Source organism: Pseudomonas sp. P8_229 (genome assembly GCF_034008635.1).
Lineage (GTDB): Bacteria > Pseudomonadota > Gammaproteobacteria > Pseudomonadales > Pseudomonadaceae > Aquipseudomonas.
The window spans coordinates 2,288,635-2,346,305 of record NZ_CP125378.1 but is presented as its reverse complement, the minus strand read 5'-3'; the positions used below and the strand labels follow the sequence as shown (position 1 = coordinate 2,346,305).

Annotated in this window: 47 protein-coding genes and 1 tRNA gene (1 of these 48 running past the window's edge); 18 read left to right on the top strand and 30 right to left on the bottom strand. The window is 60.6% G+C overall.

The genetic code is table 11. The features are described 5' to 3' along the window. Positions 1-210: 210 nt before the first annotated feature. A complete protein-coding gene (locus QMK55_RS10680; RefSeq protein ID WP_320329141.1) occupies positions 211-1,125 on the bottom strand; it encodes a LysR family transcriptional regulator in 915 nt (304 codons plus the stop codon). A 169-nt stretch (positions 1,126-1,294) separates the two neighbouring features. Between QMK55_RS10680 and QMK55_RS10675 the strand changes: the two genes are divergently transcribed. Both QMK55_RS10675 and QMK55_RS10670 read left to right on the top strand, forming a co-directional pair. Further along, complete coding sequence (locus QMK55_RS10675; RefSeq protein WP_320329140.1) at positions 1,295-2,578, top strand: aspartate aminotransferase family protein; 1,284 nt, start codon at positions 1,295-1,297, stop codon at positions 2,576-2,578. 197 nt (positions 2,579-2,775) lie between these two features. Then, on the top strand, positions 2,776-2,934 hold the full coding sequence (locus QMK55_RS10670; RefSeq protein ID WP_003228885.1) for a YqaE/Pmp3 family membrane protein: 159 nt from the start codon (positions 2,776-2,778) through the stop codon (positions 2,932-2,934). 133 nt (positions 2,935-3,067) lie between these two features. Here QMK55_RS10670 and QMK55_RS10665 read toward each other — a convergent pair whose 3' ends face one another. From QMK55_RS10665 to rpsU, 15 genes are all read right to left on the bottom strand, one after another. Beyond that, positions 3,068-4,879 (bottom strand): S9 family peptidase, encoded by a 1,812-nt coding sequence (locus QMK55_RS10665; protein ID WP_320329139.1) that lies wholly within the window; start codon positions 4,877-4,879, stop codon positions 3,068-3,070. Continuing rightward, positions 4,845-5,984 (bottom strand): pyrroloquinoline quinone biosynthesis protein PqqE, encoded by a 1,140-nt coding sequence (gene pqqE / locus QMK55_RS10660; protein ID WP_371859063.1) that lies wholly within the window; start codon positions 5,982-5,984, stop codon positions 4,845-4,847. The genes QMK55_RS10665 and pqqE overlap by 35 nt, the downstream gene beginning before the upstream one ends. Further along, positions 5,977-6,252 carry a pyrroloquinoline quinone biosynthesis peptide chaperone PqqD gene (gene pqqD / locus QMK55_RS10655; protein ID WP_102356247.1) on the bottom strand — a complete coding sequence of 92 codons (276 nt, stop codon included), beginning with the start codon at positions 6,250-6,252 and terminating at the stop codon, positions 5,977-5,979. The genes pqqE and pqqD overlap by 8 nt, the downstream gene beginning before the upstream one ends. Further along, positions 6,249-7,001 carry a pyrroloquinoline-quinone synthase PqqC gene (gene pqqC / locus QMK55_RS10650; RefSeq protein ID WP_320329138.1) on the bottom strand — a complete coding sequence of 251 codons (753 nt, stop codon included), beginning with the start codon at positions 6,999-7,001 and terminating at the stop codon, positions 6,249-6,251. The genes pqqD and pqqC overlap by 4 nt, the downstream gene beginning before the upstream one ends. A gap of 139 nt (positions 7,002-7,140) precedes the next feature. Beyond that, entirely contained in the window at positions 7,141-8,052 is a 912-nt protein-coding gene (gene pqqB / locus QMK55_RS10645; RefSeq protein WP_102356246.1) for a pyrroloquinoline quinone biosynthesis protein PqqB, read from the bottom strand. A gap of 81 nt (positions 8,053-8,133) precedes the next feature. After that, entirely contained in the window at positions 8,134-8,208 is a 75-nt protein-coding gene (pqqA, locus tag QMK55_RS10640; RefSeq protein ID WP_003444522.1) for a pyrroloquinoline quinone precursor peptide PqqA, read from the bottom strand. A gap of 168 nt (positions 8,209-8,376) precedes the next feature. Then, on the bottom strand, positions 8,377-10,794 hold the full coding sequence (pqqF, locus tag QMK55_RS10635; RefSeq protein WP_320329137.1) for a pyrroloquinoline quinone biosynthesis protein PqqF: 2,418 nt from the start codon (positions 10,792-10,794) through the stop codon (positions 8,377-8,379). Between the two features lie 48 nt (positions 10,795-10,842). Then, on the bottom strand, positions 10,843-11,637 hold the full coding sequence (locus QMK55_RS10630; protein ID WP_102356244.1) for a carbon-nitrogen hydrolase family protein: 795 nt from the start codon (positions 11,635-11,637) through the stop codon (positions 10,843-10,845). Positions 11,638-11,649: 12 nt separating this feature from the next. Continuing rightward, complete coding sequence (locus QMK55_RS10625) at positions 11,650-13,332, bottom strand: flavin monoamine oxidase family protein (protein WP_102356243.1); 1,683 nt, start codon at positions 13,330-13,332, stop codon at positions 11,650-11,652. Between the two features lie 425 nt (positions 13,333-13,757). Next, on the bottom strand, positions 13,758-14,219 hold the full coding sequence (locus tag QMK55_RS10620; RefSeq protein WP_025108603.1) for an Lrp/AsnC family transcriptional regulator: 462 nt from the start codon (positions 14,217-14,219) through the stop codon (positions 13,758-13,760). A 136-nt stretch (positions 14,220-14,355) separates the two neighbouring features. Beyond that, positions 14,356-14,432, bottom strand: a tRNA-Ile gene (locus QMK55_RS10615). Between the two features lie 15 nt (positions 14,433-14,447). Then, positions 14,448-18,194: a bifunctional diguanylate cyclase/phosphodiesterase gene (locus QMK55_RS10610; protein ID WP_320329136.1), complete on the bottom strand. Its 3,747-nt coding sequence runs from the start codon at positions 18,192-18,194 to the stop codon at positions 14,448-14,450. 126 nt (positions 18,195-18,320) lie between these two features. Beyond that, a complete protein-coding gene (gene rpoD, locus QMK55_RS10605) occupies positions 18,321-20,168 on the bottom strand; it encodes an RNA polymerase sigma factor RpoD (protein WP_102356241.1) in 1,848 nt (615 codons plus the stop codon). Positions 20,169-20,235: 67 nt separating this feature from the next. After that, a complete protein-coding gene (gene dnaG, locus QMK55_RS10600; protein WP_102356240.1) occupies positions 20,236-22,200 on the bottom strand; it encodes a DNA primase in 1,965 nt (654 codons plus the stop codon). 482 nt (positions 22,201-22,682) lie between these two features. After that, on the bottom strand, positions 22,683-22,898 hold the full coding sequence (gene rpsU, locus QMK55_RS10595; protein ID WP_002551877.1) for a 30S ribosomal protein S21: 216 nt from the start codon (positions 22,896-22,898) through the stop codon (positions 22,683-22,685). 199 nt (positions 22,899-23,097) lie between these two features. On the opposite strand from rpsU, the gene tsaD reads away from it, so the two are divergent. Then, positions 23,098-24,123: a tRNA (adenosine(37)-N6)-threonylcarbamoyltransferase complex transferase subunit TsaD gene (gene tsaD / locus QMK55_RS10590; protein ID WP_102356239.1), complete on the top strand. Its 1,026-nt coding sequence runs from the start codon at positions 23,098-23,100 to the stop codon at positions 24,121-24,123. 23 nt (positions 24,124-24,146) lie between these two features. On the opposite strand, the gene plsY is transcribed toward tsaD, so the two are convergent. Then, complete coding sequence (plsY, locus tag QMK55_RS10585) at positions 24,147-24,716, bottom strand: glycerol-3-phosphate 1-O-acyltransferase PlsY (RefSeq protein ID WP_320329135.1); 570 nt, start codon at positions 24,714-24,716, stop codon at positions 24,147-24,149. A gap of 74 nt (positions 24,717-24,790) precedes the next feature. Here plsY and folB point away from each other — a divergent pair, with 74 nt between their 5' ends. Both folB and folK read left to right on the top strand, forming a co-directional pair. Then, a complete protein-coding gene (folB, locus tag QMK55_RS10580; protein ID WP_016772885.1) occupies positions 24,791-25,147 on the top strand; it encodes a dihydroneopterin aldolase in 357 nt (118 codons plus the stop codon). Further along, entirely contained in the window at positions 25,138-25,656 is a 519-nt protein-coding gene (gene folK / locus QMK55_RS10575; RefSeq protein WP_102356237.1) for a 2-amino-4-hydroxy-6-hydroxymethyldihydropteridine diphosphokinase, read from the top strand. The genes folB and folK overlap by 10 nt, the downstream gene beginning before the upstream one ends. 84 nt (positions 25,657-25,740) lie before the next feature. Here folK and QMK55_RS10570 read toward each other — a convergent pair whose 3' ends face one another. The 11 genes from QMK55_RS10570 to QMK55_RS10520 all read right to left on the bottom strand — a co-directional run bounded on the left by QMK55_RS10570 (position 25,741) and on the right by QMK55_RS10520 (position 39,913). After that, entirely contained in the window at positions 25,741-26,970 is a 1,230-nt protein-coding gene (locus tag QMK55_RS10570; protein ID WP_320329134.1) for a multifunctional CCA addition/repair protein, read from the bottom strand. 63 nt (positions 26,971-27,033) lie between these two features. Next, complete coding sequence (locus tag QMK55_RS10565; protein ID WP_102356235.1) at positions 27,034-28,596, bottom strand: SpoVR family protein; 1,563 nt, start codon at positions 28,594-28,596, stop codon at positions 27,034-27,036. Beyond that, positions 28,593-29,864: a YeaH/YhbH family protein gene (locus QMK55_RS10560; RefSeq protein ID WP_102356234.1), complete on the bottom strand. Its 1,272-nt coding sequence runs from the start codon at positions 29,862-29,864 to the stop codon at positions 28,593-28,595. The genes QMK55_RS10565 and QMK55_RS10560 overlap by 4 nt, the downstream gene beginning before the upstream one ends. 205 nt (positions 29,865-30,069) lie before the next feature. Then, complete coding sequence (locus QMK55_RS10555) at positions 30,070-31,992, bottom strand: PrkA family serine protein kinase (RefSeq protein WP_003228848.1); 1,923 nt, start codon at positions 31,990-31,992, stop codon at positions 30,070-30,072. A 294-nt stretch (positions 31,993-32,286) separates the two neighbouring features. After that, complete coding sequence (glpE, locus tag QMK55_RS10550; protein WP_102356233.1) at positions 32,287-32,616, bottom strand: thiosulfate sulfurtransferase GlpE; 330 nt, start codon at positions 32,614-32,616, stop codon at positions 32,287-32,289. Between the two features lie 33 nt (positions 32,617-32,649). Further along, the gene (locus tag QMK55_RS10545) at positions 32,650-33,531 is read right to left on the bottom strand and encodes a symmetrical bis(5'-nucleosyl)-tetraphosphatase (protein WP_102356232.1); all 882 of its coding nucleotides are present in this window, start codon (positions 33,529-33,531) and stop codon (positions 32,650-32,652) included. Further along, a complete protein-coding gene (gene apaG, locus QMK55_RS10540; protein WP_102356231.1) occupies positions 33,531-33,911 on the bottom strand; it encodes a Co2+/Mg2+ efflux protein ApaG in 381 nt (126 codons plus the stop codon). Before apaG ends, QMK55_RS10545 begins: the two co-directional genes overlap by 1 nt. A 114-nt stretch (positions 33,912-34,025) precedes the next feature. Then, entirely contained in the window at positions 34,026-34,835 is an 810-nt protein-coding gene (gene rsmA / locus QMK55_RS10535; RefSeq protein WP_102356230.1) for a 16S rRNA (adenine(1518)-N(6)/adenine(1519)-N(6))-dimethyltransferase RsmA, read from the bottom strand. Next, positions 34,832-35,821 carry a 4-hydroxythreonine-4-phosphate dehydrogenase PdxA gene (gene pdxA / locus QMK55_RS10530; protein ID WP_320329133.1) on the bottom strand — a complete coding sequence of 330 codons (990 nt, stop codon included), beginning with the start codon at positions 35,819-35,821 and terminating at the stop codon, positions 34,832-34,834. Before pdxA ends, rsmA begins: the two co-directional genes overlap by 4 nt. After that, complete coding sequence (gene surA, locus QMK55_RS10525; RefSeq protein WP_102356228.1) at positions 35,818-37,134, bottom strand: peptidylprolyl isomerase SurA; 1,317 nt, start codon at positions 37,132-37,134, stop codon at positions 35,818-35,820. The genes pdxA and surA overlap by 4 nt, the downstream gene beginning before the upstream one ends. Beyond that, positions 37,115-39,913, bottom strand: coding sequence for an LPS-assembly protein LptD (locus tag QMK55_RS10520; RefSeq protein WP_102356227.1), 2,799 nt, complete (start codon positions 39,911-39,913; stop codon positions 37,115-37,117). The genes surA and QMK55_RS10520 overlap by 20 nt, the downstream gene beginning before the upstream one ends. Before the next feature lie 130 nt (positions 39,914-40,043). On the opposite strand from QMK55_RS10520, the gene QMK55_RS10515 reads away from it, so the two are divergent. The 3 genes from QMK55_RS10515 to QMK55_RS10505 are packed head-to-tail and all read left to right on the top strand — an operon-like array spanning position 40,044 to position 42,500. Then, a complete protein-coding gene (locus QMK55_RS10515) occupies positions 40,044-41,063 on the top strand; it encodes an aminoglycoside phosphotransferase family protein (RefSeq protein ID WP_102356226.1) in 1,020 nt (339 codons plus the stop codon). Further along, complete coding sequence (gene murU / locus QMK55_RS10510) at positions 41,060-41,731, top strand: N-acetylmuramate alpha-1-phosphate uridylyltransferase MurU (protein WP_102356225.1); 672 nt, start codon at positions 41,060-41,062, stop codon at positions 41,729-41,731. Before QMK55_RS10515 ends, murU begins: the two co-directional genes overlap by 4 nt. 1 nt (position 41,732) lies before the next feature. After that, positions 41,733-42,500 carry a TerB family tellurite resistance protein gene (locus QMK55_RS10505; RefSeq protein WP_102356224.1) on the top strand — a complete coding sequence of 256 codons (768 nt, stop codon included), beginning with the start codon at positions 41,733-41,735 and terminating at the stop codon, positions 42,498-42,500. 129 nt (positions 42,501-42,629) lie between these two features. Here the strand turns inward: QMK55_RS10505 and QMK55_RS10500 are convergent, their stop codons facing one another. Next, on the bottom strand, positions 42,630-43,619 hold the full coding sequence (locus QMK55_RS10500) for an alpha/beta hydrolase family protein (protein WP_102356223.1): 990 nt from the start codon (positions 43,617-43,619) through the stop codon (positions 42,630-42,632). Positions 43,620-43,693: 74 nt separating this feature from the next. On the opposite strand from QMK55_RS10500, the gene QMK55_RS10495 reads away from it, so the two are divergent. From QMK55_RS10495 to trpE, 10 genes are all read left to right on the top strand, one after another. Continuing rightward, entirely contained in the window at positions 43,694-46,090 is a 2,397-nt protein-coding gene (locus QMK55_RS10495) for a PAS domain S-box protein (RefSeq protein WP_320329132.1), read from the top strand. A gap of 84 nt (positions 46,091-46,174) precedes the next feature. After that, entirely contained in the window at positions 46,175-46,804 is a 630-nt protein-coding gene (locus QMK55_RS10490; protein WP_003228820.1) for a response regulator transcription factor, read from the top strand. Positions 46,805-47,157: 353 nt separating this feature from the next. Beyond that, positions 47,158-48,282 (top strand): ABC transporter ATP-binding protein, encoded by a 1,125-nt coding sequence (locus tag QMK55_RS10485; RefSeq protein ID WP_102356221.1) that lies wholly within the window; start codon positions 47,158-47,160, stop codon positions 48,280-48,282. Between the two features lie 48 nt (positions 48,283-48,330). Beyond that, positions 48,331-49,374 (top strand): ABC transporter substrate-binding protein, encoded by a 1,044-nt coding sequence (locus tag QMK55_RS10480; protein WP_025113554.1) that lies wholly within the window; start codon positions 48,331-48,333, stop codon positions 49,372-49,374. A gap of 204 nt (positions 49,375-49,578) precedes the next feature. Beyond that, positions 49,579-50,826: an ABC transporter permease gene (locus QMK55_RS10475; protein ID WP_025113555.1), complete on the top strand. Its 1,248-nt coding sequence runs from the start codon at positions 49,579-49,581 to the stop codon at positions 50,824-50,826. Between the two features lie 12 nt (positions 50,827-50,838). Then, complete coding sequence (locus tag QMK55_RS10470; RefSeq protein ID WP_102356220.1) at positions 50,839-51,663, top strand: ABC transporter permease; 825 nt, start codon at positions 50,839-50,841, stop codon at positions 51,661-51,663. A gap of 212 nt (positions 51,664-51,875) precedes the next feature. Next, a complete protein-coding gene (locus QMK55_RS10465) occupies positions 51,876-53,024 on the top strand; it encodes an iron-containing alcohol dehydrogenase (protein WP_102356219.1) in 1,149 nt (382 codons plus the stop codon). 113 nt (positions 53,025-53,137) lie between these two features. Beyond that, positions 53,138-53,812 (top strand): ribulose-phosphate 3-epimerase, encoded by a 675-nt coding sequence (gene rpe / locus QMK55_RS10460; RefSeq protein ID WP_102356218.1) that lies wholly within the window; start codon positions 53,138-53,140, stop codon positions 53,810-53,812. Then, entirely contained in the window at positions 53,809-54,627 is an 819-nt protein-coding gene (locus tag QMK55_RS10455; RefSeq protein WP_102356217.1) for a phosphoglycolate phosphatase, read from the top strand. Before rpe ends, QMK55_RS10455 begins: the two co-directional genes overlap by 4 nt. Positions 54,628-54,697: 70 nt before the next feature. Further along, on the top strand, positions 54,698-56,179 hold the full coding sequence (gene trpE, locus QMK55_RS10450) for an anthranilate synthase component I (RefSeq protein ID WP_320329131.1): 1,482 nt from the start codon (positions 54,698-54,700) through the stop codon (positions 56,177-56,179). Between the two features lie 177 nt (positions 56,180-56,356). Here trpE and estP read toward each other — a convergent pair whose 3' ends face one another. Continuing rightward, positions 56,357-57,671 carry the 3' portion of an esterase EstP gene (estP, locus tag QMK55_RS10445; RefSeq protein ID WP_320329130.1) on the bottom strand. Its footprint extends 596 nt past the window's final position, so 1,315 of the gene's 1,911 nt are visible here — the last part of the coding sequence; the start codon falls outside the window, past its right edge; its stop codon occupies positions 56,357-56,359.

Here is a 57,671-nt window from a genome sequence, read left to right as displayed (position 1 = left end):
AGCATTCTCTTACGTGACGTGCTGCTGTTCTCCCATAGGCGTAGATTGGATCCACAGCTAATCTACAACTCATGGACGTCGCGCAGGAAGCGCAAAGCAACAACATGGACACGTAGGATTCTGCCAGGGTGGCGGAGTGAAATGGATGTCAGGGAAACAGTCTGCAAAGCCCCGCTTCGGCGGGGTTTTCTTTTGCCTGAAGAAAAGTGTTCAGGCTAGGGGATCCAGCGCCGGTTTCACTTCACGTTCCATCACTTCCTCCAACAATGTCCGTAGCAGCGCCAAAGGCGCCTGCTGGCGTTGTACGTCGCGACACACCAGACCGACCTTCAGCGGCACCCGTGGTTCGCTCAGTGGCTTCCACAGCAGATCCTCATCGTCGTACTCCTTCTGCGAACGTCCGGGAAGTACCGTCGCCAGTTTGGTGTGCGGCAGGCTGTCGAGAATCCCCAGCATATTGTTCAGCTCGGCCTGAACTTGCGGGCGCCGTCCCAGGCTGGTCAGCTGAGCCTGCCAGATCTGCCGAATCTGGAACTCTTCGCCCAGCAGCAACATCGGCAGCTCGGCCGCCTGACGGATCGAAACCTTCTTGAACTCACGCAACGGATGATCTGCCGGGATCACCAGCGTCAGCTCATCTTCGTAGAGCATCACGCCATGCAGCCCGGGCTGTCGCGGTGGCAGGTAGCTGATGCCAATGTCCAGCGAGCCGTTGAGCAAGCGACGTTCGATTTCCAGCCCACTCAGCTCATAAATCTGCACCACCAGATGCGGCTGCGCCTTGCGCACCCGCTCGAGCATTTGCGGTACGAGGCTGGTGTGCACGGTTTGCAGCACGCCAATCGCCAGGGTGCGTAATGCCTGGCCCTTGAAGTTGCCCAGCGCCTCTCGTGCCCGTTGCAAACCATCGAGCAGTGGCAGGGCGTGGTTGTACAAGGTGTGCGCGGCGAGGGTCGGCAGCAGGCGTTTGCTGCTGCGTTCGAACAGGGTGACGTCGAGGTTTTGTTCGAGTTGGCGAATCTGCTGCGACAGCGCCGGTTGCGAGATCGACAGGCGCTCGGCGGCTCGGCCGACATGGCCTTCTTCGTAGACCGCGACGAAATAACGCAGTTGTTTAAAATCCATAAGTAATTCTTATCGAAAATGCTGGTAAATCGAAATGGCCCGAAGCCCTCGCTGAGCCTAGTCTAACCGCAATCACAAGGCTTACAGGGCCATAAAGCGCGATGAATAGCGTTTGCTTCGACAGTGTTTGCATAGGCAGTTCAAAAAACCTCACGCGAGGTTTTTTTCAATGAATCTGTTCAGTTTGCGGCGCCAGACGCCGAGTCTTGATGACCTCGCGTTCGAGGCCAACCCACGCGATGCCGGCGAAAGTCTGAATGCCGAACGGCTGATGCCCAGCGTTGAACGACCACAGCAGGTGTTTGTTCGCGGCCAGGGTTCCTGGCTGTGGGACAGCAATGATCGCGCCTACCTCGACTTCTCTCAGGCCGGCGGCGCCAACAGTCTGGGGCACAGCCCATCGGCGCTGGTCAAAGCGATTGCCGGTCAGGCTCAGGCGCTGATCAATCCCGGTTTCAATCTGCACAATCGCGGCATGCTCAGCCTCGCCGAGCGCCTGTGTGCCAGCACCTCAAGCGATCAGGCCTACTTGCTCAACAGCGGCAGTGAGGCCTGTGAAGCGGCGATCAAACTGGCGCGTAAATGGGGCCAGCTGCATCGTGGCGGCGCGTCACGGATCATCGTGGCGAAGCAAGGCTGCCACGGTCGCAGTCTGGCGACGATTTCGGCGTCGGACAGTTGCAACCTGCACAACCGTTTCGCTCCGTTGCTGCCGGGTTTCGATCTGGTGCCGTTCAACGACTTGCCGGCGCTGCATGCGGCTGTCGATGCGCAAACCGTGGCGATCATGCTCGAACCGATCCAGAGCGATGCCGGGGTGATTGCGGGCACCGAGCATTACCTCAAAGGCGTTGAGCGGCTGTGCCGCGAACTGGGCATTCTGCTGATTCTCGATGAAGTCCAGACCGGCATCGGTCGCTGCGGTACCTTGCTCGCCGAACAGTCCTACGGCGTACGCGCCGATATCGTCGTGCTCGGCAAAGGGCTTGGTGGTGGCGTGCCGCTGGCGGCGCTGCTGGCCCGGGGCCAGGCTTGCTGCTTCGAGGTGGGCGAGTTGGGCGGTACTCATCACGGCAACGCACTGATGACAGCGGCCGGTCTGGTGGTGCTCGACAGCGTGCAGGACCGGGCGTTTCTGCAGCAAGTCAACGACCACGGCCAGTACCTGCGCGAAGGCCTCGCTCGACTGGCACACCGTTACGGCCAAGGCGAGTTGCGTGGGCAAGGGCTGTTCTGGGGACTGAGCCTGTCAGAGGATTGCGCTGATGCTGTGGTCAATGCCGCCCTGCATGAAGGCCTGTTGCTCAACGCCCCGCAAGCCAACTGCCTGCGTTTCACTCCGGCACTCACCGTCAGCAAGGCCAACATCGACGAAATGCTCCTGCGCCTGACCCGTGCCTTCTCGCGGGTGCGTACCGCGCAATTGCAATGTCGCAAAGGGATTGCCGTCTGAGCTGAAGTTTCCTACCCGATTTCAAGAACCGTCTCGCGGTATAACGCACGCCTCACGCCTGATTCTTTTGGCGTGGGGCGTTTTTTTGTGCTCGATGATGGCGATCAAATGGCGTTTGCACTGAACCCTGACGAACGGCACGGGTCGATTAGCTTGTATGGCTCAAGTGAGCCAACCCCCCAATCAGGAGCTGCCCCATGGACTTCATTCGCATCATCATCGCCATTCTGTTGCCGCCACTGGGTGTGTTTCTGCAGGTCGGGTTCGGCGGGGCGTTCTGGCTGAACATTCTGCTGACGCTGTGTGGCTACATTCCGGGGATCGTGCATGCGGTGTACATCATCGCCAAGCGCTGAGTTCAGCGGCGCCCAGTAGATAGCTTTCGCGAGCAGGCTCGCTCCCACTGGGGATTTGTGAACACCACAGATCCATTGTGGGAGCGAGCCTGCTCGCGAATGGGTCGACGCTAATTTGAAAGAAGCGCGGTACTCAGTCCGCCAACCCCATCACCCGCCGATAAAACGTCCACTCCTGCTCCAGCGCATGCGCCTGATTCACCGCCCGGCGAAAGCCATGGCGCTCTTCAGCGTAGTAATGCGCCTCGACCGCGATGCCATTGCGCTCCAGTGCCATGACCATGTCGCGGGTCTGTTGCGGCACGACGACGGCGTCCAGTTCGCCCTGAAAGAAAATCACCGGCACACGAATGTTGCTCGCGTGCAGCAATGGCGTGCGGGCGGCGTAGCGGTCGGCGTCCTGTACGGGATCGCCGATCAGCCAGTCCAGATAATCACCTTCGAACTTGTGCGTCGCCCGGGCCAGTGCCACGGGGTCGCTGACGCCGTACAAACTGGCGCCCGCACGGAACACCTGCTGGAACGCCAACGCGCACAACGTTGTGTAACCCCCGGCACTGCCACCGCGGATGAAGGCGCGCTCGCCGTCGATCAAGCCTTGTTCCGCCAGATACGCCACCACCGCGCAGGCGTCCTCGACATCCACTTCCCCCCAGCTCAGATGCAAAGCCTGGCGATACTCGCGGCCATAACCGCTGCTGCCGCGATAGTTGAGGTCGGCGACGGCGAAACCGCGTTGCGTCCAGTACTGGATGCGCGGGTCGAGCATCGGGTAGCAGGCTGAGGTCGGGCCGCCGTGGATGAACACCACCAGCGGTGGCCTGGATTCGTCGTTCATTGCCGGATAGAAGAAACCGTGGGCCTCACCCGAGCCACTTGGATAACGCAGGGTTTGCGGACGGCTGATGCGATCGGCAGGCAAGGGCGCCACGCCACCGGCCAGCACGTTGACTTCGCGAGTAGCGCGATCAATGGCGATCACCGCTGAAGGGCTGATCGGCGAGGCGGCGATGCAGTAGATGAACTGCTGATCCAGCGCCAGATGCCGGAAGCGGCTGTAGTCGCCAGTGAAGTCTTCGTCGCCGAGCATCAGGCGACCAAAACCACCTTCGCTCCAGCTCGCCAAAAACGAACTCTCGACAGGCAGCCAGGTGCAGCCACCCAGTTGCCACGGCGCCGGGGCATGATCGGCCTGCGCCGCTGGCAATGGCCTCAAGCCGTCGGAGGTTTCAGCCCATGGCTGCCAGAATCCACCGCGATCGGTCAGGCAATACAGGCGATTTTCGGCGTCGAATCGCGGTTGCTGGATCGACTCTTCAAGGTCGTCACCGGCGACGCAGCGGGGTGCGGAAAAACCACCCTCAGCCATATGCTCGGCCACCATCAGTCGCGTAGACGTCCACGGCTGATGTGGTCGGCTCCACTCGATCCACGCCAGTCGCGAACCGTCCGGGCTGATGATCGGCGCAGCGTAAAAGTCCGCGCCTTCTGCCAGCAAATGCCGCATGCCGTCAGCCAGATCAATGGCTACCAGCCGATGTTGATCTTGCTGTTCCTCAACCGCCAGAACCTGGCCGAAAGCGAAATGCAGATCGCCATAACGACACTCGCCTGACGTCAGCGCCTCAGGCACGCCCTCCAGTGTCTGCCGATACAGCTGCTGGTCTGCCTCATTGACGAAAACCACCCCCTCAGGCGTCAGACAAAACGCGCCACCGCCATATTCGTACACCCGGCTACGCACGCTGAAACCCGCAGGCGTCAGACATTTCGCCACGCCGTCGCGCCAATGCCAGATCCGGCACGCGGCATCCTCCGGGCGATATTCATTCCAGAACAAACCGTGGGTGCCGAGTTGCAGTTCGGCGAAATCCATTCCGGCGGCGACGGCTTGCGAGGCGCTGAAAGGTTCAGCCCTTGGCGATGAGGCGTGAGTTTCGTTCATTGCGAAAGGCCAGTTGTTCGATGGTCTGGGTGGCGTGCTCGGCTTCTTCGCGGGCCTTGAGGATTACGCCGTGATGTTCGGATTTGCTGCACACCGGGTCGGCATTGCTCGCGTCACCCGTGAGCATGAACGCCTGGCAGCGGCAGCCGCCGAAGTCCTTTTCTTTCTCGTCGCAGGAGCGGCACGGCTCGGGCATCCAGTCGTAACCGCGAAAGCGATTGAAGCCGAACGAGTCGTACCAGATGTGCTGCATGCTGTGATCGCGCACATTGGGAAACTGAACCGGCATCTGCCGGGCACCGTGGCAGGGCAGGGCGGTGCCGTCCGGGGTGACGGTTAGAAAGATGCTGCCCCAGCCGTTCATGCAGGCTTTCGGGCGTTCTTCGTAGTAGTCCGGGGTGACGAAAATCAGCTTGCACGGATGCCCTTCGGCCTCCAGTTTGGCGCGGTATTGGTTGGTGATGCGTTCGGCGCGCACCAGTTGTTCCTGGGTCGGCAACAGGCCGACCCGGTTGAGCTGCGCCCAGCCGTAGAACTGGCAGGTGGCGAGTTCGACGAAGTCGGCCTCAAGCGCGATGCACAGCTCGATGATGCGGTCGATCTTGTCGATGTTGTGCCGATGGGTGACGAAGTTCAGCACCATCGGATAGCCGTGGGCCTTCACCGCCCGGGCCATTTCCAGCTTCTGTGCGAAAGCCTTTTTCGAGCCGGCGAGCAGGTTGTTCACTTGCTCGTCACTGGCCTGGAAGCTGATCTGGATGTGATCGAGCCCAGCCTTCTTGAAGTCGCTGATTTTCTGCTCGGTCAAGCCGATGCCGGAGGTGATCAGGTTGGTGTAGAAACCCAACTGCCGCGCCTCATGAATCAGTTCGGCGAGATCCTGCCGCACCAAAGGCTCGCCGCCGGAAAAGCCCAGTTGCGCCGCGCCCATCTCCCGCGCTTCGCGGAAGACCTTGATCCACTGCTCGGTACTCAGCTCTTTGCCCTGCTCGGCGAAATCCAGCGGATTGGAGCAGTACGGGCATTGCAGCGGGCAGCGGTAGGTCAGCTCGGCGAGCAGCCACAGCGGCAGGCCGACTTCAGGCTTGGGCGGCAGATCAGTCAAGGGTGATCCAGTGCTGCGCACGGGCAACCTCCATGAATTGCTCGATATCGTCACCGAGCTCGGGCACGCCGGGGAACTGCTCATCGAGTCTGGCGATGATCGCCGTGACATCGCGCTCACCGTCGATCAAACCCCCGATCAGCGCGGCGCTGTCGTTGAGCTTGATCATGCCCTCGGGGTAGAGCAGCACGTGGCCTTTCTGCGCCGGTTCGTACTGGAAGCGGTAGCCGGGACGCCAGGTCGGGATCTTGCTGCGATCGAAACTCATAGGGTGATTCCTTTGTGCCAGACCCGTTGCTCGGTGACACTGTGATACGGCGGGCGGTTCAGTTCGTAAGCCATGCTCATGGCATCGAGCATGCTCCAAAGAATGTCCAGTTTGAACTGGAGAATTTCCAGCATGCGCTCCTGGCCTTCGCGGGTCTTGTAGTGTTCGAGCGTGATCGCCAGCCCGTGCTCGACATCGCGCCGGGCCTGCCCGAGGCGGGTACGGAAGTACTCGTAACCGGCCGGATCGATCCACGGGTAATGCTGCGGCCAACTGTCGAGGCGCGACTGGTGGATCTGTGGCGCGAACAGTTCGGTCAACGAACTGCTGGCGGCTTCCTGCCAACTGGCCCGGCGGGCGAAGTTGACGTAGGCATCGACGGCGAAACGCACGCCGGGCAGCACCAGTTCCTGGGAGCGCAGTTGATCCGGGTCGAGGCCGACCGCTTGACCGAGGCGCAGCCAGGCTTCGATACCACCGTCTTCACCGGGGGCGCCGTCGTGATCGAGCAGGCGTTGAATCCACTCGCGACGGATCTCGCGATCCGGGCAATTGGCGAGAATTGCCGCGTCTTTCAGGGGGATGTTCACCTGATAGTAGAAGCGGTTGGCGACCCAGCCCTGAATCTGTTCGCGGGTGGCGCGACCTTCATACATCGCCACGTGGTAGGGGTGGTAGATGTGGTAGTAGGTGCCTTTGGCACGCAGGGCCGCTTCGAATTCGGTGGGGGACATTGGCGTGTCAGTCATGTCTGTTCTCCGGGAACAACCATTGGATTCAGTGTTGTCTGCTCGGGCCTCATCGCGAGCAGGCTCACTCCTACAAGTGATCGCGTTCCAATGTAGGAGTGAGCCTGCTCGCGATAGACCGCGCAGCGGTCTCAAAGGCTTACAACACAATGCTCATGCCGTCATACGCCACTTCAACATTACGCCGCGCCAACTCCGCACGCTCCGCCGAATCCTCATCGAGAATCGGGTTGGTGTTGTTGATGTGGATAAGCACCTTGCGCTGCTCGGGCAACTGCTCCAGTACTTCGAGCATGCCGCCGGGGCCGTTTTGCGCCAAGTGGCCCATCTCGCGCCCGGTGCGGGTGCCGACGCCACGGCGCTGCATTTCATCGTCGTCCCACATCGTGCCGTCGACCAACAGGCAATCGCTGCCAGCCATGATCTCCAGCAACGGCGCATCAACCTTGCCCAGCCCCGGCGCATAGAACAGCTTGCCGCCTGTCTTCAGGTCTTCGACGATCAGGCCGATGTTGTCGCCCGGGTGCGGGTCGAAGCGGTGCGGCGAGTACGGCGGCGCTGCGCTACGCAACGGCAGCGGAGTAAAGCGCAGGTTCGGGCAGGCGGCGACGGTGAAGCTCTGGTCGAGTTCGATGCGGTTCCAGTTCAACCCGCCGTTCCAGTGGGTGAGCATCTTGAACAGCGGGAAACCGGTGCTCAGGTCTTCGTGAACCATGTCCGTGCACCAGACCTGATGCGGGCAGCCTTCGCGCAGGCTGAGCAGGCCGGTGGTGTGGTCGATCTGGCTGTCCATCAGGATGATCGCGCTGATGCCGGTGTCACGCAGAGCGCGGCCCGGTTGCATCGGGGCGAAGCTCTGCAGTTGCGCGCGGATGTCTGGCGAGGCGTTGCACAGCACCCAGTTCACGCCGTCATCGGAAATCGCGATGGACGATTGGGTGCGGGCCTTGGCATTCAGGCTGCCGTCGCGAAAGCCTGCGCAATTGACGCAGTTGCAGTTCCACTGCGGAAATCCGCCACCGGCGGCCGAACCCAGAATCTGGACGAACATGAACGCTCCCATCTTTCAACGCTGAAAATAAAACGCCCCGGCGAGCCGAGGCGTTGCACTGCAAGTCTGCGTAGGCAGAACTCAGCGGCTGGCGAAGTACATGGTGACTTCGAAGCCGATACGCAGGTCGGTGTAAGCCGGTTTGGTCCAAGCCATGAGGTGACTCCTTCAAGTGGGTAATGCGGTGGATGGGATAGCGCTGTCCATAGTTATAGTCCACGGCAGCGCAGGGATGTTCCAAATAGTTAGGCTGCTATGTTACTCAAAATTTCCAGGTGATTGCCCGTGAATCTTTGAGAAAGCTCCTTGCAGCTTGAGTAATGATCATTTTCCTGCTTGCCACGGCGCGCCGGGTGAAGCGCTGCTGGCCAGACAGTGCCAGCCGCCCTCGGCGCTGATCAGGCGTTGCGCCGCCGCCAGCAGTGCCGGGCGCTCCAGTTGCGCGATGGCTGCGATCAGTTGTGTCAGATAATCCGACGAGTGGCCGGCGAGCTTGGCCTGCCACAGCAACTCGGCGGCATCCTTGGCGGACAGGTTGCTCTCGTCCAATTGCTCTGCGAGAGACTGGCGCAGCTGGTTGAAACTGTGGTCATCCAGACGTTCGATCAGTCCGGGAACGCTGGCGAGGAACCGCTGGATATGCCCGAGCAACGCCACTGGCGCGGCGTTGGGCGACTGCACCCCAAACAGCAATCCGGTCTGGCCGTGGATCTGTCGCAAGGCGCTGAACACAGCATAACCCAACTGCAACTCGACCCGTAGGCGCTGATAGAACGGGGCCTGGCACAGCTGCGCGAGCAGACGCCAGGCGGCTTCGTCGGCGATCTCGTGGCCCGCAGTCGGGCAGAACAGCAGCAGTGCGTATTCGCTGGAGGCTGTGTCGATGTGGTACCAGACATGTCGAGTGTTGCTCGCTGGCGTTGCAGGGATCTGGTTGTCCGGGATGCCGGGGATGCGACTCAGGGCCAGGCCCATGGCGGATTGCGTCTGCGCGCTGAGGCCCAGGGCCAGTCCGTCCCAACGGGAAGTTGTCCACAGCTGTTTGGTGTCGTCCGAGCGCGCCGCCGTTGGCAGGCAACGTTCTGGCAATGCCTTGAGCAACTCGCGGATCGCTATCAACGGCGCTTCCGGCTCTGCGCTCGAAGAATTGGCGTCAACGTGCGTCAGGCATTTCAGCGCATGTTCCAGGACACTGGGCATCGGTTCTTGCAGCCCGGTCAGTTTCAGCAGCCATTGAGTCCCGCTGGCACTGAACGACAATTCGACCCCGGCCTGACGTGCGTCTTCCCGGGTTTCTCGCAGACTGTGTTGCAGCTTCCCGTGCAGATCGTTCGTTGCTGCTGCTTCCAACTGCCAGCGCAGGTAAATCGCCCCCTCATCATCGCTATCCGCCAAGGCCTGGCTGAATTGCATCGGCGAGCGTTCGCGGCGGCTGCGTGAGCGATCCTGGGCAAAGGTACGCAGGCCTCGGTGGGCGCTGGTTTGACCGCGAATCAGCCCGGCGTTGGCCAGCGGTTCGCTGGAACCGAGGAAAGGGTTGGCGGCAGGCAGGTGCCAGTGCGCGCTGAAGTTATCCACAACACCGATGTCGCTCAGGATCTGTTTGAGGGCGACGCCGCCGTTTTCCGACAAGCCGTGTTCGAGCTGTTCGCTGTCGAGCCGCGCCAATTGCAGTGCGCCGCTGATTTGCTGTAGACGTTCCAGCAACCTGGCGTACTCCTCGCGCAACGCTGCCCAGTCCTGTTGCGCGGCGAAGAAACTCAGCCAATCCAGCGCCTGTTCACCAATGGCGCTCAGGGATTCGGCCGGAGCAGTGAATTGCAGGTGCAGCAAGGCTTGTCCGGCAAAGTGATACAGCGGTGTAGCTTTGAGGCTGTCCGCGAGATTCTGTTGCCGCAGATGTGCGAGCAGGCCGCCGGGCTTGGTGTTGTTCAATCCATGGCAAAGGAACGCCAGCGCTTCAACGCAAGCGTCGGGCAGCGCTTCGAGGGCGAACAGCAGATTGCAGTGCTGCCCGCCGAGCTGTTGATAACTTGTTACCTGCAGTGGCTGGGTTGCCGCTTGCGCAACGTTATCCCCAACCGGCAGCCTCGCGGCAAACTGCTGCGCCAGTGTGCGCAACTCCTCAATGCTCTGCGGCCCGACCAGACTCAAGGTCATTTGGCCGCTGCGATAAAACTGCTGATGGAAGTTCTTCAACGCCTGTTGAAACGCCGGCTGCTCGACCTTCAGGCTGTCGCGATTGCCCGCATGAAAACCGCGCAACGGATGCGCTGCCGGCAAACCCTCGTACAAGGAAAGTGCCTGCTGCGCTGTGGGATCCTGCGACCAGGCGACAAATTCCGCGTCCAGCACTTCGCGTTCACGCAACTGATCGTCCAGATTCATACGCGGGTGGGCGAGCATGTCTGACAGACGCTCAAGCCCAGCGTCGAAGGCCGTGGTCGGCAACTCAAAGAAGAAGTCGGTCGTGCGCTCGCGTGTGCTGGCATTCACCTGGCCTCCATGCCTTTGCACGTAGGCCATGAGTGCCTGATCGGCAAGAAACCGCTCGGTGCCGAGAAACAGCAAATGCTCGAGGAAATGCGCGAGCCCCGGCCAATCCAGCGGCACATCATGACTACCGGCAGCCACCCGCAACGCGGCAGCGCAGCGCTTCAAGCCAGGCACATGACGCAGGGTCACGCGCAAGCCGTTGGCCAGGGTTTCAGTGTGAGGGCGGGGGTGAGTCGGCGCAGGCATGGGCACTTCCAGAACAGTGAAGTGCCAATGCTAGCGGATTGCGTGGGGTCAGCGCTTGTTCAGTGCGTCGTAAAGCTCGGGACGGCGGTCACTGAGGTAGCGATTGGCGGCGCGGGAATCGACCATCAACTGACGATCCAGCTCGCCGACGATCAGCGCTTCATCCAGCCCGGCCTGGGCGATACGGCTGCCGTCCGGTGCGGCGATGCTGCTTTGCCCGCAATAGTGGATCTCGCCTTCCTGCCCGCAGTAGTTGGCATAGGCCACGTAGCACTGGTTTTCGAAAGCGCGCGAACGCACGGTGACGTCGGCGACGAAATCGAACGGGATCATGTTCGCCGTCGGCACCAGAATCAGCTCGGCACCGGCCAGTGCCAGGCGCCGCGCGTTCTCCGGAAACTCCAGGTCGTAGCAGATCAGGAAACCGAGCTTCCAGCCGTTGAGTTCGACCAGCGGAAAATCGTCTTCGCCCGGGCTGAACATCGAGCGGTCCAGATCACCGAACAGATGCGTCTTGCGGTAATTGCACAGGCGTTCGCCGTGCGCATCGATCAACTGCACGGCGTTGTAGATCTGCCCGTCGGCGGTGCGCTCCGGATAACCGTAGGCAATCGCCAGTCCGGCGGCTTTGGCGATTCGACCGATCTGTTGCGCCCATTCGCCGTTGTAGACCTCGGCCAGCGTACTGACTGCCTCGGCACCAATGTTGTAGCCGGTCAGAAACATCTCCGGCAACACCAGCAGGTCGGCGCCCTTGGCCTCCATCGCCAGTTGCTGCAGGCGTTGCAGGTTGGCGGCGGGGTCCAGGGGCAGCGGTGGACATTGGTAAAGGGCTACACGCATCGGGGATTCCTCTTACTCGGGCAGGGCGATAGGGCCGATGTCTTTGAACACATCACCCGGGCCCGGGTTCGCTTTATGTGTCGACCCGCCGAAGTGCTTCATGATGCCCCATACCGCGTTGAGCGAAGTCTGCACCGCGCCTTCGACCCACGCCGGCGTCCACGACACGTCATCACCGGCGATGAAAATCCCGCGCTGCTCGGCTGGCATGTCGTCCTGCATGAAGTGCGCGTACATGCGCTGGTTGTAGCGATAGTGGCCGGGCAGGGCGCCCTTGAACGCACCGAGGAAGTACGGGTCGGCTTCCCACGACACGGTGATCGGATCGCCGATGATCCGCGCGGCGATGTCGACTTTCGGGTAGATCTTCTTCAACGCGTTCAACGCCAGTTCCACACGTTTTTCCACCGGGTGCGGCAGCATCTTCAGCGCGTCGCTCATCCACGAGTACGACAGGCAGATCACGCCGGGCTTGTCGTCGCCGTTATCGAACAGATAGGTGCCACGGGTCAGGCGATCGGTGAGGGTCATGCTCATCAGGTCGCGACCAGTTTGCGGGTCCTTGTCCTTCCAGAACGGTCGGTCGACCATCACGAAGGTCTTCGACGACTGCATGTAGCGCGTACGGTCCAGCGCCATCCACATTTTCTGCGAGAACAGGGTTTCGTCGCATTCGATCTGGGTGGTCAGCAGCCAGCTCTGGCAAGTGGTCAGCACGGCGGCGTATTCGCGGGTGTCGCCGTTGTTGTCGGTGACGGCGAAACGGCCGTCCGGCGCGTGGGCGATTTTTTTCACGCCGGAACGCGGCGCGCCACGGTGCAGGGACTTCAGGCTGGTGCCTTCAGGCCAGTACACGCAACGCTCCGGCACATGCCGCCAGATGCCTTGCGGCACCTGTTCGACACCGCCGACCACCAGGTGCTGGTGATCGTCGCAGTTGGTCATCACCACGCGGAAGATTTCCAGCATCGAGTTGGGGAAGTCCGAGTCCCAGCCGCCAGTGCCGAAGCCGACCTGACCGAACACTTCGCGGTGATGGAACGACAGCTTGGCGAAGGCCTTGGACGTGGCAACGAAGTCGTAGAACGTGCGGTCATCCCACAGCGGCACGAGCTTGTTCCATAGCTCCTTGAGGCGTGGCACATCGCGGTCGCGGATTGCTTGCTGGATATCGGCGAACTGCGAGCCGGCCTCCAGCGCATCCGCCCAGGCGTCAGCCACTTCCTGGAACAGTGCAGGAAGATCCTTCAGGCTTTGTGCGTAATGGGTTTTGCCTTCCAGGTCGATGACGGTGCTGCCGGAGGCCGGCGTCAGCGGGTTCGGGAACGGTTTGGTCTCGAGGCCTAGCTTGTCGACATAGTGGTAGAACGCCGTGGAGGACACCGGGAAACGCATGCCGCCCAGTTCCGCGACGATGCCGTCGGTGCCGTTGAACGCTTGTGAACGCAGACGTCCGCCGAGCTTCGAAGCCTCGTACACCACCGGTTTCAGGCCGAGCTTCATCAATTCGTACGCGGCCACCAGACCAGCGATACCAGCACCGACAATCGCCACTTCAGCGCCGTGATTGTGTTCAGGAATGCTGCCTAGACCGGCCGGGTGTTCGATCCAGTCGTCGAAAGCGAAAGGAAAGTCCGGACCGAAAATGGTGATTGGTTTCTTACCGTCTGCAGGATGGCGATTGTTCTTGTTCATGGCTGACCTTGCTGGCGACCCGACACCGAATGCGCGTCTGAGTATAGGAAAAGATGCCAGCCATTCTAGGGAGCGTAGAACACGTTAATAAGACGCAAAGTGTCGTCGTTTTGCCAATTAAATGATCAATATGACGATTGATGACTGCATACCGACCAAAATGTAGGCACGAGCCTGCTCCCACAGTGGATTTGTAGCTGGCGCAGACTCTGTGCGTGATCCGGTCAAAGGTGGGAGTGGGCTTGCTCGCGAAAGCGTCTCGTCAGTCGCCATCAACAGTGGCTGATCCACCGCCTTCGCGAGCAAGCCCGCTCCCACAGTGGATTTGTAGCTGGCGCAGATTCTGTGCGTGATCCGGTCAAAGGTGGGAGCGGGCTTGCTCGCGAAGAGGCACTGTCCGCCAACCGAAATGTCACGACCAACATTCAAACCGGTTGCCCGCGATCAATCTTGCTACTCAAAATAATCGAAGTAGTGGTCTTCTCTACCCCATCCACCCCGCCAATCTGATCCAGCAACTGATCCAGCTGTTCCGGCGAATCGGTGCGCAACCACGCGACATAATCAAATTCGCCACTCACCGCACACAACTGCTGGACCTGCGCCATCGCACTCAAGCGGCGCAACACTTCCTTGCCGGAGCGCGGCTGCACCTTGATCCCGACATATGCCTGCAACCCGCCATCGACCACCCGTTGCCCCAGCCGCACGCCATAGCCGGTGATCACCTTGGCCTTTTCCAGTCGCGCCAGCCGCGACGTGACAGTGGTACGCGCAATGCCCAACTGCCGGGCGAGCATTGCCACGCTCTCGCGGGCGTTGATTTGCAGGGCGGCGATCAACTGGCGGTCGATTTCATCGAGCACGGGCGGGCGGATGTCTGGCAAGGGCGGGGCTCCATGGGGCGCGGGTCTTTGGGCGAGCATGTTACAGCGTCAGCCGGCTGGATATGGAAGCCCCTTATCGTAGTCGGGGTTAAACGCAGAAACGAAAAAGCCGCGCATGTAGCGCGGCTTTCAAATGTGGTGGGCCCACACGGACTTGAACCGTGGACCAAAGGATTATGAGTCCTCTGCTCTAACCAACTGAGCTATAGGCCCTCAGTAGGTCGCGGATTATAGCGATGGTTTCTCGGCTGTGCTATCCGAATAATCCGATACGGTAATACGCAGAAACGTTGCGGCGAACTCTTCCGGGGGCAGTGGCAGGCTGACGATGTAGCCCTGGATCTGTTCGCAGCCTTCGGCGGCGAGGAATTGTTGTTGCGCCTGGGTTTCCACACCTTCGGCAATCACGGTGAATTGCATGCTCCGGCCAAGCGCTATGATCGCTCGTACAATCGCCGCGTCGTGCGGGTCGTCGGGCAGGCCGCGGACGAACGACTGGTCGATCTTGAGGATGTCCAGCGGCAAGCGTTTGAGGTAACTGAGCGAGGAATAGCCGGTGCCGAAGTCGTCAATTGCCAGTTGCACACCCAGGTGTTTGAGCTGGTGCAGTACCGCCAGCGCCTCTTCGGCCTGGCTCATGATGAAGTTTTCGGTAATTTCCAGTTGCAGTAAATCTGGCTGCAGACCGTTCTCCCTCAGCAGTTGTTCGATGCGCCCGAGCAGGTTCGGCTGGCGCAGTTGCGCGCCGGCGAGGTTGACCGACAGTGGGCCGAGACTGTCGTAGATCTGGTTCCATTCGAACATCTGCCGGCAGGCGGTTTCGAGTACCCAGTCGCCGATCTGCAGGATCATGCCGTTCTCTTCGGCCAATGGGATGAAGTGCTCTGGCGGCACTTCGCCAAAGGTCGGGTGGCGCCAGCGAATCAGCGCTTCGGCGCCGACCAGGCGATGGTCGTCGAGGCTGATCTTCGGTTGGTAGTAGAGGAACAGTTCGTCGCGTTCGATGGCGCGGCGCAGTTCGTGCTCCAGTGCCACGCGTTCGCTGGCCTGGGCGGTGAGGTCGCGGGTGTAGCTTTCGACGCGATTGCGGCCCTTGGCCTTGGAGCGGTACATCGCGGCATCGGCGTTTTTCACTAGCGTGGCGACGTCGCAGCCGTCGCGAGGGTACAGGCTGGTGCCGATACTGGCGCTGATGAAAAACTCGTGTTCGCCGGCCTGAAACGGCGCGCCAAAGCAATTGAGCAGTTTGGTGGCGATGTGGTCGGCGTCGCTGGCTTGTTGCAGGCCGGGCAGCAGGATAATGAATTCATCGCCGCCTAAACGCGCGACAGTATCGATGTCACGCAATTGTTCCTTCAGGCGCACGGCAATGCCCTTGAGCAGCAGGTCGCCGACCGGGTGCCCGAGGCTATCGTTGATGTGTTTGAAACGGTCGAGATCGAGGAACAGCACCGCGCCCTGACCGCCGTTTTCCTGCTGGCTGTTCAGTGCGGTGAGCAAGCGACTTTCAAACAGCGTGCGATTCGGCAGGCCGGTGAGTGGATCATGGTGCGCCTGATAGTCGAGCTTGGCCTGCGCGTGTTTGAGGCTGGAGATGTCGGCAAACACCGCGACGAAGTGAGTGATGAACTTGTCGCGGTTGCGCACGGCGCTGATGGTCAGCCAGCTCGGGTACAGCTCGCCGTTCTTGCGTCGGTTCGATATCTCGCCCTGCCAGTGTCCCTCGTCGGTCAACTGGTGCCACATCGCCGCATAAAACGCGCTGTCGTGCAGTCCCGAGGCGAGCAGGCGCGGGGTGTGGCCGAGGGCTTCGCTTTCGCTGTAGCCGGTGATTTCGGTGAAGGCGCGATTGACCGCGCTGATGTGCTGCTGGGTGTCGGTGATCAGCACGCCCTCGGCAGTGCTCTCGAATACGGTGGCGGCCTGTTGCAGCTTTTCCTGCATCAGATGGCGCTCGGTGATGTCCCGGGCGATGGTCAGCATGCAGTCTTCTTCGCCGATCGGCAGCGGTCGGCTGGACACTTCACACAGACGGATCTGCCCGTCGCTGCGGCGGATATGGCAGGTGAAGTCGCGTACGAAACCGTCGCGGTGCAACAGGTCGAGCATCTGCTTGCGTTCGTTGAGGTTGACCCAGATCCCCAGGTCCAGCGCCGAGCGGTCCACCGACATCGCGCTGTTGAACCCGGTGATGCGGCTGAAACCCTCGTTGACCTCCAGCAGCAGACCGTCGCTTTGGCGCGACAGCAGCAAGCCGTCCGGCGAGGCATGGAAGGCCTTCGCGAATTTCTCTTCGGAGGTTTGCAGCTGCTGCTGGGTTTCCTTGAGCTGGGTGATGTCGCGCACCACCACCACCAGCGCCGGGGTGGTGTCGAGGTCGAACGGCTCGGCGGAAATCAGGCCGGTGAACACCTGGCCGTTGTTGCGGCGAAAGGGCATCTCCAGGTTGCGGATGCTGCCGGCCTGCAAGCGCTGCAGCAGTCCCGGCCCGACTCCGGGAATGCCCCAGATGCTGAGTTCGGTGGCGGTCTGGCCGACGACCTCTTCGGCTTTCAAGCCGATTTGTTCTTCAAAGGCTTCGTTGACCTCCAGCAGGCAGCCGTCAGACAGCCGTGCGATCACCAGAATGTCCGGGCATTGCTGGAATACCGAGGCGAATTTCTGCTCTGACAGCCGCAGCGCCTCCTCGGTACGTTTGGTCTCGCTGATGTCGATCATCAGCCCGCGCATCACCGGCTCATGCCCGTGCTCAATCAGGCTGACGATGTCGCGAACCCACAGGCAGCGCCCGTCAGCGGTAATCACCCGATAGTCGAGCGTGTGATCACGCCCTTCGCGCACCGCGTCATCGCAGATGGTCTGGGCACGGGTCAGGTCGGCGGGGTGGATGATGTTGCGCCAGAAACCGGGGATCAGCCAATGCGCCTGTGGATAACCGAGCAAGTCCTCGGCATGGGGCGACACATAGCTGTAAGTGAAGTCGCTCATGCGCGCTTCCCAGGCGATGGCCGACAGGCTCTCCACCAGGCCGCGATAGTGATATTCGCTGCTGCGCAATTCCTGTTCGAGGTCGACGCGCCGGGCAATTTCCGAGCTCAGGCGGCGGTTGATGCGAATGACCACCCCCAGGATGATCACCAGCAATAACAGGCCCGGCAGACCGTAAATCAGCAGGTCCGACCAAAATGTCCGATGGTCCAGGACATTGCCGACCCAGTGTTCCTGAATGCTGCTGATTTCCTCCGGGCTCATGTCCGCCAGGACTTTGTCTAGAATGCCCACCAGCATTTTGTTGTCGCGGGGCACGCCCATTGCCAACTGGTAGCGATACGGCGTTTCGCCGCTCACGTATAAACCGTCGAGCTTGAGTTGGCGCAGGCTCCAGACGCTGGAGGCGAGATCGCCGACCACGGCGTCCACCTCATCGGTGGCCAGGGCCTGGAGTGCCGAGCTGACATTGGGCATCGCCACCAGATTCAGGTCGGGATGGTGGGTGCGCAGGAGTTCGTGGGGGGCGTAGTTCTCTACTACGGCGATCTTCAGGCCGTACAAGTCTTCGATTTTGCGTGGCTGTGCGCCGCCGATGTGGGCGAGGATCACAATCGGGAAGTCGAGGTAGGGGCGGGTGAACGACAGATAGCTCTGGCGCTCGGGTGTGGACATGATCCCCGGCAGCAGATCGATCTTGCCGGCTTTCACCTGAGCCAGCACTTCGGTCCAGCTCGATGGTTCGATCGGGGTGAGTTTGACCGCCAGACGCTGGCGGATGACGTCGATGTAATCCGCGGCCAGGCCTTGATAGCGATTCTGTTCATCGCGGAACTCGAACGGCGGCCACGAGGCGTCGACACCCAGGCGCAAGTCCGGGTGAGCCGCGAGCCAGCTACGTTCTTCATCGGTCAGAGTCAGCGCGTTAGCCGTTGCGGTCCAGATCATCAGTGACAGCAAGAAAAGCACGGGCGCCAGTCTGGGCATAACCGTCTCGTTAGGGCACGGGATTCATAGTTTCGAGTGTAGACGGGGTATGCGGGGGAGGGGCGGTGCGGGGGATTTAATCTGCTCTATAAACAAAACCCCCGGCCTGGGCCGGGGGTTCTGGTATCACTCGTCGAGGAAGGAGCGCAGATGCTCGCTTCGCGTCGGGTGGCGCAGCTTGCGCAGCGCCTTGGCTTCGATCTGACGGATCCGCTCACGCGTTACGTCAAACTGTTTGCCCACTTCTTCGAGTGTGTGGTCGGTGTTCATGTCGATACCGAAACGCATGCGCAGTACCTTGGCTTCACGGGCAGTGAGGCCGGACAGCACTTCGCGAGTCGCTTCTTTCAGGCTTTCAACGGTTGCAACATCGATTGGCGACTGCATGGTCGAGTCTTCGATGAAGTCACCCAGATGAGAGTCTTCGTCATCACCGATCGGGGTTTCCATGGAGATCGGTTCTTTAGCGATCTTCAATACCTTGCGGATCTTGTCCTCAGGCATTTCCATGCGTTCACCCAGCTCTTCCGGGGTCGGTTCGCGACCCATTTCCTGCAGCATCTGGCGGGAAATGCGGTTGAGCTTGTTGATCGTCTCGATCATGTGCACCGGAATACGGATGGTGCGGGCCTGGTCGGCGATCGAGCGAGTGATCGCCTGACGGATCCACCAGGTGGCATAAGTCGAGAACTTGTAACCACGACGGTATTCGAACTTGTCCACCGCTTTCATCAGACCGATGTTGCCTTCCTGGATCAGATCGAGGAATTGCAGGCCGCGGTTGGTGTACTTTTTGGCGATCGAGATCACCAGACGCAAGTTGGCTTCAACCATCTCTTTCTTCGCGCGGCGGGCCTTGGCCTCACCGATCGACATGCGACGGTTGATGTCCTTGATTTCTGCGATGGTCAGACCGGTCTCGGTTTCCAGCGCGATCAGTTTCTGCTGGCAACGGATGATATCCGGCTGTACGCGACCAATGGCTTCGGCGTATTTGCTCTTGCCTTTGGCCAGGGCGTCGGACCAGCTTTCGTCGACTTCGTTGCCCGGGAACTGACGCAGGAAATCGGCGCGTGGCATACGTGCATCACGTACGCACAGTTGCATGATCGCGCGCTCTTGCTGACGCAGACGATCCAGGGCACTGCGAACACGCTCGACCAGGGCTTCGAATTGCTTCGGCACCAGTTTGATCGGCATGAACAGCTCAGCCAGGGCCAGCAACTCGGCAATCGTTGCCTTGTTGTTGCGCCCGTGCTTTTTCAGGGCCTTGCGGGTGACTTCCATCTGGTCGGCCACAGCACCAAAACGCTGGGCAGCGATGACCGGATCCGGACCGCTTTCGGCTTCTTCTTCGTCATCCGAAGATTCGGCGTCATCGTCGTCGGTGTCGTCGTCAGCCTTGGCGGCTTTGGCGTCGATCGGCGGTGGCACTTCGGCAGCCGGCGGCGCAATGCCGTCGTCCGGGTCGATGTAACCGCTCAGAACGTCGGACAGGCGACCACCCTCGGTGGTAACACGAGTGTACTCGGAGAGAATGTGGTCAACCGTGCCAGGGAAGTGCGCGATAGCGCTCATCACTTCACGGATGCCCTCTTCGATACGCTTGGCGATTTCGATTTCGCCTTCACGAGTCAGAAGCTCGACCGTACCCATTTCACGCATGTACATGCGCACTGGGTCAGTGGTGCGACCGATATCGGTCTCCACCGCTGCCAACGCAGCGGCTGCTTCTTCCGCAGCGGCCTCGTCGGTATCGGCGTCGGCCAACATAAGGGCGTCCGCATCCGGAGCACTCTCGTGTACGGGGATCCCCATGTCGTTAATCATGCGGATGATGTCTTCCACCTGCTCAGGATCTGAAATATCCTCGGGCAGGTGGTCGTTGACCTCGGCGTAAGTCAGATACTTCTGCTCACGACCCAGTTTGATCAACTCAATAATACGAGACTGCTGTTGCGCTTTTCCGGACATAACACCCTATCCACTGAAGGTCTTGGCGGGCAAAAAACAAGCCGAGGATTATACCTGAGCTATGACCTCACGCGCCAGTTGAGGTCGGGTTTGATGCGGAAACATTGCGACTTAGAAGGTCGCGCAGTTGATTTTTCTCTTCGATGCTCAGTTCGCTTTGACGCGCTTTCCTGAGTAACTGTTCCAGATTTCGCTCGCGTTGGCGGGCTGACAAGCTAGTAATGGTGTCGAAAAACTGTTGTTCAAGGTTTTCTCCATCAATCAGCCACTCCTTTTCCGCGAGTGCTTTAAGCAAGCGACCCTGTTCAGTGCCGTGCCATCGCGCGATCAACTGAAATGAGTTTAGCTTGGGATTCTTCTGTACGGCTTCGAGCAGCGCCACAAGCAACTGGGCGTTGGTCTGATTTTCGTCCGCGATGTGCCCGGCGTCCTCGACGTGCTCGGCCAGTTGCGGGTGATGAAGCAAGGTGCGCAGGGCGGTCAGGGTCGGCGATTCGACGCCAATCGGCGTCCGCGGGCGTTGTTGATCGCGATCGCCGCCACGCTTGCCGTTCTTGTCCCAGGGTTTCTTGTCCCACTTCTTGCCGCCGGCGCCGGGTTTTTTCGGCGTCCACTCCTGCTGCGGCACATACATGTCCTGTGCCTGCGGCTGATGGTAGTCGCTGTAGTCCGGCATTGCGTCGTAATCGATGCCCGGATCGTAAGCCGGCGGCGCTTCCTGTGGCGCACTTTGCGCGAGCTGACTGACGGTTTCGCTGCTCAGGCCGGTGATTTCGGTCAGGCGCTGACGCATCAGGATGCGCAGATTGGCTCCGGGCACTTTGTCGATCAACGGTGCGGCGAGGGTGGCCATGTGAGCCTTGCCCTCGAGCGAGCGCGGATCGGCTTCTTCGGTCAGTTGCTGGAAAAAATAGTCCGCCAGCGGCTGTGCATGCTGATTGATTCGAGCCTTGAAGGCATCAGTGCCTTCGGCGCGCACCAAGGTGTCCGGGTCTTCGCCTTCGGGCAGAAACAGGAAGCGTGCGCGGCGCCCGTCCTGCAGACACGGAAGTGTCGCTTCCAGCGCGCGCCAGGCGGCGTTGCGACCGGCCTGGTCGCCGTCGAAGCAGAACAATACGTTCGGCACGACGCGAAACAGACGTTTCAAATGTTCTTCGCTGGTCGCGGTACCCAGCGTTGCGACGGCATTTTTCAGGCCTTGTTGGGCCAGAGCGATGACGTCCATGTAACCCTCGACGACGATGATTTCGTCGAGGTTGCGGTTGTTCTTGCGGGCTTCATAGAGGCCGTAGAGTTCCTGGCCTTTATGGAAGACCGGGGTTTCCGGCGAGTTCAGGTATTTCGGCTTGTCGTCGCCGAGTACCCGGCCACCGAAAGCGATGATCCGGCCACGAGTGTCACGGATCGGGAACATCACGCGATCGCGGAAGCGGTCATAGCGTTTGCCGGTTTCGGCGTTCTCGATCAGCAGGCCGGCGTCGATCATGGCTTTCTGTTGCAAGGTGTCGCTGCTCAAGTGTTTGAACAGGTTGTCCCAGCCCGGCGGCGCGAAGCCGAGACCGAAGTCCCGGGCGATTTCGCCGGTCAGTCCGCGGCCCTTGAGGTAATCCACGGCGGCCTTGCGCGCGGGATGGCTCTTGAGTGCCTGCCGGTAAAAGTCGGCGGCGGCGGTCAGTAGTGGGTACAGCGGCGAATCGGTCGGCTGCCGCGGTTTGTGCGGGCGGCCACTTTCTTCGCGGGGGATTTCCATTCCGGCGGCTTTGGCCAGATCTTCGACGGCCTGGGGGAAGTCCAGGTTGTCGTGGTCCATGAGAAAGCCCAGGGCGTTGCCGCCGGCACCGCAGCCGAAGCAGTAATAGAACTGCTTGTCGGGGCTGACGCTGAACGACGGGGTTTTCTCTTTATGGAACGGGCAGCAGGCGGTGTAGTTCTTGCCGGCCTTTTTCAGTTGCACGCGCGAGCTGACCACATCGACGATGTCGGTGCGGTTCAGGAGGTCGTCAATAAAGCTCTGGGGAATCAGCCCGGCCATGGCGTTCTCGTCTGTGCTGTAATGAGTCCGATGCGAAGGGCGGCTGGACGCAGGTCTTGAATGAGGCGCGCACAATGGGCGGCTCGACCGTGGTCGGTTGCGTGATCGCTGTCGGGAAGTGTATCTGCCGAAAATCCACTGACGTTAGTACTCATCAGTTTTCGACTATTTGAAAGTGTTGCGCTGAATCCGCTGGCGGCCGATGAATGGCCTCGGATAGCTCAATAAAGCGGGCACGCATGCAGGTGCCTTGGGCTGATCGTCGTGAGAGGAATCAGTGGGTGTGCTCGTCAGTAGCCTTGAAAGGCTCGTCAGAAAAGACGTGCACCGCTGGCAAAAGAGCCAGGCCTGACGCGGTGAAGCGATTTTGTCTCGGTCGCGTGTGCGGCTTCGACGGTGAAGCATCAAGCGTTTTACGCAAATGCCATTAGCCCGGCTGAGGGCCGGGCTTAGGCAAGAAGCTTGCTACGATCGTCTGTGTATTAGTACAGACGAACGGCGCGGCGCTGTTCGCGCTGAACTTTCTTGGCGTGACGCTTAACAGCGGCTGCTGCTTTGCGCTTACGCTCAGAAGTTGGCTTCTCGTAAAATTCGCGGCTACGAACTTCAGCCAGTACACCGGCTTTTTCGCAGGAGCGCTTGAAACGACGCAGAGCTACGTCGAAGGGTTCGTTCTCTTTAACTTTGACGGCTGGCATCCAGAGCTACCTTCATTCATTACCGGGGTCAACATCCTCGCGGCAAAAGAGCACTTGAAGACGTCGGTTTTTAAGGGTTGCGGATGTTAACCCCTCATCGCTCGGAATGCAAAGCCTCTGATCGAAAACCGCTGGTCGGGGCATCACGCGGCGACTATTATGCGCGCCTTCGAATTCAGCCTAAACAAGGCGCAAACCCATGCTAGTACTGGGATTAGAAACCTCCTGCGACGAAACCGGCGTCGCATTATATGACAGTGAACGCGGCCTGCTGGCCGACGCGCTGTTCAGCCAGATCGACCTGCACCGCGCCTATGGCGGTGTGGTACCGGAGCTGGCCTCGCGTGACCACGTCAAACGCATGCTGCCCTTGATTCGTCAGGTGTTGGCCGAAGCCGACTGCGTGCCGACCGAGATCGACGCCATCGCCTATACCGCAGGTCCTGGCCTGGTCGGGGCGCTGCTGGTCGGTGCTTCCTGCGCCCAGGCGCTGGCGTTTGCCTGGGGCATTCCGGCGCTCGGCGTGCACCACATGGAAGGCCACTTGCTGGCACCGATGCTGGAGCCGAAACCGCCTGAATTCCCGTTCGTCGCTTTGTTGGTTTCCGGTGGTCATACGCAGCTGGTTCAGGTCGATGGCATCGGCCAATACAGCCTGCTCGGCGAGACTCTCGACGATGCCGCCGGCGAAGCGTTCGACAAGACTGCGAAAATGATGGGTCTCAATTATCCGGGCGGACCGGAAATCGCCAAGCTGGCGGAAAAGGGCGTTGCAGGACGTTTCACTTTCCCGCGTCCGATGTGTGATCGCCCGGGTCTGGATTTCAGCTTCAGCGGCCTCAAGACCTTCGCCCTCAACACCTGGCAGCAATGTGTCAGCGCCGGGGACGACAGCGAGCAAGCCCGTTGCGACATCGCGCTGGCGTTCCAGCAGGCCGTGGTGGAGACTTTGACCATCAAGTGCAAGCGTGCCCTGAAACAGGCGGGCATGAAGCGTCTGGTGATCGCTGGCGGCGTCAGCGCCAACAAGGCGTTGCGTGTTTCGCTGGAAAAGATGCTCGGCGACATGAAGGGCGATGTGTTTTACGCCCGTCCCGAGTTCTGCACCGACAATGGCGCGATGATCGCGTTTGCCGGTTGCCAGCGTTTGCAGGCCGGTCAGCAGGAAAGTCTGGCGATCAGCGTGCAGGCGCGCTGGCCGATGGAGCAGTTGTCGGCGCTGTGATGAGCGGCGTTCATGGGCGGTATTTAAAAATGCCGTTCGCGCCCGGCAAACAGGTCGCGTAGATTGCCGCGGTGGCGCCAGACGATCAATAGCGTCAACGCGCTCATCGGCAGCAGCGCCTCCGGCTCCTGCCAGGCCAGCAATGGCAGGGTCAGGGGTGTGGCGATCAGCGCCGCCAGTGAGCTGGTGCGGGTCAGGTAGAACGTCAGCAGCCAGGCGCACACCGCCAGCAAGGCGGCGGGCGGATACAGGCCCAGCAGCATGCCGGCAGCCGTGGCGACGCCTTTGCCGCCGCGAAAACGGAAATACAGCGGGAACAGGTGACCGATCACGGCGCACACGCCGATCCAGGCCTGATCCTGCAGCGAAAGGCCCATGGTCGCTGCGATCAGCACCGGCAGAAGGCCTTTGCACAGATCACCCAGCAGGGTCAGGATCGCGAGTTTGCGACCGGCCACGCGCAGCATGTTGGTGGCGCCGGCATTACCCGAGCCACTCATTCGCGGATCCGGGTTTCCGGTCAGGCGGCTGAGCAAAATGGCGAAGGACAGAGAGCCGAGCAGGTAGGCGAGAGTCGCCAGTAACCAAAACATGCTAACTATTCCGGGCGAGGACGCCCTGATTCTAACGGCGCATTGCGCCCTTGTCGTGCAGCGGAGAAAAGTGCTTGGACAGAGTGTTTATCGAGGGCCTGGAAGTCGACACCGTGATCGGTGCCTACGACTGGGAGCGCGGCATCCGACAGTGTCTGCGTCTTGATCTGAGCTTCGCCTGGGATAATCGCCCGGCTGCGGCCGGTGACGACCTGACCCTGGCGCTCGATTACGCCAGTGTTTCCACGCGCATCCAGGCCTTTGCCGAGCAGGCGCAGTTCCAACTGGTCGAGACCTTCGCCGAGCGACTGGTCGAAGTGCTGATGGCCGAATTCAAGATCACCTGGGTTCGCCTGAAGCTGACCAAGCCTGGCGCCGTGCCGGCAGCCAAGGGTGGCGTGGGTGTGGAGATCGAGCGCGGATGTCGCTGACTCAGGTGTACCTCGGGCTCGGTAGCAATATCGAGCGCGAAACCCATTTGCGCGCCGGGCTCGACGCTTTGGCGACGTTTCTGGTGGATATCCGCTGTTCGGCGGTGTTCGAGAGTCAGCCGGTGGGAATCAAGAGCGGACCGTTCTTCAACTTCGTAGTCTCGGCGTATACCGATCTGCCGTTGATGGAACTGGATCGACGCCTGAAATTCATCGAGGCCGATAACGGTCGCTATGCACCGGACCGCAAGGGGTTGCCGCTGGATATCGACGTGCTGTTGTACGGCGACCTGACGGGTAACTTCGACGGTTTGATTCTGCCGCGTGCCGAAATTCTGAAAAACGCTTTTGTGCTGTGGCCGCTGTCGCTGATTGCGCCGGATCGGGTGCATCCGGGGGCGGGAAAAAGTTTCGCGACACTGTGGGCCGAGGCGCAGATTGATCAGGTGCTGGCGCCGGTTGGGTTTGAATGGCGCGGGCGGCAACTCACGCCTTCGGATCTTCGTTGAGTTGACTGCCGCCTTCGCGAGCAAGCCCGCTCCCACATTTGGAATGCATTCCCCTTGTGGGAGCGGGCTTGCTCGCGAAGCTTTTCAGACTGACGCCGTGTCTTTATAGGTCTTCAGCGCTTTCAGTCGCTCGCGCTTCAGCGCTTCGCCCAGTTCCGGCCCTTTGAATCCCTTCTCCAGCAGCGGCTGCACTGCCACACTGCGCGCAACCTTGGCCGCGCCGCGCAGATAATCCGCCTGTGGATAACTGCGCTGCTCCAGTCCCTTGCGTCCGCGAGCATCCATCTCGCAGGCAACGATGAATTCTTCAAAACGCTGCGGACGGCGATAAACGTCGAAGCTTTGCAGTAACTCCAGCAAGGTCGACGCCTTCAGCTCCAGAGCCCGGTGGCCGTGGGTGTGGTACTGGCCGACCAGCAGTGCCAGTTCCTGGCAATCCTTCGGCGCCTTGAAGCGTTCGTTGACCGCTTTGATCAACTTCAGTCCTTTATGCTCATGGGCGATGTGCCGTGGCCACTCTTCTTCCGGGGTCAGGCCTTTGCCGAGGTCGTGCAGCAGGCAGGCCCAGCGCACGGTCAGTGGCTGTTTGTGCAGTGCCGCTTGTTCCAGCACGCTCAGGGTGTGGATGCCGCTGTCGATTTCCGGGTGATGGGCCTCCGGCTGCGGCACGCCGAACAGTGCGTCCACCTCCGGCATCAAGACCTTCAAGGCGCCGCAGTCACGCAACACCTGGATGAACACCTGTGGCTGATCCTCCATCAGCGCGCGCGAAATCTCTTTCCAGCTGCGCTCGGCGGTCAAGGCTTGCAGTTCGCCGGACTCGCTGAGCTGAGTCATCAGTTCGAGGGTCTCTGGAGCGACGGTGAAACCCAGCCCGGCATAGCGAGCGGCAAAGCGCGCAACGCGCAATACACGGAGGGGATCTTCGGCAAACGCCGGGGAAACGTGGCGCAGGATTCGATTTTCGAGGTCGCGTTGGCCGTGATAGGGATCGGTCAGATTCTGCTGGCGGTCCTCGGCCATCGCGTTGATCGTCAGGTCACGGCGAATGAGGTCTTCTTCAAGGGTAACTTCGGGGCTGGCGTGAAAAGTGAAGCCACCATAACCGCGACCGCTTTTGCGCTCGGTGCGGGCAAGGGCGTACTCCTCGCCAGTTTTGGGATGAAGAAACACCGGAAAATCTGCGCCGACCGGGCGAAATCCCTGGGCGAGCATCTCTTCTGTCGTGGTCCCGACCACCACCCAATCGATATCGGTAACCGGTAGTCCGAGCAAGCGATCACGTACCGCGCCGCCGACCTTGTAAATCTGCATAAAAAACCTCCGTAGGCCCGACAGGATAACCCTTGCGCCGGACTTTCGGAGGCCAAAACCGGATCAAAGATGAATGACGGCCAGATCAAGCCTGCCGTAATCCCCTTCACTGTGTTCATTGCGTGGCGGTACGTGGTGGGTTTTCATGATCTGATCACCCTGCAGGGTTTCCAGATGAATGTCGAAGCCCCACAGCCGGTGCAGATGCTTCAGTACCTCGTCGGTTGAGTCACCCAGTGGTTTGCGATCATGTTGCTGATGGCGCAGGGTCAGCGAGCGGTCGCCGCGCCGGTCGATGCTATAGATCTGCACGTTTGGTTCGCGATTGCCGAGGTTGTATTGCGCGGCCAGGGTTTCACGGATGATCCGGTAACCGGTTTCGTCGTGGATCGCCGGCACCAGCAGGTCGTCCTTCTGGTCGTCATCGAGGATGCTGAACAGCTTCAGATCGCGGATCACTTTCGGTGACAGGTACTGCAGGATGAAGCTCTCATCCTTGAAACTGCTCATGGCGAACTTGATCGTGGAGAGCCAGTCGGTACCGGCGATGTCCGGGAACCAGCGGTGGTCTTCCTCGGTAGGTTCTTCGCACATGCGCCGGATATCGCGGTACATCGCAAAGCCCAGTGCGTAAGGGTTGATGCCGCTGTAGTAGGGGCTGTCGAAACCCGGCTGGAACACTACGCTGGTGTGCGAAGTGAGGAATTCCATCATGAATCCGTCAGTCACCAGGCCTTCGTCATACAGATCGTTCATCAGCGTGTAGTGCCAGAACGTGGCCCAGCCTTCGTTCATCACCTGGGTCTGGCGTTGTGGATAGAAATACTGGGCGATCTTGCGCACGATCCGCACGATTTCCCGCTGCCACGGCTCCAGCAGCGGGGCATGTTTCTCGATGAAATACAGGATGTTTTCCTGCGGTTCGGCCGGGAAGCGTGCGTTGTCCTTGTCGCTATATTTGTCCGCGCCTTTGGGGATGGTGCGCCACAGATCATTGATCTGCTTCTGCAGGTGTTCTTCGCGATCCTTCTGCCGCCGGCGCTCTTCTTCGGCGGAAATCGGATACGGGCGTTTGTAGCGGTCGACGCCGTAGTTCATCAGGGCGTGGCAGGAGTCGAGCAGGTCCTCCACCGCATCGATACCGTGGCGTTCCTCGCACTGCATGATGTACTGCTTGGCGAACACCAGGTAATCGATGATCGAACTGGCGTCGGTCCAGGTGCGGAACAGGTAGTTGCCCTTGAAGAAGCTGTTATGGCCGTAGCACGCGTGAGCCACCACCAGCGCCTGCATGCAGATGGTGTTTTCTTCCATCAGGTAGGCGATGCACGGGTCCGAGTTGATCACAATCTCGTAGGCCAGCCCCATCTGCCCGCGACTGTAGGATTTCTCGGTGCTGAGGAAGTGTTTGCCGTAGGACCAGTGGTGGTAGCCCAGCGGCATGCCCACTGAAGCATAGGCATCCATCATCTGTTCGGCGGTGATCACTTCGATCTGGTTGGGATAGGTATCCAGCGCGTAGCGATCGGCGAGCCGGCTGATCTCGCGGTCATAGGCCTGAATCAGCTCGAACGTCCATTCGGAGCCGGTGGAAATGGGTTGGCGTTTCTGCTCTTTGGCGGTCATGTCACTAACCTGCGCTGGAAGAGTTCACGGAAGACCGGATAAATATCCCCGGCCGAGACCAGCTGCTGCTGGGCAAACGTGTCGGAAAAGGCTTCGGCGATGCGTTCGTATTCGTACCAGAGGGCCTGATGTTCGCGTGGGGTGATCTCCACATAAGTGTAGTACTGCACAAACGGCATGATCTGATTGATCAGGATGTCGCGGCAGATCGGCGAGTCATCGTTCCAGTTGTCGCCGTCGGAGGCTTGCGCGGCATAGATGTTCCACTCGTTGCTTGGATAGCGCTCGGCCATGATCTCCTGCATCAGTTTCAGGGCGCTGGACACGATGGTGCCGCCGGTTTCCCGTGAATAGAAGAACTCTTCTTCGTCTACTTCCCGGGCACTGGTGTGATGGCGGATGAACACTACGTCAATCTTGTCGTAGTTCCGCTTGAGGAACAGATACAGCAGGATGAAAAAGCGCTTGGCGATGTCCTTGGTGGCCTGGGTCATGGAGCCGGAAACGTCCATCAGGCAGAACATGACAGCCTTGGAACTGGGGTTGGGTTGCTTGATCAGCAGGTTGTACTTGAGGTCGAAGGTATCGAGAAACGGCACGCGATGGATGCGCGCGCTGAGCCGCTCGATTTCCGCTTCAATTTCCTGAATATCACCGAAGTTGTCTGGTTCTTCACGTTTGAGTCGCGCGAGTTCCTCTTTGGCTTCGCGCAGCTTGGCACGGCTGCTGCCGGACAGCGCAATGCGCCGTGCGTGGGCCGAGCGCAGGGTGCGGATGATGTTGATCCGCGACGGATTGCCTTCGTTGCTGATCCCGGCGCGCACGGTCTTGAAGGTATCGGTGCCGCTCAGATTGCGTTTTACCAGGTTGGGCAGTTCGAGGTCTTCGAACATGAATTCGAGGAACTCTTCCTGGGTGATCTGGAAGACGAATTCGTCCATGCCCTCGCCGGAGTTGCCAGCCTTGCCCGGCCCGCGTCCGCCGCCACCCCCGGGTGGCCTGGCGATGTGTTCGCCGGCGGTGAATTCCTTGTTGCCGGGGTGAACCACGGTCTGCTTGCCGCCGCGGCCGTGGTGAAGCACCGGTTCGTCGATGTCGCGACCGGGAATGCTGATCTGTTCGCCATGTTCCATGTCAGTGATGGAACGCCGGCTGACCGCCTCTTCGACAGCCTTCTTGATGTGATCACGGTAACGCCGCAGGAAACGCTGACGGTTCACCGTGCTCTTGTTCTTGCCATTGAGACGTCGGTCGATCACATAGCTCATGACTGCTCCTTAGAAGCTGTCCTGCAAAGGGGCGAGCGGTCATGCAGCATGGAACCGAATGCCAAGGGGCGTACACGCTCCCCCAAGCGCTCTGGATGCTGCCTGTACCTCGCTACCGACTTGCGAACACCTTCCAGAGGCCTGTGTAGCAGAAAATTCGCGCACAGGCCTCGGGCTGACGACAACCGGTCTGACCGGCCGCGGTTTACTGTGATTTTCTGACCCGCAGATACCACTCGGACAGCAGTCGTACCTGTTTGTCGGTGTAGCCGCGTTCGACCATTCGAGTAACGAAGTCGTTGTGTTTCTGTTGATCCTCTTTGCTGGCCTTGGCATTGAAGCTGATGACTGGCAGCAGGTCCTCGGTGTTCGAGAACATTTTCTTCTCGATGACCACCCGCAGTTTTTCGTAGCTGAGCCAGGTCGGGTTCTTGCCGTTGTTGTTGGCCCGGGCCCGTAATACGAAGTTGACGATTTCGTTGCGAAAATCCTTCGGATTGCTGATGCCGGCCGGTTTTTCGATTTTCTCCAGTTCTTCGTTCAATGCCACGCGGTTGAGAATCTCGCCGGTTTCCGGATCGCGATATTCCTGATCCTGAATCCAGAAGTCCGCATACAGCACGTAGCGGTCGAAGATGTTCTGACCGTACTCGCTGTAAGACTCCAGGTACGCGGTCTGGATCTCCTTGCCGATGAATTCGATATAACGCGGTGCCAGGTATTCCTTGAGGTAGCGCAGGTAGCGTTCGCGGGTCTCGGCCTGGAACTGTTCCTGTTCGATCTGCTGTTCCAGCACATAGAGCAGGTGCACCGGGTTGGCGGCGATTTCATGCGGATCGAAGTTGAACACTTTGGACAGGATCTTGAACGCGAAGCGGGTCGACAGACCGTTCATGCCCTCGTCGACGCCGGCCGAGTCGCGGTATTCCTGGATCGATTTGGCCTTCGGATCGGTGTCCTTGAGGTTTTCCCCGTCGTAGACGCGCATTTTCGAATAGATATTGGAGTTTTCCGGCTCCTTGAGGCGTGAGAGCACGGTGAACTGCGCCAGCATCTTCAGGGTGTCGGGTGCGCAGTGGGCCTTGGCCAGGGAGCTGTTGAACAGCAGCTTGTCGTAGATCTTCACTTCGTCGCTGACCCGCAGGCAGTACGGCACCTTGACGATGTAGATCCGGTCGATGAACGCTTCGTTGTTCTTGTTGTTACGGAAGGTGTGCCACTCCGATTCGTTGGAGTGAGCGAGCAGAATCCCGGTAAACGGAATCGCCCCCAGGCCTTCGGTACTGTTGTAGTTGCCTTCCTGGGTAGCGGTCAGCAACGGGTGCAGCACCTTGATCGGTGCCTTGAACATTTCGACGAATTCCATCAGCCCCTGGTTGGCCCGGCACAGCGCACCGGAGTAGCTGTAGGCGTCGGCGTCGTTCTGTGGGTATTCCTCGAGTTTGCGGATGTCGACCTTGCCGACCAGTGCCGAGATGTCCTGGTTGTTCTCATCACCCGGTTCGGTCTTGGCCACGGCGATCTGGTTGAGGATCGACGGATACAGCTTGACCACGCGGAACTGGCTGATGTCGCCGCCGAATTCGGCCAGGCGTTTGGTCGCCCAGGGCGACATGATGGTGTTCAGGTAGCGCCGTGGGATGCCGAAGTCTTCCTCGAGAATCGCGCCATCTTCGGTGGCGTTGAACAGACCCAGAGGGGATTCGAATACCGGTGAGCCCTTGATCGCGTAGAAGGGCACTTTTTCCATCAGCTGTTTCAGCTTCTCGGCCAGCGACGATTTACCGCCACCGACGGGGCCGAGCAGATAGAGGATCTGTTTCTTCTCTTCCAGGCCTTGGGCGGCATGGCGGAAATACGAGACGATCTGGTCGATGCATTCTTCCATCCCGTGGAAGTCTTCAAAGGCCGGATAGCGACGAATCACCTTGTTGGAGAAGATCCGCGACAGCCGCGAGTTGGTCGATGTGTCGAGCAGCTCGGGTTCGCCAATTGCCATCAATAGACGCTCGGCGGCGGAAACGTAAGCGCTGCGGTCCTTTTTGCACAGCTCCAGGTACTCCTGCAGCGAGAGTTCTTCCTGGCGTGTGGACTCGAAGCGTTGTTGGAAGTGGCTAAAGATACTCATGACGTCACCTCGCTCGATACGTGGAGCCGACGCCGGATCACTCAGTCGATGCTGGCAAGCAGCCGCGGTGGCCGCTTGTTTACCCCCCAGAACACTTTCGCGGTCGACAACCTTGAAAGTCACTCCCGATGACCCGTGCGCCGGTGTACCGGCTCTCCCCTGTTTTGGATGGCCTGGGCTTAAGGATAGTTGGGAATTCGGGAGGTAAAGGCGAGATACGTAATTATGTGTGGCAGACCGTTCGTCTGCCGCGCGCAGGCCCACGGCAGCCGGGGCCTGCACGTGACAAAAAAATTATTCGGTGGTGCCTTGCGCGGTTTTCGACGGATAAGTCGTACGCCATAACTCAAAGCCGCCGTCCATGCTGTAGACGTCGGAGAAGCCCTGACTGATCAGGTAGGCCGCCGCACCCTGGCTGGAATTGCCGTGGTAGCAGACGACAACAGTCGGTGCATCGAGATCGGCGCCTTGAATGAAAGCGTGCAGTGAGTGGTTGTCCAGATGCTTCGAACCAGTGATATGCAGGGCGGCAAAAGTCGCAGGGTCGCGGACATCGACTACCACGGCACCTTGCTCACGCAGGGCCTGGGCCTGTTCCGGGGGGATTCGTTTGAATTCGCTCATGGCGGGTTCCTGTAGCTCGGCAGAATGTGCAGTCTAACGCGGGGCGCTGACTGGCGACGTTTCGGGGATAAGTGGTGCGACGGTTGGTGCAAGGCCACCGTGTTCATCGCATTTGCACGACACGCGCTCGCCGCTGTCGACGTTCATCAGGGTCAGGCTGCCGCCCCAGACACAACCGGTGTCCAGTGCCGAGATGCCGGGTTCGTGGACATCGCCTTCCAGCGCGGCCCAGTGGCCGAAAATGATGCGCAGACCGCGGGTCTTGCGCTCTTTGTGCTGGAACCACGGTTTGTAACCTGGCGGTGCGGTATCGAGGCCTTCCTTGCTTTTGAGGTCGAGCTTGCCGTCGGCGGTGCAGAAACGCATACGGGTGAAATAGTTGGTGATCACGCGCAGGCGGGTGACGCCTTTGAGATCGTTGTCCCATTTGGCGGGTTCATTGCCGTACATGCCGTCAAGAAACACCGGAAGCAGATTGTCATCACGCAAAGCCGTTTCCACTTCGTCAGCGCACTTCAAGGCGCGACGTAGCGACCATTGCGGCGGGATGCCGGCGTGGACCATGACGACATCGCGCTGCTCATCGTAGTGCACCAGCTTTTGCTGGCGCAGCCATTCAAGCAGTGCAGGGCCGTCGGGGGCTTCGAGGATCTCGCGCAGGGTGTCGGACTTTTTCAGACGCTCGACGTGCCTGCTGACAGCCAGCAGGTGCAGGTCATGGTTGCCGAGCACGCAGACCAGCGAGTCGCGCATGCCATAGAGAAAACGCAGGGTCTCCAGCGATTGCGGGCCACGGTTGACCAGATCGCCGACCAGCCAGAGCCGATCGTGCGCCGGGTCGAACGCCACTTGCCTGAGCAGGCACTTGAGCGGTTCAAGGCAGCCTTGCAGATCGCCCACGGCGTACGTCGTCATCAGTGCAGGGCTCCGGGCACGGCGAGGCGGAAGGGCTTGATGATTGCGTCGAAATGTTTGCCATCGGTGGCGACCATTTCGTAGGTGCCCTGCATGGTGCCGACCTTGGTGGTCATGACCGTACCGCTGCTGTAGGTGTGGCTTTTGCCGGCGTCGATCAGCGGTTGCTGGCCGACGACGCCTGCACCGCGAACCTCTTCGACATGGCCGTCACCGTCGGTGATCACCCAGTGTCGCGACATCAGGCGCGCGGGCTGCTCGCCGTTGTTCTGCACGGTGATGGTGTAGGCGAAGGCGAAGCGGTCGTGCTCGGGTTGCGATTGGTCTGCCAGATAGTGGGTGACGACACTGACATCGACCTGATAGCGAGGATCGGACATGCAAAAGGGCCTTAAGCAAAGCGGAACGCGAGGCGTAGCTGATGGGGAATCAGTCTAGGCAAGTATCGGGCAGTAAACCAGAGTGGCGTCCTGCCCGATAGCGTTCATCGCCTGTCAGTCGGCGGCGGGGGCTTGTTCGCTGAGCTTGTCGGCCAGGCGCACGAACGCGGCCAGGTCCAGTTGCTCGGGACGCAGGCTGCCATCGACACCGGCGGCTTCGATCTCGGCGGCGGTCATCAATTGCTTGAGGGTATTGCGCAGGGTCTTGCGGCGCTGGTTGAAGGCTTCGCGAACGACGCGTTCCAGCAGGCGATGATCCTTGGCCGGGTGCGGCAGTACTGCGTGCGGCACCAGACGGACGATAGCCGAGTCGACTTTCGGCGGCGGGTTGAACGCGCCCGGCCCCACGTTGAACAGGTGCTCTACGCGGCAGTGGTACTGAACCATGATCGACAGGCGACCCCAGTCACCGCCACCCGGGCCCGCCGCCAGACGCTCGACCACTTCCTTCTGCAACATGAAGTGCATGTCGCGAATGATGCCGGCGTTGTTCAGCAGGTGAAAAATCAATGGCGTGGAGATGTTGTACGGCAGGTTGCCGACCACGCGCAGGCTGTTCGGTGCGGCATTCAGCGTATTGAAGTCGAACTTCAGCGCGTCGCCCTGGTGCAGGTTGAAGTTGCTCTTGCCGGCGAACTGCTGGTTGAGGATCGGGATCAGGTCCTTGTCCAGTTCCACCACGTCGAGTTGCGCGCCGGAGTTGAGCAGGCCGGCGGTCAGTGCGCCCTGGCCGGGGCCGATTTCCAGCAGGCGGTCGTCAGGCTTGGCGCTGATGGAGCGCAGGATGCGGTCGATGACGCCGGCATCGTGCAGAAAGTTCTGGCCAAAGCGTTTGCGCGCCTTGTGTTGGTATTGCTCGGTCATAAACGGGTCTCGGCCATCTGGTAGGCGGTTTCCAGGGCGACCTGCAGGCTGCCGGTGTCGATCTTGCCGCTACCGGCCAGATCCAGGGCGGTGCCGTGATCGACCGAAGTGCGGATGATCGGCAGGCCGAGGGTCACGTTGACTGCGGCGCCGAAGCCTTTGTACTTCAGCACGGGCAGGCCCTGGTCGTGGTACATCGCCAGCACTGCGTCGCAGTGCTCCAGATATTTGGGGGTAAACAGAGTGTCGGCAGGCAGCGGGCCACGAAGGTCCATACCCTCGCCGCGCAGGCGCTCTAATGTCGGTTCAATGATGTCGATTTCTTCATGGCCCAGGTGTCCGCCTTCACCGGCGTGCGGATTGAGTCCGCAGACCAGAATGCGTGGTTGGGCGATGCCGAATTTGTTTTGCAGGTCGCTGTGCAGGATCCGCGTCACGCGTTCCAGCCGTTCTGGTGTGATTGCGTCGGCAATCTCGCGCAGGGGCAGGTGGGTGGTGACCAGTGCCACGCGCAAACCGCGGGTGGCGAGCATCATCACCACTTGGGCGGTGTGGGTCAGGTCAGCGAGAAATTCCGTGTGCCCGGAGAACGGGATGCCGGATTCGTTGATCACGCCCTTGTGTACGGGCGCAGTGATCATCCCGGCGAAATCGCCGTTCAGGCAGCCGTTGCCGGCGCGGGTCAGGGTTTCAAGGACGAACGCGGCGTTGGCCTTGTCCAGTTGCCCGGCGACCACGGGGGCGCTGAGCGGCGTATCCCAGACGTAAAGGCTGTTGGCAGGCGCCGGAGCATCCGGCCAGTGACCCGGCCCGACGTCCAGCAAGTTGACAGCCAGCCCCAGCTGCGCGGCCCGCTCAAGGAGCAGGTCGCGGCTGGTGATGGCAATCAGGGGATGTGGCTGGGCTTGCGAGGCGAGCAGCAGGCACAGGTCGGGACCGATGCCGGCTGGTTCGCCGGGTGTCAGCGCGAAACGCTTGGGTTTCACTGCGCTGCCTGGTCTGCGCCAGGGAGTTTGATTTCTACGTAGGCTTCTTCACGAATCTGACGCAGCCAGTTCTGCAGCTCTTCATCGTATTTCTTGTTACGTAGAACAGTCATTGCCTGTTGCTCGCGGGCTTTTTCGGTGCTGTCGGTAGCGCGACGACCAAGGACTTCCAGAACATGCCAGCCGTATTGGGTCTGGAATGGCTTGGACAGTTGACCTTGTGGGGTCTTGTTCATGACTTCACGGAATTCCGGTACCAGTGCGTTCGGATCGATCCAGGTCAGATCACCACCGTTGAGCGCCGAGCCCGGATCTTCGGAGTAGCTTTTCGCCAGAGTGGCAAAATCTTCGCCCGCCAGAATGCGCTCATACAGCGATTGAACCAGTGCCTTGGTCTTGGCTTCGTCACGAATCGGACTTGGCTTGACCAAAATGTGGCGTACATGGACTTCGTCGCTCATCTGGCTTTCGCCACCACGTTTTGCCAGCACTTTAAGGATGATAAAACCACCCGGGGTGCGTGCAGGTTGGGTGATGTCGCCAACGGCCATGCTGCTCAACTCGCGGTCGAACGGTGGTGGCAGTTGCGCGGCTTTACGCCAGCCCATGTCGCCGCCTTCCAGTGCGTTGTCGCTGCCGGACTTGGCTACGGCCATCTGGCCGAAGTCAGCGCCTTGCTTGAGCTGCTGGTAAACCTCCATCGCCTGGCGTGCGGCACTCTGAATCGCTTCAGAGCTGGCGCTTTCCGGGGTCGGGATCAGAATATTGGCCAGGTGCAGTTCTTCGGACAGCTGCATCTTGCCCAGGTCGGAAGCGAGGAAGTTCTTCACTTCCTGCTCGGAGACCTGAATGCGTTCTGCCACGCGACGCTGACGTACACGGCTGATGATCATTTCGCGTTTGATCTGGTCACGAGCGTCGTCATAGTTCAGACCGTCGTGAGCCAGAGCAGCGCGGAATTGATCCACGGTCATGTTGTTGCGCTGGGCAATAGTGCCGACAGCCTGGTTCAGCTCTTCATCGGTAATGCGGATGCCGGAACGCTCGCCGATCTGCAGTTGCAGGTTTTCGACGATCAGGCGTTCGAGCACCTGTTGATCCAGCACGCCCGGAGGCGGCATGCCGCCGCCACGCTTGGCAATGGTCTGCTGAACTTCGTGGACACGCTGGTCCAGCTGGCTCTGCATGACCACGTCGTTATCAACGATCGCGACCACTTTATCGATGGACTGTACTGCGGCGTTGGCCGCAGTACCCAGGAACAACGCGCCCAGCAGCAGCGGGCGCAGACAATCAGAAAGCTTGGTCTTCACGTTGACGATAACCTTGGATGCCTTTGTCGAGGAAGCTCTCTACCTTGGCGCCAGTCAGGCCGCCGAGTCCCTTCAGAACAATTTGGAGGAAGACGCCGTGGTCGCCTTTTTCGTTTTCCGGGGCGTTCTGACTGAACTCGTCATAGCTGACCCAGTAACGGTTGATCAGGCGCAGTTTCCAGCAGCAGTTGTCGTATTCGAAACCACCGAAGGCTTCCAGCGTACGGTTGCGGTTGTAGTCGTACTGCCAGCGGCTGATGGCGCTCCACTGCGGAACGATCGGCCAGATGACCGAGAAGTCGTGCTGCTCGATCTTGTAGTAGTCCTTCACATAGCCAGGCTGACCCGGGGTGCCGTAGTCACCGCCACCCACCGACCATTTACCGGTGTTCTGGTCGAAACGAACCTGGTCATTGCGATAGCGATAGCCGACGTTGACCACCTTGTTCGGGTTGTCTTCAGGCTGGTAGTGGAACATCGCGCTGCCGGAACGCGGGCTGCGGCTGTCCGGGTCCCAGTTGTAGTCGGCAGTGGTACGCCAGTCACGGTTCCAGCGGTATTCGTATTCCAGTGCGTACGGCGATACGTCGGCCTGGGCGTCTTTGCGATCCTTGAATGCGATGCCCGGCAGTTGTACTTCACGATCCTTGAAGTAGTAAGCCTGACCGACGCTGATGCGTTGACGCTCGAAACCGTCGTCCTCGATCCAGCGGCTGGTCACACCCAGCGACAGCTTGTTCTCGTCGCCGACACGGTCGGAGCCGGAGAAACGGTTGTCACGGAACAGCGACGCGTAGTTGAAGGTGTATTCACTGGTATCGAATACCGGAATGTCTTCCTGATCGACCTTGGGTACATACAGGTAGAACAGACGCGGTTCCAGGGTCTGGCGATAGTTCTTGCCGAAGTACGACGTGTTGCGGTCGAAGTACAGGCCGCTGTCGACGCTGGCGATCGGTACGCCACGGCTCTGGTTGCTGTCGAAGGTGCCGTTGAGTTTGTTCTGCTCAGCGTTTTGCGCAGCAATCTGCGACTTGCCGGTACCGTCCAGATCCAGTTGGTACTGGGTGTACTGGTACTTGAGCGATGGCTTGAGGAAGCCATAGGTCCAGTTCATCGGCAGGCTGACACCTGGTTTCAGGTTCAGGCGATCACCGTTGGCGCGCGCCAGACCCTGAATATTGGTATCGAGGCGCGGGGCAGTAGTGCCGTCTTCATTTACGAAGTTGCCATTCTGCAGATCACGATCGAAACGGACGATTTCGGTCTCGTAATCGAAGTTCAAACCTTCCGGGTGATATGGCAGTTGACCATTGAAGGTGATCTGCGGCAGTCGACCGTACGGCGTGATGTTCGAAACAGTAGCCAGTTGGTACTGCTGAGCGTTCAAGCGAGCGGTATAGCTGTCGCCACGGTAGGTCACCGAACCCTGCTGATTCACGTAGTCGGCGCTCTTCACACCGATCTGATCGGTGGTCAGGTCCTGGAAATAGTACGGATCGCTGATCTTGGTGTAGTCAACCTGAGTCATCACACGGGAGTCGAGACCACCCTTGTGCTGCCAGTTGTACATGTAGCGATTCTTTTCGTAGTCGGTCTGCTTGCTGCGATCGGTATCTTCGTCGTTCAGATACGCCGCACCGAACTGACCTTCGCTGGTCTTGGTCAGGTAGCGGAACTCGCCTTCGACCAGCATGCCGCGCTTGCTCATGTAACGCGGGTACAACGTGGCGTCGTAGTTTGGCGCCAGGTTGAAGTAGTACGGGGTGACCAGCGTGAAGCCGGTATCGCTGCCGGTGCCGATGGTCGGCGGCAGGAAGCCCGACTGGCGACGGTCGTCGATCGGGAAGTAGATGTACGGCGTGTACAGGATCGGAATGTCCTTGACCCGCAGCGTCACGTTGGTCGCGGTACCGAAGCCGGTGGCCGGGTTCAGGGTGATGTTGTTGCCCTTGAGCTGCCACGCGTTGCTGTTCGGTTCGCACGTGGTGTACGTGCCGTCCTTCAAGCGGATGATCGCGTTTTCGGCGCGCTTGGCGTACAGCGCATTACCGCGGATGCGCGATTTGTGCATCACGTATTCGGCGTTGTCGACCTTGGCTTCACCGGTGTCGAGCTGCACATCGGCGTGGTCGCCGACGATCAGCGCGCCGTTGTCGCGGATGCGTACGTCGCCGTTGAGTTCGGCGCGGCTCTCGGCCTGATACAGGCTGGCCTCGTCGGACTCGACCTGCATGCTGCCCTGACGCAGCACCACGTCGCCGGCCAGCGTACCCACCTGATCTTCGGTGTTGTAGCGCGAGGCCTTGGCGCCGATAAAGGTCGGTGCGTCACTTTTATTCGTCTTGTCATTCATGCCAGGACGAATCGGTTCGATATAGGAACCAGAGCAGTAAGGACCGGTCTCGGCCAATTGGGCGGCGGTGAGCTTCTCGCGCGGAACCCAGTCGAGGTGACTGTAGTCTTCGCTACGGGATTTCAGGCCGCGGCCCTTGGCTTCGGTGACCAGCACAGGCTTGGCGCCGGTGTCGGAAGTGGAACCGTTCTGGGCCGGGGCTTCGCCGGCGGCGCTGACAGCGCTGCCGTCATGCACCGGACGCGGCGGCAATGCAGCGGCCGGCGCCTTGGGCGCACACGCCCAGCCACCCGTTGCCGAGACGGCGCAGTCATACTGCTCGGCGGCAACAACGAATTGACTGGCCAGAGGTTGCATAGCCAGCAGACTGCCGGTTACCAACAACGGAAATTTTTTACGAAACGCGGGGGATTTCAATGCCATCTTATTAGTCCGGGCTTCCTGCGTGCCATCTGCCCGCGGTGTGGGCCGCACGCCTCTCGATGGTCTGAAAAAGATGCTGGATAATAAAGCATGACCCGCTTGACGGCTAGCGCCGTCGGAGACCCTTGCAATGCCTGACCAAGATGTACGCTTGCAACACCTGAAAGTTTGGCTCGATGAGCAGTTGGCAATCCTGTTTGCGGATCAGGGCTGGGGCACCGTGCCCCCGGCCACGTTGACCGCGGCCAGCAGTGACGCGAGTTTCCGGCGTTATTTCCGCTGGGAAGGAGAGGGCCGCAGCTTCGTCGTGATGGACGCGCCGCCCCCTCAGGAAAACTGCAAACCGTTCGTGGATATCGCCTTTTTGCTGGCGAAATCCGGAATTAACGTGCCGAAAATTTATGCCGAAGACCTCGAACGCGGATTTCTTTTGCTCAATGACCTGGGCAACAAGACCTATCTGGACGTGATCGACAGCGAAAATGCCGACGCGTTGTTCAGCGATGCCCTGCAGGCTCTGCTGGCTTTTCAGCAATTGCCGATGGTGGCACCGCTGCCGAGTTACGACGTCGCGCTGCTGCGTCGCGAGCTGGAACTGTTCCCCGAGTGGTACGTGAAACGTGAACTCGGCGTGGAGTTCGACGCGGCTCAGCAACAACAATGGCAGCAGATCAGTGATCTGTTGATCGACAGCGCCCTGGCCCAACCGAAAGTGCTGGTGCACCGCGACTACATGCCGCGCAACCTGATGCTCAGCGAGCCGAATCCCGGCGTGCTGGATTTCCAGGATGCGGTCTACGGCCCGGTGACCTACGACGTGACCTGCCTGTTCAAGGACGCCTTCCTCAGTTGGCCTGAAGAGCGCGTGCGCGGCTGGCTGCAACGTTACTGGGAGCAAGCCTCGGCGCTGAACATTCCAGTGCAGCCTGACTTCGAAGACTTCCTGCGTGCCAGCGACCTGATGGGCGTGCAGCGTCACCTGAAAGTCATCGGCATTTTTGCCCGCATCTGCCATCGCGATGGCAAGCCGCGTTATCTGGCCGACGTGCCGCGTTTCTTTGCCTATATAGAAGCGGTGATCGCGCGTCGTCCTGAACTGGCGGATCTGCAGGCGTTGTTCGCCAGTCTGCGTGGCGGAGTGACGGCATGAAGGCAATGATTCTGGCGGCAGGCAAGGGCGAGCGCATGCGCCCGCTGACCCTGACCACCCCTAAACCGCTGGTGCGTGCCGGCGGCGTGCCATTGATCGAATATCACCTGCGCGCGCTGGCGGCGGCCGGTTTCAGCGAAGTCGTGATCAACCATGCCTGGCTCGGTCAGCAGATCGAGGACTATCTGGGCGACGGCTCGAAGTACGGCGTGAGCATCCAGTACTCGCCGGAAGGCGAGCCGCTGGAAACCGGTGGCGGGATTTTCCGGGCCTTGCCGTTGCTCGGTGATGACGCGTTTTTGGTGGTCAACGGTGATATCTGGACCGACTATGACTTCAGCGTGCTGCATCAACCGATCAACGGTCTGGCCCACCTGGTGCTGGCGGACAACCCGGCGCATCACCCGAACGGCGATTTCACCTTGGCCAACGGTCAGGTGATCGATGGCCAGCCGGACGCGCCAACCCTGACCTACAGCGGCATCGCGGTCCTGCATCCGCAATTGTTCGATGGCTGCACGGACGGCGCGTTCAAGCTTGCGCCGCTGCTGCGCAACGCGATGGCAGAAGGACAGGTCACGGGCGAGCGCCTGAAGGGTCACTGGGTCGATGTCGGTACGCATGAGCGTCTGGCCGAAGCTGAAGCATTGATAAAAGCGAGTCGTTGATATGTTGTGGCCAGGGACTCTGATTGGAGCCGGAGCGGGTTTTGCCATTGCCAGCATTCCGGGGGCCATGCTTGGGGCGTTGTTGGGGCAAGCGCTGGATCGGCGCCTGCATTTGCAGAGCTGGGGACATCTGCGGGAAAAACTTGGTGGACGGCCGATGCTGCGCAACGACGAACTGCTGTTCGTCTTGCTCGGGCGTCTGGCCAAGAGCGATGGACGGGTGACGGACGGCCATATCCAGCAGGCGCGCAATGAAATGAACGCTCTGGAAATGAGCGAGCCGGCGCGGCGTCGGGCGATCGCCGCGTTCAATCGCGGCAAGTCCGGCGGTGACCGCTTGCGCGGTTATCTGCGGCGCCTGAGTGCCCAGCCCCATGCGGCCGAAGGCGTGTTGCGTGCCTGCTGGCGGATGGTCTGGGCCGACGGCCGCGCGGGCGTCAGTGAGCGTGAACTGTTGGCGCAGTGGGGCAAGTGGCTGGGTTGGACAACGCACCAGATACAGGCGCTGGCCAGTGATTACGAGCCGAACAAGCGCCCTATTGTCAGTGCGGCGGTGAGCTATCAGGAAGCGATGCGCCTGCTTGGTGTGTCGGCAACCAGCGAACCGGCGCAGATCAAGCGAGCGTACCGGCGCCTGCTCAGCCGTCATCATCCGGACAAGATTGCCGGCAGCGGTGCGACGCCGGAACAGGTGCGTGAGGCGACCGAGAAAACCCGCGAGCTGCACAACGCGTTTACCCTGATTCGGGCGCGGCGGGATTTTCGCTGATCGATAGAGATGAGTTGTTGATGAGGGCCTCTTCGCGAGCAAGCCCGCTTCCACCCTGATCGCATTCCAACTGGTGGAACTCGATCAGGGTGGAAGCGGGCTTGCTCGCGAATGGGGCGACTCGGTCTGTCAGTCAGTCTTCTGCGGATTCAACCAACCGCGAACCCGACGAAACAGTTGTTCCTGCTCGGCCTTGTTGTCCGGCAACGCCTTGAGCGCCACCTGGCTGAATGCCGAGGTCTTCAAGCGCTTGCTGGCCTGCATGCGCTCCAGTGCTGCGTTGCGGTCCAGCGACTTGTCCATGTAGAAAATGTCGGCCGTCGGCAGCTTCAATGTCGGCGTCAGCTCGGCCAGTTGCGGTTGGGCCTTGGCCGGTGCCTGGGCGTCGACCATGACGAATTTTTCCACCTGGGCTGTCTGCCGCTCGCTCAGAAACCGCGCCGCCCAATAAGCGCCAGTGCCGTGCCCCAGCACCACGATGTGCCGGGCACTTTGCTGTTCGGCGTAGCCAATCGCGGCGTCGATACGGGCGAAGATACGTTCGGCGTCAGCCTTGGCTTGCTCTTCGCTGGTTTCGGCAACCACTTGATCTGCAACGTCCGCTTCACCACCTGCGGCCTGCTCGATCGGTTGCGCGGTGGTGGAATCCTTGCTGCCGCTTTCAGGGACTTTCGGTGCTGCCGGGGCTGCAATCACTCGCGGTGCGATGGCATCGCTTTGCAGGTCGGGCAAGGTGATACTCAGGCTGCTCCACTCGACGTCGGGCAGTTTGCGTCGCAGCGGGCCGATGACTTGCGGCCAGTCAGCCGTTTCGCCAGCGCCGGGGACGATAATCACCGCACCTTTTGGCTCGGCGGTGTTGGCCGGTTTCCACAGCGCGAGGAAGGTGTCGGCGCCGGCCTGCAATTGTTGTTGCTCTTGCGCCGGGACTTTGCGTTCGAGTGCCGCGGCCTCTTCCTGACTACGCTCAAGCAGTGGCTGGCGTTCAGCCGGTTTTTCGGCGGCCGGTTGCTCGGCCGTGGAGGCGGGCGCCGGGTCGGCAGCTTCGACGGAAAACGCACAAGGCAGGATCAGCGACAGGCACAATGCTGGCATTGCCAGGCGGTAGACAGAGGGCATCGGTTATTCCAGGCCAGAAAAGTATCCCGGCAGCCTAATGGGTTGGTCAGAATTTGTCAGTGTACGAGACTTCAATGATGCGTTTTTGCTGCCTGTGGGTTATCGGCTGGTTGTGTTTTCCCTTGATGGGCTGGGCGGCGTCTGCGCCGGCAGCGCACGGCGCGTCGTTGACGTTCAGCGAGCAGCAGTGGCTGGCGCAGCACCGTGAGCTGCGCGTCGGTCTGGTCCTGCAGGCGCCGTACGCGCAATACGATCGGCGCCTGCAGCGACTGTCCGGGGCCAACGTCGAACTGATGAAGTCACTGGCCAAGACGTTGAACGTCGAGCTGAGCTGGCGCAACTTTCAGGATCTGGCGCAACTGGAAGAGGCTGCCCGCGACGGCGAAATCGACATCGCCCCGGGCCTGACCCAGACCCCGGGTGCACTGCGTCTGTGGTTGTTTTCCGATCCTTACATGCGTGTGCCGCAACTGGTGGTCAGCGACCAGAAGAGCAGCGGTGTGGTGGAGCTGGAGAAAGTCGACAGCCTGGCCCGCGTCGCCGTGCGCATGCCCAGCGCCACCGCCGATTATTTGCGCAGCAATTATCCTCACCTGAATCTGCAGGGTGTGCCGCTGGAGCGTCAGGCGCTGCAATTGCTGCTGAGTCAGCAGGCGTCCTACGCCGTGATAGATGAAGCGCAGCTCGGGCGGTTGTCCGCGGAACCTGAGTTCGCCGGGTTGGTGGTGGTCGGTGATATCGGGCTGCCGCAACTGTTGCGGGTCGCCACGCGGCGCGACTGGCCGGAGCTGGCCGCGATTGTCGAAAGCGCCTTGCGGGCGATCCCGGCCAAGGATCTGGAGCGCCTGCACACGCAATGGCTGCAACCCAAGTATCCGCGTCTGTCGGAGTCGCCGGGGTTCTGGCAGAACCTCAGCCTGCTGTTTGCCGTGTTGCTGCTCAGTTGCATCGCCATCGTCTGGTGGCAGCGGCGTCAGCAGCACAGCCTTGAACATCGATTACTGGCAGCGCGCGAAGACATCGCGCTGCGCGCAGCCAGCGAAGAGGCTCTGCGCCTGACGCAGTTTTCCATCGACCAAAGCACCGTCGGCATTCTCTGGGTCAATTGGGACAGCCATGTGCGCTACGCCAACCGCGCGGCGGAAAGCATGCTCGGTTATCCACAGGGCGCGCTCATCGAACGACCGCTGATCGATTTCGAACCCGGCCTGCACATGGACCGCTGGCTCAACCTGTGGAAACGCGCACGGGCCAGTGAAGAAGGGCCGCTGAGCTTTGAAACCAGTTGCGTGCGCGCCAATGGCAGCGTCCTGCCGGCGGACGTCTCGCTGAGTTTCCTGCGGTTTCGCGACAGCGAGTACCTGGTGGTTTATCTCACCGACGTCACCGAGCGCCGCCGCGCGCTGGCCGCCTTGCAGGAAAGTGAAGCGCGCCTGCAGGGCATCGCCGCCAACGTGCCGGGGCTGGTGTTCCGCCTCGAACGCGCGCCGGTGACCGGGCAGATCGATTTCGCCTACATCAGTGAGGGCAGCGAGAGCCTGGTCGGTTACGCACCGGCCGCCATCGCGCACCGTGACATGGGCCTGCGCAGTCTGGTGCACCCCGACGACAAGGCCAGTTATCACCAGACCCAGGATCAAGCGCTGGACACCGACAGCGACTGGTCGTGGCAGGGCCGTATCCTCACCCGTCAGGGTGAACAGCGCTGGGCCGAGATCAAGGCGATCACCCGGCAACTGGAGGACGGTGCCTATGTCTGGGACGGTATTGTCTGGGACATCAGCGAAAGCAAGCGCATCGAACTGGAACTGGCCGCGTCCCGCGAGCAACTGCGCGAGCTGTCGGCGCACCTTGAGAGCGTGCGTGAAGAAGAGAAGGCGCGCATTGCCCGGGAAGTGCACGATGAGCTGGGGCAAATGCTCACGGTGCTGAAACTGGAAACCTCGATGTGCGAGCTGGCCTATGCGCAACTCGACCCGGGGCTGAACGAGCGGTTGAACAGCATGAAACGCCTGATCGCCCAGTTGTTTCAGCTGGTGCGCGACGTGGCGACGGCGCTGCGTCCGCCGATTCTCGATGCCGGGATCGCCTCGGCGATTGAGTGGCAGGCACGGCGGTTTGAAGCGCGTACGCAGATTCCGTGTCTGGTGCAGGTGCCGGACAATCTGCCGGCGCTCAGCGATGCCAAGGCGATCGGGCTGTTCCGGATTTTGCAGGAGGCGCTGACCAATGTGATGCGCCATGCCCAGGCGCATACTGTGGAACTGACGCTGGTGCTGGAAGGCGATGAATTGTGTCTGACGGTCAGTGATGATGGCGTAGGTTTCGTCGCCGCCACCGATCGGCCGACTTCCTTTGGCCTGGTGGGCATGCGCGAGCGCGTGCTGATCATGGGCGGGCGCTTGCTGCTTGAGAGTGAGCCGGGGGAGGGCACGAGTCTGGTGGTGCGGGTGCCGGTGAGTGAGGTTTGACATGTTGTGGTGTCTGGACTGATGCCTTCGCGAGCAAGCTCGCTCCCACAGGGATCTGTGTATGTCTGAATTCTGGAGAAGAACGTGATCCGTGTACTGGTAGCCGAAGACCACACCATCGTCCGTGAAGGGATCAAGCAATTGATCGGCCTGGCCAAGGATCTGCAAGTGGTGGGCGAGGCGAGCAATGGCGAGCAGTTGCTGGAAACCCTGCGCAGTGTGCCGTGCGAGGTGGTGCTGCTGGACATCTCGATGCCTGGGGTCAACGGTCTGGAGGCGATCCCGCGGATCCGCGCGCTGAACAATCCGCCGGCGATTCTGGTGCTGTCGATGCACGATGAAGCGCAGATGGCTGCCCGCGCGCTGAAGGTGGGCGCAGCGGGTTACGCGACCAAGGACAGCGATCCTGCGTTGCTGCTGACCGCCATTCGTAAAGTCGCCGCCGGCGGGCGCTACATTGACCCGGAGCTGGCCGACCGGATGGTCTTTGAAGTCGGCCTGACCGACACCCGTCCATTGCATTCGCTGCTGTCCGAGCGCGAGTTCTCGGTGTTCGAGCGTCTGGCCCAGGGCGCCAACGTCAACGACATCGCCCAGCAACTGGCCCTGAGCAGCAAGACCATCAGCACCCACAAGGCGCGGCTGATGCAGAAGCTCAACATCACCTCGCTGGCCGAGTTGGTGAAGTACGCGATGGAACACAAACTTCTCTGAGCCACACCGCAATCAAAAGCTGTGGGAGGGGGCTTGCTCCCGAATGCGCTGTGTCAGTCGCTGAATAAGTTGGATGACCCGCCGCATTCGGGAGCAAGCCCCCTCCCACATAAGATCTCCACCGTGCTCAGGATGGAGGTCATATCCATTTACGACAGACGCTTTCGCCTGTTCTTGCGGCTTGCGGTTCCACACCTGTCGGCGGCTTACCCAATCGCGCCATCCTTGTAGGGCAATCCCTACCCCCAACCTTCCATCCGGCTGAGGCGATTCTCTCCTGCGCCCCGATTTGCGCGGCTGGCGCCAGCCACTAGGCTTAATCCACAGCAGTTACCAATAACAAAGGTGTGGGTATGAGCCAGGTCGAATCAAACGCAGGGGCCAGTGACGTGCTGGTCAGCTTTCGTGGAGTGCAGAAGAGCTACGACGGCGAGAACCTGATCGTCAAAGACCTCAACCTGGACATTCGCAAAGGCGAGTTCCTGACCCTGCTCGGGCCATCCGGCTCCGGCAAGACCACCAGCCTGATGATGCTCGCCGGGTTCGAAACGCCGACCGCCGGCGAAATCCTCCTGGCCGGTCGCGCAATCAACAACGTGCCGCCGCACAAGCGTGACATCGGCATGGTGTTCCAGAACTACGCGTTGTTCCCGCACATGACCGTCGCCGAAAACCTCGCCTTCCCGCTGACCGTGCGTGGCCTGAACAAAAGCGACGTCAGCGACAAGGTCAAGAAAGTCCTCAGCATGGTCCAGCTCGACGCCTTCGCCTCGCGTTATCCGGCGCAACTGTCCGGTGGTCAGCAACAGCGGGTGGCGCTGGCCCGGGCACTGGTGTTCGAACCGCAACTGGTTTTGATGGACGAACCCCTCGGCGCTCTCGACAAACAACTGCGTGAACACATGCAGATGGAGATCAAACACCTGCACCAGCGCCTCGGCGTGACCGTGGTCTATGTGACCCACGACCAGGGCGAAGCGCTGACCATGTCCGACCGAGTGGCCGTGTTCCACCAGGGCGAGATCCAGCAGATCGCCCCGCCGCGCACCCTTTACGAAGAACCGAAAAACACCTTCGTCGCCAACTTCATCGGTGAGAACAACCGCCTCAACGGTCGCCTGCTCAGCCAGAGCGGTGAGCGCTGCGTGGTCGAGCTGGGCCGTGGCGAGAAGGTCGAGGCGCTGGCGGTCAACGTCGGCCAGACCGGCGAACCGGTGACCCTGTCGATTCGTCCGGAGCGCGTCAGCCTCAATGGCTCGAGCGATCAATGCGTCAACCGCTTCTCAGGGAGGGTGGCGGAATTCATCTATCTGGGCGACCACGTCCGGGTGCGTCTGGAAGTCTGCGGCAAGACCGACTTCTTCGTGAAACAGCCGATTGCCGAGCTCGATCCAGCGCTCGCGGTCGGGGACGTGGTACCGCTTGGCTGGCAGGTCGAGCACGTTCGTGCACTTGACCCGCTGTTAGAGGCGAACTGATCGCCCCCGCAATACCAACACCAACCCTGCACGTGGAGAGAACAATAAATGTTGAGATCCCTGAAGTTCACCGCCCTGACCCTGGGCCTGATGGGTGCGGCCAGCGCAATGGCCGCTGGCCCGGATTTGACTGTGGTGTCGTTTGGCGGGGCGAACAAGGCGGCGCAAGTCAAAGCCTTCTATGCACCGTGGGAAGCGGCGGGCAATGGCAAGATCGTCGCCGGCGAATACAACGGTGAAATGGCCAAGGTCAAAGCCATGGTCGACACCAAGAGCGTGTCGTGGGACCTGGTGGAAGTCGAGTCGCCGGAACTGGCCCGTGGCTGCGATGAAGACATGTTCGAACCGCTGGACCCGGCGCTGTTCGGCAAGTCCGAAGATTACGTCAAGGGGGCGATCCAGCCGTGCGGCGTGGGCTTCTTCGTCTGGTCGACCGTGCTGGCCTACAACGCCGACAAGCTGAAAACCGCGCCGACCAGTTGGGCCGATTTCTGGGATACCAAGAAATTCCCGGGCAAACGTGGCCTGCGTAAAGGCGCCAAGTACACCCTGGAATTCGCTTTGATGGCCGATGGTGTGGCGCCGAAAGACGTCTACAAAGTGCTGGCCGGCAAGGATGGCCAGGACCGTGCGTTCAAGAAACTCGATGAACTCAAGCCAAGCATCCAGTGGTGGGAAGCCGGCGCGCAACCGCCGCAGTACCTCGCTTCCGGTGACGTGGTCATGAGCTCGGCCTACAACGGTCGTATCGCCGCGGTGCAGAAAGAATCCAACCTGAAAGTGGTGTGGAACGGCGGTATCTACGACTTCGACGCGTGGGCCATCCCGAAAGGTCTGGACAAGGCGCGCGCTGAAGCGGCGAAGAAATTCATCGCCTACTCGGTTCAGCCGCAGCAGCAGAAGACCTACTCGGAAAACATCGCCTACGGCCCTGCCAACACTCAAGCAGTACCGCTGCTGAGCAAGGACGTGCTGAAAGACATGCCGACCACCCCGGAAAACATCGCCAACCAGGTGCAGATCGACGTCAGCTTCTGGGCTGACAACGGCGAGCAACTGGAACAGCGCTTCAATTCCTGGGCGGCGAAATAACCCGAGCATACGGGCCGACGGCTTTCCGGATGAGCGTTCCCACGCTCTGCGTGGGAATGCCGCCCGGGACGCTCCGCGTCCCTGTGTGACGCAGAGCGTCACTGGATTCATTCCCACGCGGAGCGTGGGAACGATCATGTGTAGCAATCAATAACAGAGGTGGTTCGCCACCTCTGTAACGATCAAAGATTTGCGGAGTACGTCATGGCCATCGCCGTTCCCCTGAACGAGGGCGCCAGCCCCACCTTGAAGCAGAAGCTCAAGCGCGCCGAGCGGGTCAACCGCTGGAAGGCCCAGGCGTTGATTGCGCCGCTGGTGCTGTTTCTGTTGTTGGTGTTCCTGGTGCCAATCGTGGCGCTGCTCTACAAAAGCGTCGGTAACCCGGAAGTGGTCGGCGGCATGCCACGCACCGTGGCGGCCATCGCCAGTTGGGACGGTCGCGGCCTGCCCGCTGAACCGGTGTACAAAGCGGCGGGCGAAGACCTTGCCGAAGCCCGCAAAAACCAGACGCTGGGCGACTTGTCCAAGCGCTTGAACATGGAGTTGGCCGGCTATCGCAGCCTGCTGACCAAAACTGCCCGGGCGCTGCCGTTCACCAGCGAACCGGCCTCTTATAAAGAAGCACTCGAAGGCCTCGATGAGCGCTGGGGCGATCCGGCCTATTGGCAGGCGGTCAAACGCAACACCAGCAGCATCACCCCGTATTACCTGCTGGCAGCGGTCGATCACCGCATCGACGACCTCGGCGAACTGGCCCCGGCCACTCCGGATCAGGCGATCTACCTCGACATCTTTGCGCGCACTTTCTGGATGGGCCTGATCATCACCGTGATCTGCCTGTTCCTCGCGTATCCACTGGCGTACCTGCTGGCGAACCTGCCGTCGCGCCAGAGCAACCTGCTGATGATTCTGGTGCTGCTGCCGTTCTGGACCTCGATTCTGGTACGGGTCGCAGCGTGGATCGTACTGCTGCAATCGGGCGGGCTGATCAACAGCGCGCTGATGGCGATGGGCATCATCGACAAGCCGCTGGAGTTGGTGTTCAACCGCACCGGGGTGTACATCTCGATGGTGCACATCCTGCTGCCGTTCATGATTCTGCCGATCTACAGTGTGATGAAAGGCATCTCGCCGACCTACATGCGCGCCGCCATCTCGCTGGGCTGCCACCCCTTCGCCAGTTTCTGGCGGGTGTACTTCCCGCAGACCTATGCCGGCGTCGGCGCCGGTTGCCTGTTGGTGTTCATCCTCGCCATCGGCTACTACATCACCCCGGCGCTGCTCGGCAGCCCGAACGATCAAATGGTCAGCTACTTCGTCGCGTTCTACACCAACACCAGCATCAACTGGGGCATGGCCACTGCGCTCGGCGGCTTGCTGCTGCTGGCGACCGTGGTGCTGTATCTGATCTACAGCTGGCTGGTGGGCGCCAGTCGCCTGCGCCTGAGCTAAGGGGAATTTGAAATGCTGAGTCCTTACATGTCGCCCATCGAACGGGTGTGGTTCTACAGCTTGCGGATTCTCTGCGGCCTGATCCTGCTGTTCCTGATTCTGCCGGTGCTGGTGATCGTGCCGCTGTCGTTCAACTCGGGCAGTTTCCTGGTGTATCCGCTGCAGGGCTTTTCCCTGCACTGGTATCAGGACTTCTTCGCCTCGGCCGAATGGATGCGCTCGCTGAAGAACAGCATCATCGTCGCCCCCGCCGCGACGGTGCTGGCGATGGTCTTCGGCACATTGGCCGCGATCGGCCTGACCCGTGGCGACTTCCCCGGCAAATCGCTGGTGATGGCGCTGGTGATTTCGCCGATGGTGGTGCCGGTGGTGATCATTGGCGTGGCGAGTTATCTGTTCTTCGCGCCGCTGGGGCTGGGCAACAGTTTCTTCTCGTTGATCGTGGTCCACGCGGTTTTGGGGGTGCCGTTCGTGATCATCACTGTGTCGGCGACGTTGCAGGGGTTTAATCACAATCTGGTGCGGGCGGCGGCGAGTCTTGGTGCATCGCCATTGACCGCGTTCCGTCGTGTGACTTTGCCGCTGATTGCACCGGGGGTGATTTCCGGGGCGCTGTTCGCCTTTGCGACTTCGTTTGATGAGGTGGTAGTGACGTTGTTCCTTGCAGGTCCCGAGCAAGCGACGTTGCCACGGCAGATGTTCAGCGGGATTCGCGAGAACCTCAGCCCGACCATCGCGGCGGCGGCAACGCTGCTGATCGCCTTTTCGGTGATTCTGCTGCTGACCCTGGAATGGCTACGCGGGCGTAGCGAAAAACTGCGTACCGCCCAGGTCTAGCGTATTCCCCTGTAGGAGTGAGCCTGCTCGCGATTGCGGACTTTCAGTCGACATCATTGGTGGATGTCAGTCCGTCATCGCGAGCAGGCTCACTCCTACAATGATTTTTGGTGTGTTCAGAGGTTGGGTCATTCATGCAGTGAATGGCAGACAACCCCAAACCCTCAGCTACGCTTGTGCTCAGCTCCCACACTTATAAGAGGCTGCGCACGATGAGTCTGTCCCAGTTCAAAATCGCTCACAAACTGATCACCGGCGCCGGGGCCATCGAGCAACTGGCGGCGGAGCTCACGCGTCTGGATATCGACAACCCGCTGATCGTCACCGACGCCGCGCTGGTCAAATCCGGCACCGTGGAGCTGGCGCTGTGCCAATTGGGCGGGCGCGAGTACGAGATTTTCGACCGCGTGCTGCCGGACCCGGCAATTGCCATCGTCGAAGACTGCATGCGTGTTTACCGAGAAGGCGGGCATGACGGCTTGATCGGCCTCGGTGGCGGCAGTGCCATCGACATCGCCAAAAGTGTCGCCGCCTACGCCGGTTATCACGGCGCGCTGGAGGACCTGTTCGGCGTCGATCAGGTGCCGCGCAAAGGCCCGCCGCTGATCGCCATCCCGACCACCGCTGGCACCGGTTCGGAAGTGACCAATGTGGCGATCCTCTCGGACAAAGTTGCCCAGTTGAAGAAAGGCATCGTCAGCGATTTTCTATTACCCGACGTCGCGTTGGTCAGTCCGCAGATGACCCTGACCTGCCCGCGCAGCGTCACTGCCGCCAGTGGCGTCGATGCGCTGGTGCATGCCATCGAATCCTATCTGTCGGTGAATGCCTCGCCGATCACCGATTCCCTCGCCATCGGCGCCATCAAACTGATCGCCAAAGCGCTGCCCAAGGCGTACGCCAACGGCGGCAACCTGCAAGCCCGCGAAGACATGGCCACCGCCAGCCTGATGGCCGGCATGGCGTTCGGCAACGCGGGTGTCGGCGCGGTGCATGCGCTGGCGTATCCGCTGGGCGGGCGTTTCAACATCGCCCATGGCGTGAGTAACGCGTTGCTGCTGCCGTATGTCATGACCTGGAACAAGATGGCCTGCGTCGAGCGCATGCAGGATATTGCTGAAGCCATGGGGGTCAAGACCGCTCACCTGAGTGCCACGGAGGCGGCGGACAAAGCCGTGCAGGCGATGAGCGAACTGTGTGCGGCGGTGGAGATTCCGGCCGGGCTGCGCAGTTTCGGTGTACCCGAGGAGGCAATCCCGGCCATGGCCGTGGAAGCCGCGGGGATCGAGCGTCTGATGCGCAATAACCCGCGCAAACTCAGCGCTGCCGATATCGAGAAGATCTACCGCGCGGCTTACTGAGGCGTGCTCGGTCAGCGCTCATGGCACAACCCAATCATCGCGGTCACGGTGCGCGCGCCCAAGCATGAGGCTACAATGCGCGCCATCGTGATTTAGCTCAGAAAAGGTGCGTCATGCAGCCCTTCGTAATTGCTCCGTCGATTCTCTCCGCCGACTTCGCCCGCCTCGGCGAAGAAGTGGACAATGTTCTGGCCGCCGGTGCGGACTTCGTTCACTTCGATGTCATGGACAACCACTATGTGCCAAACCTGACCATCGGTCCGATGGTCTGCGCGGCGCTGCGCAAGTACGGCGTCACCGCGCCGATCGACGCACACCTGATGGTCAGCCCCGTGGATCGCATCGTCGGAGACTTCATTGAGGCCGGCGCGACTTACATCACCTTCCACCCGGAAGCCACGTTGCACGTCGATCGCTCGCTGCAACTGATCCGTGAAGGCGGCTGCAAATCTGGCCTGGTGTTCAACCCGGCGACCCCGCTGGACGTGCTCAAGTACGTGATCGACAAGGTCGACATGGTCTTGCTGATGAGCGTAAACCCAGGCTTCGGCGGGCAGAAGTTCATTCCTGGCACCCTCGACAAACTGCGCGAAGCGCGGGCAATCATCGATGCTTCGGGTCGCGACATCCGTCTGGAAATCGACGGCGGCGTCAACGTCAACAACATCCGCGAAATCGCGGCCGCTGGTGCTGACACCTTCGTCGCCGGCTCGGCGATCTTCAATGCGCCGAACTATCAGGAAGTCATCGACAAGATGCGTTCCGAACTGGCGCTGGCGCTCCCATGAGTGGTTTTGAGCAGCTGTTCCCGGGGCAACTGCCACGGTTGGTGATGTTCGATCTGGATGGCACGCTGATCGACTCGGTTCCCGACCTGGCGGCGGCGGTGGACACCATGCTGCTCTCCCTCGGCCGCAAGCCTGCCGGCATCGAGTCGGTGCGCGAGTGGGTCGGCAACGGCGCACCGGTGCTGGTGCGCCGGGCGTTGGCCGGCGGCATCGATCATTCTGCTGTGGATGACGTTGAAGCCGAGCACGCACTGGAAGTGTTCATGGAAGCCTACGGCGCGAGCCATGAGCTGACTGTGGTCTATCCCGGTGTGCGTGACACCCTCAAGTGGTTGCACAAGCAGGGCGTGGCGATGGCGCTGATCACCAACAAGCCGGAGCGCTTTGTCGCGCCGCTGCTGGATCAGATGAAGATCGGCCGCTACTTCAAGTGGATCATCGGCGGCGACACCCTGCCGCAGAAGAAACCTGATCCGGCCGCGCTGTTCTTCGTGATGAAAATGGCCAACATCCCGGCCTCGCAATCGCTGTTCGTCGGCGATTCGCGCAGCGACGTGCTGGCGGCGAAAGCAGCAGGGGTCAAATGCGTGGCGCTGAGTTACGGCTACAACCACGGCCGGCCGATTGCCGAGGAATCTCCGGCGCTGGTGATCGACGATCTGCGCAAGCTAATTCCCGGTTGCCTCGGTACAGCCGCTGAGATAACGTTGGCCGACGCTTCTCAATCCCATTCTGGAAACGCCATCGTGGTGGTCACCCGCAAACTCTGGATGAAAGTCATCAAGGCCCTGGCCCGCTGGCGTTGGCGCGCCTGACTGATTCCTGGCCGGCTCGCCGGCGCGTTTGCATACCTGACTGTTAGCACCTCACACCACGAGGCACCTCATGATCCGCGAAGAATTCCTGCGCTTGGCCGCTGACGGCTACAACCGCATTCCGTTGGCCTGCGAAACCTTGGCCGACTTCGACACGCCGCTGTCGATCTACCTGAAACTGGCCGACCAGCCCAACTCCTATCTGCTCGAATCGGTGCAGGGCGGCGAGAAATGGGGCCGTTACTCGATCATCGGCCTGCCATGCCGCACCGTGCTGCGGGTTCACGACCACCACGTGAGCATCACCGTCGACGGCGTCGAGACCGAAAGCCATGACGTCGAAGACCCGCTGGCCTTCGTCGAAACCTTCAAGACCCGTTACAACGTGCCGACCATCGCCGGTCTGCCGCGTTTCAACGGTGGTCTGGTCGGTTACTTCGGTTATGACTGCGTGCGCTATGTCGAGAAGCGTCTGGGCAAATGCCCGAACCCGGATCCGCTGGGCGTGCCGGACATTCTGCTGATGGTGTCCGATGCGGTGGTGGTGTTCGACAACCTCGCCGGCAAGATGCACGCGATCGTGCTGGCCGACCCGGCGCAAGCGGATGCTTACGAGCAAGGCCAGGCGCAATTGCAGGAACTGCTGGAGAAACTGCGCCAGCCGATCACCCCGCGCCGTGGTCTGGACTTCAGCAAACAGCAGTCGGCTGATCCGCTGTTCCGTTCCAGTTTCACCCAGAGCGATTACGAAAAAGCCGTCGACACCATCAAGGAATACATCCTCGCGGGTGACTGCATGCAGGTCGTGCCGTCGCAGCGCATGTCGATCGACTTCAAGGCAGCGCCGATCGATCTGTACCGCGCACTGCGTTGCTTCAACCCGACGCCGTACATGTACTTCTTCAACTTCGGCGACTTCCACGTCGTTGGCAGTTCGCCGGAAGTGCTGGTGCGGGTCGAAGACAACCTGATCACTGTGCGCCCGATTGCCGGCACGCGTCCGCGTGGCGCCACCGAAGAAGCAGATCTGGCGCTGGAAGAAGACCTGCTGTCGGACGATAAAGAGATTGCCGAGCACTTGATGTTGATCGACCTCGGTCGTAACGACACCGGGCGGGTTTCGGAAATCGGCTCGGTGAAACTCACCGAGAAGATGGTCATCGAGCGCTATTCCAACGTGATGCACATCGTGTCCAACGTCACCGGTCAGTTGAAGGCCGGGTTGACGGCAATGGACGCACTGCGGGCGATTCTGCCGGCGGGCACCTTGTCTGGCGCGCCGAAGATTCGTGCGATGGAAATCATCGACGAACTGGAGCCGGTCAAGCGTGGCGTGTACGGCGGCGCAGTCGGTTACTTCGCCTGGAATGGCAACATGGACACCGCGATTGCGATTCGCACCGCCGTGATCAAGAACGGTGAACTGCACGTGCAGGCCGGTGGCGGCATCGTTGCCGACTCGGTGCCAGCGTTGGAATGGGAAGAAACCCTGAACAAGCGCCGCGCGATGTTCCGCGCCGTGGCCCTGGCCGAGCAGACCCCGGAAAGCTGAGCCCACACCATCCGCCTCTGTGGGAGCGGGGCTTGCTCGCGAATGCGGACTGACATTCAATATTGATGTCGACTGATACACCGCTTTCGCGAGCAAGCCCGCTCCCACACTGGCCTTGTGTTTAGCCATAAAAAAACGCGGCGCCTGTAAGGGCGCCGCGTTTTTTATGCCTGTCAATCAGAAGTCGAGGCTGACCCCGACGTTAACCCCCTGCTGGGTAAAGTCATCATCCTTGCGCACGTTGTAGCTGGCGCGCAGGGCCAGGTCCTGCGTGAGTTTGTGGCTCACGCCCAGGTTCAGGCGATTGAGGTTGGTTTGCGGCTCGTAGCCTTCGAGGGTGAAACGGTTGCCCGGCAGGCTGTTGAGGTTGATGGTCAGGTCCTGCCGATCGTCGTTGTACTCACGCTCGTGAGCGAACTCGCCGAACACTTCGGTCTGCGCGGTGATCTGGTACTTGCCCTGGATACCCAGGCCCAGACGTCGCGAGTTGCGTGACTGGTCATCGAAGGTCAGTGCTGTGGAGTCCGCGCCTTTTTCCGAGTAACCATCCACTTCGGTCTTGCCAAAATCGGCGCTGACGAACGGCGACAGGTGCCATGGACTGCTGGCCTGCTGTGCGATGTCGTAGCCGATGCGCCCGCTGATCGCCAGCACATAGCCGTCGGTATCGCCTTTCTCCCCGCGCTCGTTTACCCCGAGCTGAAACTTACGCTTGAGGCTGTCGTAGTCGAGTTTGCCGGCGGTCATCGCCAGATCGCCCCACCAGCGGTTTTGCTGATACTGGGCGAACGCAGTGCCCATGTAAGAGTTGAGTTTGTATTCCGAGTCGGCGTCGCCGGCTTCGAGTTTCTGGTTATAGAAACCTGCGGCCAAACCGACACGCCAGGCTTCGTTGACGCGATAGCTGCCGCCGATGTTCAGGTTATAGCCGTTGCCGTCGGCACTGGCTGCGCTGTGTTGACCGTCGAAATCCTGATGTTGGCCGCCCCCGGCGACAATCGCCCGCCATTGGCCGATGCCTTGCCAGTTTTCCCAGTCGGCGAGCCATTGGTTGCGCAGTTCATCCTGATGCGCGCGTAACGAACCCTGGGCCATTTCCGGCAGCAGGGTCAGTTCCCACGGTGCCGCCAGCAGCGAATAGGCGTAGTCGGCAATCAAGCGCTGGCCGGCTTCGGTCGGGTGCACCGCATCGTTGTAGATCAGCTTGGTCGGATCGGGAGTGGCGCTGTTGATGCCGTATTTGGCGTTCTCCGTGCAACTGTCGCCGCTGAAGCAGGTGGCCGTGAGGTTCTGGTCTGCCGCGAGGCCGAATTGCGCCGGGTTGGCGAAGGCCTCTTTGAGCAACACCGGAATGTTCAGCGGAATGATTTCGGCGCTGATGCCTTGCAACTGACTGACCAGCTCAGTGTTGAACTGGGCGCTGAGCTGCGAGGTGAAGCCCTGCAGCGGCGAGCCGTTGATCGCCGGGGTCAGCCCGATGTCCGGCAGCAGC

Bases quoted from the DNA above. Each gene is read 5' to 3' on its own strand.
- QMK55_RS10680 (WP_320329141.1), bottom strand. From the start codon at position 1,125: ATGGATTTTAAACAACTGCGTTATTTCGTCGCGGTCTACGAAGAAGGC.
- QMK55_RS10675 (WP_320329140.1), top strand. From the start codon at position 1,295: ATGAATCTGTTCAGTTTGCGGCGCCAGACGCCGAGTCTTGATGACCTC.
- QMK55_RS10670 (WP_003228885.1), top strand. From the start codon at position 2,776: ATGGACTTCATTCGCATCATCATCGCCATTCTGTTGCCGCCACTGGGT.
- QMK55_RS10665 (WP_320329139.1), bottom strand. From the start codon at position 4,879: ATGAACGAAACTCACGCCTCATCGCCAAGGGCTGAACCTTTCAGCGCC.
- pqqD (WP_102356247.1), bottom strand. From the start codon at position 6,252: ATGAGTTTCGATCGCAGCAAGATCCCGACCTGGCGTCCCGGCTACCGC.
- pqqC (WP_320329138.1), bottom strand. From the start codon at position 7,001: ATGACTGACACGCCAATGTCCCCCACCGAATTCGAAGCGGCCCTGCGT.
- pqqB (WP_102356246.1), bottom strand. From the start codon at position 8,052: ATGTTCGTCCAGATTCTGGGTTCGGCCGCCGGTGGCGGATTTCCGCAG.
- pqqF (WP_320329137.1), bottom strand. From the start codon at position 10,794: ATGCCTGCGCCGACTCACCCCCGCCCTCACACTGAAACCCTGGCCAAC.
- QMK55_RS10630 (WP_102356244.1), bottom strand. From the start codon at position 11,637: ATGCGTGTAGCCCTTTACCAATGTCCACCGCTGCCCCTGGACCCCGCC.
- QMK55_RS10625 (WP_102356243.1), bottom strand. From the start codon at position 13,332: ATGAACAAGAACAATCGCCATCCTGCAGACGGTAAGAAACCAATCACC.
- QMK55_RS10610 (WP_320329136.1), bottom strand. From the start codon at position 18,194: ATGCCCAGACTGGCGCCCGTGCTTTTCTTGCTGTCACTGATGATCTGG.
- rpoD (WP_102356241.1), bottom strand. From the start codon at position 20,168: ATGTCCGGAAAAGCGCAACAGCAGTCTCGTATTATTGAGTTGATCAAA.
- dnaG (WP_102356240.1), bottom strand. From the start codon at position 22,200: ATGGCCGGGCTGATTCCCCAGAGCTTTATTGACGACCTCCTGAACCGC.
- rpsU (WP_002551877.1), bottom strand. From the start codon at position 22,898: ATGCCAGCCGTCAAAGTTAAAGAGAACGAACCCTTCGACGTAGCTCTG.
- tsaD (WP_102356239.1), top strand. From the start codon at position 23,098: ATGCTAGTACTGGGATTAGAAACCTCCTGCGACGAAACCGGCGTCGCA.
- plsY (WP_320329135.1), bottom strand. From the start codon at position 24,716: ATGTTTTGGTTACTGGCGACTCTCGCCTACCTGCTCGGCTCTCTGTCC.
- folK (WP_102356237.1), top strand. From the start codon at position 25,138: ATGTCGCTGACTCAGGTGTACCTCGGGCTCGGTAGCAATATCGAGCGC.
- QMK55_RS10570 (WP_320329134.1), bottom strand. From the start codon at position 26,970: ATGCAGATTTACAAGGTCGGCGGCGCGGTACGTGATCGCTTGCTCGGA.
- QMK55_RS10565 (WP_102356235.1), bottom strand. From the start codon at position 28,596: ATGACCGCCAAAGAGCAGAAACGCCAACCCATTTCCACCGGCTCCGAA.
- QMK55_RS10560 (WP_102356234.1), bottom strand. From the start codon at position 29,864: ATGAGCTATGTGATCGACCGACGTCTCAATGGCAAGAACAAGAGCACG.
- QMK55_RS10555 (WP_003228848.1), bottom strand. From the start codon at position 31,992: ATGAGTATCTTTAGCCACTTCCAACAACGCTTCGAGTCCACACGCCAG.
- glpE (WP_102356233.1), bottom strand. From the start codon at position 32,616: ATGAGCGAATTCAAACGAATCCCCCCGGAACAGGCCCAGGCCCTGCGT.
- QMK55_RS10545 (WP_102356232.1), bottom strand. From the start codon at position 33,531: ATGACGACGTACGCCGTGGGCGATCTGCAAGGCTGCCTTGAACCGCTC.
- apaG (WP_102356231.1), bottom strand. From the start codon at position 33,911: ATGTCCGATCCTCGCTATCAGGTCGATGTCAGTGTCGTCACCCACTAT.
- rsmA (WP_102356230.1), bottom strand. From the start codon at position 34,835: ATGACCGAGCAATACCAACACAAGGCGCGCAAACGCTTTGGCCAGAAC.
- QMK55_RS10520 (WP_102356227.1), bottom strand. From the start codon at position 39,913: ATGGCATTGAAATCCCCCGCGTTTCGTAAAAAATTTCCGTTGTTGGTA.
- QMK55_RS10515 (WP_102356226.1), top strand. From the start codon at position 40,044: ATGCCTGACCAAGATGTACGCTTGCAACACCTGAAAGTTTGGCTCGAT.
- murU (WP_102356225.1), top strand. From the start codon at position 41,060: ATGAAGGCAATGATTCTGGCGGCAGGCAAGGGCGAGCGCATGCGCCCG.
- QMK55_RS10505 (WP_102356224.1), top strand. From the start codon at position 41,733: ATGTTGTGGCCAGGGACTCTGATTGGAGCCGGAGCGGGTTTTGCCATT.
- QMK55_RS10500 (WP_102356223.1), bottom strand. From the start codon at position 43,619: ATGCCCTCTGTCTACCGCCTGGCAATGCCAGCATTGTGCCTGTCGCTG.
- QMK55_RS10495 (WP_320329132.1), top strand. From the start codon at position 43,694: ATGATGCGTTTTTGCTGCCTGTGGGTTATCGGCTGGTTGTGTTTTCCC.
- QMK55_RS10485 (WP_102356221.1), top strand. From the start codon at position 47,158: ATGAGCCAGGTCGAATCAAACGCAGGGGCCAGTGACGTGCTGGTCAGC.
- QMK55_RS10480 (WP_025113554.1), top strand. From the start codon at position 48,331: ATGTTGAGATCCCTGAAGTTCACCGCCCTGACCCTGGGCCTGATGGGT.
- QMK55_RS10475 (WP_025113555.1), top strand. From the start codon at position 49,579: ATGGCCATCGCCGTTCCCCTGAACGAGGGCGCCAGCCCCACCTTGAAG.
- QMK55_RS10470 (WP_102356220.1), top strand. From the start codon at position 50,839: ATGCTGAGTCCTTACATGTCGCCCATCGAACGGGTGTGGTTCTACAGC.
- QMK55_RS10465 (WP_102356219.1), top strand. From the start codon at position 51,876: ATGAGTCTGTCCCAGTTCAAAATCGCTCACAAACTGATCACCGGCGCC.
- rpe (WP_102356218.1), top strand. From the start codon at position 53,138: ATGCAGCCCTTCGTAATTGCTCCGTCGATTCTCTCCGCCGACTTCGCC.
- QMK55_RS10455 (WP_102356217.1), top strand. From the start codon at position 53,809: ATGAGTGGTTTTGAGCAGCTGTTCCCGGGGCAACTGCCACGGTTGGTG.
- trpE (WP_320329131.1), top strand. From the start codon at position 54,698: ATGATCCGCGAAGAATTCCTGCGCTTGGCCGCTGACGGCTACAACCGC.